This window comes from Kocuria sp. CPCC 205258 (assembly GCF_040981005.1).
Lineage (GTDB): Bacteria > Actinomycetota > Actinomycetes > Actinomycetales > Micrococcaceae > Kocuria > Kocuria rosea.
On the sequence record NZ_JAVKPS010000003.1, the window covers coordinates 334,778 to 391,103 of the forward strand.

Sequence of the window (56,326 nt, forward strand, 5' to 3'; positions counted from 1 at the left end):
GCGCCGAGGCCTGCCGCCGCTGTGAGACCGCGTGCATGGACCTGATCACCGCGCTGGGCTGACCGGAGGACCAAGCATCACCGACCCGAGGATCCCGGTCCAGGTCCGGTCCGAATCTGACGGCCCAGTAACGGATCACCCGCACGGGGCAGTACCTCGGCGAGAACCCAATGCGCCGCTTCGACGACGAGGAGGAACACCATGACCACCACCCAGCACCATCGTCGAGCACGAAGGCTCGCCGGCGCCCTGGTCCTGGCCGCCGCCGGGGTGAGCACCGGGTGCGGTGCTGGCGACCCCCCGCAATCCGTCCCGGAGACCGAAGCCAGTCCGGCCCAGCCGGCGCAGACCCCGGGGGATCAAGCCACCGTCGCCTACACCGGGGCCTACGACGAGAACTTCCGCACGGAGGCGGCTTCCTACGCCGGGCAGCAGGTGACCCTCAGCGGGGAGGTCGCCGATCTGGTGCCCTCCCGCTCCGCGTTGGTCCTCGCCGACCCCGAGAACCCGGAGGTGGACCCGTTGCTGGTCAGCGCCCGGTACACCTTCTCCGAGGTTGAGGAAGGTGCCGTCGTGGAGGTCACCGGCACCGTGCGGGAGGACTTCACTGCACCGGTCGTGGAGGAAGCCGTGGAGGGTGATGAGGAATCCGGTTTCTACGACCGTCACCTCGGGCAGCCCTACCTGGACGAGGCCGAGGTAAGCGCCACCGAACCGGCCGAGCAGTGACCGGGCGTCGGTGAGCCACCGGGCCGGTGGAGCCTGGCACAGGTGCTGGCACGGCCCGGGGCAAGCCGCTGCGCCCCGGGCCGACGGCGCTCAGGCGGAGTGCAGCTCAATCGTCAGCAGCTGAGGCGGGGCGTTGATCCGCACCGGGGCCAGGCTGAACCCGATCCCGCAGGTCACGAACATCTCGTTGCCCTCGGCCCCATAGCCCTGGGGGGCGAAGCCATCGGCAACGATCTCTTCTTCCTCGGTCAGCCCCAGGTAGGACCACCGGGACAGCAGGGGCACCGCGATCTGCCCGCAGTGGGTGTGCCCGGCCACCGCCATCGGGGCGGCACCGGCGTCCAGGTCGGGGAAAGTGGTGGGGTTGTGCATCATCACCAGCCGGGGCGCGTCCTGCGGCACCTCGGCGAAGGCCGCCTGCGGGTCGGCCTCCCCGACGGCGGAGGGCCCTATCCCGACGATGAACAGTCCCGGTCCGGGTGCGGTGCCGGGTACCGGGACGGCCTCGTTGGCCAGCACCTCAATGCCCGCATCTTCGAAGGCGCCGGTGAGTTCCTGCACGGCCCCCACGGCGTAGTCGTGGTTGCCCATCACCGCGTACACCGGGATGTCCGCTGCGGTCAGCGGCTCGAGCAGCCCGCTCACGTGCTGGATCCGCTCTTGGAGGCCGGTTTCGCTCTGGTAGAGGAAGTCCCCGGGCAACAGCACCGCCTCCGGGTCGGCGGCCACGGTGGTCTCTACCACGCGTTCGATCATCGCGGTGTTGTCCCACCACATGCCCACCTGCAGGTCGGAGAACACCATCACCTCCGCGCCCTCCCACCCCGGGCCCAGTCCGGGGATGCGGGCCTGGATGGTCTCCTCGTCGAGGATCAACCGCGGCTCGATCGCCACCCCGTAGGTGCCCACGAGCAGACCGGACACGGCCACCCCCGCCAGCAGGCCCGTGAGGCGGCGCCGCCACCGGCCGCGCCGGTGTTCTCGGGGGCCCGGAGACCTGTGGTCGTTCCCGGCGGCTGAGGAGTTCATCGCGGTCCTCTCATCGACAACTTGAACAGTGCGCAGCAGACCCTGCGTGGGCGTCCCCGCACGGTGGTGGCCCGATTCCGCCGGCCCGCCAGCCTCACCACACGCCCAGCGCCGCCGACCGCTTCAGCGTCTCAAAACCCCAGGGAAATCCAAGCCCCTCGTGGCCGGACCTGCGGTGATATCTGATCCGGTCCGCGTCCTGGCGCCCTGTCCCGTCCCGGTCCGCCCCCATCTGGTGATCAGCTGCGGTGGTTAGGGTGGGACGACACCGGTCGAGGACAGGCCACCTTGCACATCCCGTCACTGGAGCACCGAGGAGCACGCTATGACCCACCGCACCCTGATTCCCCGCACGCTGTCCCTGTCCGCGGCCGGCCTGCTCGGGGCGCTGCTGCTGACCGGGTGCCAGGACGAGACCAAACTGACCCAGCTGGACCAGTCCGGGGTCTCCACCGAGGAACTGGTGGGCCGCGAAATGACCCTGGTCAACGAGGTGAAGGGCATCTACGGCGAGGAGTTCCTCACCATGGGGGACGAGCAGACGGTGGTGTACGTCACCGAGATGCCCGCAGATCTGCGCCCCGGCGACGAGATCGAGGCCACCGGCACCGTGGCCTCCGCCGACCTGTTCAGCGATCCCGGGGACCGCGACCGGCTGTTCCTGCTCACCGACGAGGAAACCGCCAACTACCTCGTCAACCGCGGCCCGGAACCCTACCTCACCGAGGCCACCGTCACCATCGTCGACTAGCACCTGCCCCCTCGGGGACGCCCGGGTCAGACACCCCGCCCCCGCGCACCGGGTGTGCACGGGGGCGGGGTGACGGTGCTTGCGGGGCGGCGACTATTAGGCGGGCAGTTCCTCGACCTGATCGGCGATCACGGCCAGGTCCATTTCTCGCTCGACGAGGTAGTCCAACTCGTCGTCATCGAAGTCCCAGTCCCACTCGGACTCCACGTCGGTCTGCACGATCTGACGCACCGTGCCGGTGACCTGGACCATGTCCCCGTCTTCGATGTCCTGGGCGGTCGCGTCCACCCCCACCACCGGGGTGTCATCCTCCCCGACGGTGAACAGGTTCGGGCCCAGGACCTCGGTGACCTCGTTCTGCATCGTGACGGTCTCACTGAGGATCGCGGCCTCCGCGGTGGGCCCGGCCTCCTGGGCCTCCTGGACCGGGGTCTCCTCGGCACATCCGACCATCAGAGCCGAGGCAAAAGCGGCCGCGGCCGGAAGGGCGAACTTCTTCTTCGAGCTGGTCGACATGATGTTCTCCGTTCGAGTCGATGGTTCGCTGCTGGTCCTTCCACCGTAAAAGCCGCACCTTCTCGAACTGGCCGAAACCTGTCACGCGAACATCACGAAGCCCTAGGCATCGCATGAGCGCCACCTTGTCAACCGCTCCATGTTCGAGGACTCGTCACAGACCGCCGACGAGGTCCCGCGCTGGCTGCTTCCTCCGGGTTACTGCAGGGCGGAGGTGAGCCGGGCGGTGTTGTCCAGGTACTTCTGGTACCAGGGCCTGGCCAGCCAGTCCGCCAGCTCGAGGTCGTGGCTGTGCTGCCGGTACCCGGCCACGACCTCGTCCAGACGGCCCACGAACCCCGCACCGACGACCAGGAGGTTGACCTCGTGGTCGAGCACGAAGGAGCGGATGTCCATGTTCGAGGACCCCACCACCGCGGCGTTGTCATCAATGAGCACCATCTTGGTGTGCAGCACGTAGGGGGCCCGGTAGAGGTGAATCCGGATCCCGTCCCGGATCAACCGCTCGTAGAAAGAGCGCTGAGCATGATGAGTGAGCACGTGAGTGGAGGTCTCCCCCAGGTACAGGTCCACCGTCACGCCGCGGCCCACCGCGGTGCGCAGGGAGTTGAACATCGAGTCCTCCGGCACGAAGTAGGGGCTGCACACCGTGATCCGCTCTTTGGCGGCGGCGAAGAGGTGGTTGAACAGCTGCAGGTTGGCCTCCTGGGCCAACCCCGGCCCTGAGGGCAACACCTGGCAGACCAGCTCCCCCGGGGACGGCCCGTCGGAGCTAGGTGCCGGGGCCCGGTCAGTTCCCAGGACCATCTCTCCGGTCTCGCAGTACCAGTCGGTGGCGAAGACCGCGTCCAGGTGCCCCACCGCCGGGCCGCGAACGCGCAGCACCAGATCGATCCACTGCAGCCCCTTCTTGCGGTTCTTCTTCTTGTTGTAGGAGCGGTCGATCACGTTCTGCGACCCGGTGAACGCCACCACCCCGTCCACCACCAAGATCTTGCGGTGATTGCGCAGATCCGGGCGCTGGTACTCCCCCCGCCAGGGCCGCACCGGCAACATCCGCCGCCACGCGATCTCGGCCGCCGCCAGACGGCGCACCAACTGCTTGTACCCCGGGTGCCCCGCCGCCCCGAGGTGATCCACGAGCACCCGCACCGTCACCCCTCGGGCCTGGGCCTCCTCCAGGGCCGCGATCACCGGCTCGGTCGTGGGATCGGCGACGGTGATGTAGAACTCGAAGTGCACAAAGTGCTCCGCGGCCCGGATCGCCTCGGCCAGCGCGGCCAGTGACGCGTCATAGTCCTCAAAGATCTCCAACCGGTTGTCCCCCACCACCGGGAAGGCCCCGTTGTGCCGGTTCAGCCGCGCTGTCTCGGCCAACCACCCCGGCATCGCCTCGACCTCCGGGGCCTGGGCCCCGGGGCCGTGCGCGTCGACCAACCCCGCGGCCTTGCGCTGCTTCTCCTGGCGCGCTGCGGGCAAATCTGCTCTCCCCAGGACCAGGAACACCAGCCCACCCAGGATCGGGAAGAAGAAGATCACCAGCAACCACCCCCACGCCGCCGAGGGCCGCCGGTTGTGCGGCACCACCCCCAACGCCACCAGCCGGATGACCAGGTCCACGACGAAGAAGACGACCGCCGCCCACGGGGGAACGGTGGCCCACAACAGGTGAGGGATGTCCATCCGCACACCCTACGGCCCCACCCACCACTTTCTGCCCTGTCGAGAGCACCACGCCGAGCACACCGATCTGGCCCCGGCCGCGCCGTCCCCCGACGATTCACCCTCGACCGGGCCAGCACACAGAACGCCACCGGATGACCGGCGTTAAGGACCCGGCTGAAGGTGCCCAGAACGGATCCGAGCAGATCACAGGGGTGTCACGATCCCGTGTCCGGGCTCTGTGAATCCACCGCCAGCGGTGGTGACACTCCGCGCCGCGTGCCTATGGTCAACGGCAGGAAACAGTCCAGATCAGGTCCCGGCGCACCCGACACCAGCGGGAAGCCCTAAAAGGAGAATCGTGCTACGCACCCAGCCCAAACACCTCCTCGCCGTCGCGGTGACCGCTACCGGGCTGGCCCTGACCGGGTGCACCGCCTCCGAGCCGGAACCCGACGCGCAGGCCGAGGCGTCGGTCATGAGCGCCTCGGCGGAACCGACCCCCGATCTGCTCGAGCCAGACCCGGCAGAGCCCTACACCGGGCCCTATAACGCCGACTTCGCCGCCCAGATCGGCACCTACCCCGAAACCGGAGAGATCAGCGACTACGAAGGTGTGGAAGTGATCCTGACCGGTGTGGTCCACGAAGTGATCAACCCGGTATCCGTGGCGATCGCCGACCCCCAGGACCCCTCGATCCCCCCGCTGCTGATCGTCATGGACGACGCCGATGAATCCCTCTCCGACGGCGACGCCGTGGAGGTGACCGGCACCCTACACGCCGCCTACGGTGTTCCCTCGGTGGAGGAAAACATCGGTGGACCCCCCGATGACGACGTGCTGGCACACTACGACGGGGAACCCTACGTATGGGCGACTGCAGTGAACACCCTGGCACCGTCAGCGTCGCCAACATCTGACTGAGCCCCGATCACGCCCACGACGACATCCACGGACAAGAGAACTGAAGATAGTCCTACCAGTCGGATGCCGCTAACCGGGCCATACGTAAAGCGGAAAGAGACTAGAGGAACCCCTCAGCAAGCCCGGGCGGTCACTACATGCCCTTTAGGGTGGCCCGTATGAGACCTGTGACCGTCGTCGTTTCCTTGCCCGTCGCGGATGCCGAGAGGTCGCTGCGCTTCTATCGCGACGGTCTTCAGCTGGCCGATCCCGAGATCGACGGTGGCGTGGTCGCGTTCGAACTGCCGAATCTGTCGTTGTTCTTAATCGAGCGGTCCGAGTACGCGAAGTACCTCGAACACGCCGGGGTCGGCCCGGTCGCTTCCGTGCCGGGGGCGTGCATCATCTCGTGCGCGATCGGCGGCACGGAGGAGGTGGACGACATCCTCACGCGCGCGAAGGCTGCGGGGGGTTCGATTCCGGGGCCGGCCGAGGACCATGACGGTTCATACATGGGGTACTTCAGCGACCCCGACGGCCACCTCTGGGAGCTGGTCGTCAACGCCCGCACCGAGGCCGCTGCGGGTCAATACCGCTAGGGTCGGGGACTGTCGCACCGACAGGTGACATCAGACGATGCGGCCGTCCCCTCGTAGAGGTCGACGCGATCGCGATCCGTGGAACCAGCTCGTCGCGTTCCGTGGTGAATTGATCTCGCTGTTGTCGGGTCCGGACGAAAGGAACCCCTACATGACCGCCCTTACCCTGATCGTGGGAGCAGTGCTCACACTGGCCGGGATCGCCGGCTACGCGCTCTCGGGCGCTGCCAGCCTCACCGCACTCATCCCCAGTGCTATTGGTGTGCTCCTGTTGATCTGCGGGCTCCTGGCACGGAAGGAGAGAATGCACCGGCACGCGATCCACGCGGGTCTGCTGATCGCCCTGCTGGGCGTGCTCGGATCTTTGCGGAACGTGGCGGGGATCAGCGAGGTGTTCGCCGGCACCGCTGAACGTCCCGCGGCTGTCATCCTGAGCACCGTCATGCTCGTGGTGCTCGCGCTCTATCTCGCCCTCGGCATCGGCTCCTTCATCAAGGCCCGGCGCCGGAAGGCCACACCAGGCCGGTAGCTCGCACGCGGGTGGCCAGGCGGAGCAATGATCGGCCGTCTCTTGTCCGTGTCGACGGCAGGTGACAACTGACCCCGTGACGGCAGACAGATTCAACAGTGGGTTCCAGCTGTCGTCCGATCCGGGAACCCCGCCGAACCACGACTTCCTCTTCGTACAGGGCACCATCGATCCTCGGCTGTGCCGGGCACGGCGCGCGGTGGCGCAGGGACGGCGTGAACGGTCCGTTCCTGCGAACCTGTGCGTCAGCTCAGAGTTCGGTGCTGGGACACTGTCCGGGCATGGGGGGGGCAAATAGACTGTGGGACGCATCAGAATCCCCGATCAACGGAGTGTGTGAACCACCGCTATGGGCCTACCGTCTGCCACCCCCGGGTCGTCCGACGACCCGGGCGACAGTTGTCCTTTCCCCGCAACCACTGACCCCCGCCGCAGGCTTTCGCCCGGCACCCCCGTCCCGGCGGTGGACCTGCGATGATCGCAGCAGCCCTCACCCTCCTCTTGGGCATCCTCGTGATCCTGGTGATCATCGCCGCCAACGGATACTTCGTGGCCCAGGAGTTCGCCTACATGTCGGTGGACCGCACCCGCCTCGGTGCGCGCGCCGCAGCCGGCGACAAGGCCGCCCAACGCGCCCTGAAAGTCACCCGCCGCACCTCCTTCATGCTCTCCGGGGCCCAGCTGGGCATCACCGTCACCGGCCTGCTCATCGGCTACGTCGCCGAACCCCTGGTGGGCGAGTCCCTGGGCGTGCTGCTCGGCGCCACCGGAGTACCGGCCGCGTTGAGCATCTCGGTGGGCACCGTGGTCGCCCTGGTCGTGGCCGCCGTGGTGCAGATGATCTTCGGGGAGCTGTACCCGAAGAACCTCGCGATCGCCAACGCCGAGCCCATGGCCCGGGCCCTGGCTCGTTCCACCACGATCTACCTGGCGCTGTTCGGGTGGTTGATCACGGTGTTCGACCACGCCGCCAACGCCTTGTTGCGCCTGGTGCGCGTGGAACCGGTGCACGACGTCGACACGACCGCGACCGTGGAGGACCTCGAGCGCATCGTGGCCGACTCGCGTGAGAGCGGTGACCTGCCCGAGGAGCTGTCGATGCTCATCGACCGCATCATCGACTTCCCCGACCAGGACGTCGAGCACGCCATGATCCCCCACTCCCAGGTCGGGGCCGTCTCCCCGGACACCACGGTGGGTGAGCTGCGGACCCTGATGGCCGCCGGGCACACCCGCTACCCGGTGATCTCCGAGACCGAGGAACCCCTCGGCGTCGTCCAGCTCACCGACCTGCTGCGCGGCAGCGCGCCCGAGGACGCCCCGGTCTCGACCATCATGGCGCCACCGCTGGTGCTGCCCACGCTCATGTCCCTGCCCGACGCCCTGGCCCAGCTCACGGCCTCACGCAATCAGCTGGCCTGCGTGATCGACGAGTACGGCGGCTTCGCCGGGGTCCTGACGCTGGAGGACCTGGCCGAGGAACTGGTCGGAGAGATCACCGACGAACACGACGAGGAACCCCCCGCCCTCATCACCGCCGAGCAGGACGACACCTGGCGGATGGACGGGGACATCCACGTCGACGAGGTTCAACGCGCCGTCGGCCACGAGCTGCCCGCCGGGGACTACGAGACGATCTCCGGGATGCTCATCGCCCACCGCGGGGAGCTGCCGGCCGCCGGGGACGTGGTGCGCATCGAACTGCCCGACGACCCCCGCGACCTCGTCCTGGAGGAGCCCGTGCACCGGGTGCTCGACGTCGAAGTGCTGGAACTGTCCCGGCACGTGCCCAGCGAGCTGCTCGTACGCCTGGTGGAGACCACCGCCGAGACCGCCGTCCGGGGCACCGCCCCGGCCGATGGCACCACCACCGACGCCACCCGGGAGGAGGAGCGATGAGCGACCCGCTGATCGTCACCGCTGTGACCGCGCTGCTGATCGTGCTCAGCGCGTTCTTCGTCATCATCGAGTTCGCCCTGCTGGGGGCCCGGCGCCACCGGCTCGAGGCCGAGGCCGCGACCAACCGCTCCGCCCGTGCCGCACTGCGCGGGATCAACGAGCTGACCATCATGCTCGCCGGCGCCCAGCTGGGCATTACCGCCTGCACCTTCGCCCTCGGTGCGGTCACCAAACCGGCGGTCGACGCGTGGCTGAGCCCCGTGTTCGCCTCCTGGGGCGCACCCGAAGGCCTCGCCGACGGGACCGCCTTCGCCCTGTCCCTGCTGTTCGTCACCTTCCTGCACCTGGTGGTCGGTGAGATGGCGCCGAAGTCCTGGGCGATCGCCTACCCGGAGACCTCGGCGAAGCTCATCGGGGTGCCCTCCCGCGGCTTTATCTGGGTCGTGCGGCCGCTGCTGGTGTGGGTCAACGCGATCGCCAACCGGCTGGTCTCCGCCAGCGGGGTCACCCCGGTGCACCGGGCCGCCGTCGGCGGTCAGGACGCCGACACGATCCGGCACCTGGTGGAGCACTCGGCCTCCGTGGGTGCCCTAGACTCCTCCTTCCGCACCCAGGTCTCCGGGGTCCTGGAGCTGGAGAACCTCACCGTCGAAGCGCTGATCGCCCCGGACGGGACGCCGACCACGGTGCCGGCCGGCGCCACGGCCGCCCAGGTGCAGGAGACCGCCGCCCGGACCGGGCACCTGCGCATCCTCGTGGACGACCCCGACGGCGCCGCCCCCGGGGTGGTCCACGTGCGCGACACCCTGCTGGAGCCGCCCGAGCGACCCGTCCGAGACTTGGCCCGCCCGGTGTTCGTCCTGGAGGCCGACACCCCGGTCTACGAGGCCCTGGCCCGGATCCGGGCAGCCGGGGAGCACCTCGCCGCCGTGAAGCACGACGGCCGGTTCGTCGGGGTGATCACCCTCTCCGACGTCCTGCGACGGGTGCTCCCTATGGAGCTCACCCCGGCGGCCCAGCCGGGCTGACCCAGGGCTTCGACCTGCTGCGGCGCGGTCCCCGGTGCGGTGCTCACGACCGCCCCGGGGACCGCGCCGTTACCCCGGCGCCGGGCCGATGACCCGGGTGGCGCCCCGTCCCGGCCACTGGCAGTGGTCGGGATGGTCCTGACCGGCAGGACTACAGATGGCCTCCTCACCCTCTGCCGCCCGGGCCGAACCCGGAGCAGTGGGGCTTTTCCGATCTCGATGACTGAAGGACCCTGATGGACAGCGACACATGGATCAATCTCGGACTCGTGCTGGCCTTCGTGGTGATCGGAGGTGTCTTCGCCGGCACCGAGATGGCGATCGTGACGCTGCGCGAGAGCCAGATCAAGAAGATCGAGCGCTCCGGAGGCAAGGGCGCGCGCACCGCGGCCCTGGTGCGCAACCCCAACCTGTTCCTGTCCGCGGTGCAAATTGGGGTGACGGTGGCCGGGTTCTTCTCCTCGGCCTACGGTGCGGCCACCCTCGCCCCGGACATCGCCCCGCTGATCGAACAAGCCGGGCTCTCCGAGCCCGCCGCCCAGACCGCCGCACTGATCGGGATGACCCTGGTGATCGCCTACCTCTCCCTGGTCTTCGGGGAGCTGGTGCCCAAGCGCCTGGCCATGCAGCGCTCGGTGGGCTTCACCCGGATCCTGGCCCCGCCGCTGAACCTCTTCGCGAAGCTGATGCGCCCGGTGATCTGGTTGCTCTCGGTCTCCACCAACGCGGTGGTGCGTCTGCTCGGCGGGGACCCGCACGCGCTCACCGAGGAGGTCTCCGCCGAAGAGATCCGGGAGATGGTCGTGGACACCCGCGGCATCGGCCCGGTGTCGCGGTCGATCCTCACCGACGTGTTCGAGGCCGGGGACCGGCGTCTGGCCGAGGTGATGCGCCCCCGCCCCGACGTGCACTTCCTCGACGGCACCCTGCCGGCCACCACCGCCTACCGGCGCACCCTGTCCCTGCCGCACTCCCGCTACCCGGTCAACGGGGACGACATCGACGACGTGCTCGGTTTCGTGCACATCCGCGACCTCGTGGTCGTCGACGCCGACGGGGACGGGGTGATCGAGTCCCCGCCGCGGACCCTGGCCGAAATCATGCGCCCGATCCCGTACCTGCCCGAGACCAACTCCGTGCTGCGCACCCTGCAGTTCATGCGCAAGGGCGGCCACCACATCGGACTCGTCGTCGACGAGTACGGCGGCACCGCCGGCATCGTGACCCTGGAGGACCTGGTGGAGGAGCTCGTGGGGGAGATCTACGACGAGTTCGACACCGGTGCGCGCGAGCACGAGGACACCGTGCTGCGCAAGGGCGAAGCTGTACTGGTGGACGGCGGAATCATCATCCAAGAAGTCCCCGAGGAAACCGGCCTCGTCATCCCGGAGGGCCACTACGAGACCGTCGGCGGGTTCATCATGGAGCAGCTGGGCCGGGTGGCACGCACCGGCGACGTCGTGGAGATCGACGACTACCGGCTGGAAGTCATCGGCACCGACCGCAACCGGGTGGAACGGGTACGTATCATCCGACTGCCGCAGGCAGACACCACCGCCACCGACCCAGCCGGCTGAGCCCCCGGTATGCCCAGGACCCCTATCCCAGGGGCCCGGGCTCCAGACCCAGGCCACCCCGGCCCGGACCCGGCAGGAGCTTTCCCGGCGCCGGTGGGCGGTGGTCGTCTCCGAGGTGATTGCTACGGCCCCTTCCCCGCTGACGGGACCACCCCGCCGCCGATGTGTCCTTGATCACCGGGGACGGCGCAGGCTCTCGTATACACTGGGGAACGCCTTAGGGGAGTATCCCTCAGCGCTGTGGACGTCAGTACGTCGGGGAAACGATTCCCGGCCGGACGCAGCGGTCGAGCTCGGCGCGGTAGACCCCACGGGTCCCGGCGCAGCGGCGGAGAGACTTACGGCGGTCCCGTTCCCGACCCCGAAAGCACACCTCCCATGGACGTCTCCACCACCGTGTGGGCCGTGACAATCGTCGCGATCGTCGGCCTGCTCCTGTTCGACTACGTCTTCCACGTGCGCAAGGCCCACGAGCCGCAGCTCAAAGAAGCCGCGATCTGGTCGGCGATCTACGTCGGCCTCGCCCTAGTCTTCGGCCTGTTCGTCCTCGTCCAGTGGGGTGGCCAGTACGCCGGGGAGTACTACGCCGGCTACATCACCGAGAAGGCCCTGTCGGTCGACAACCTCTTCGTCTTCCTCATCATCATGGCCTCCTTCAAGGTCCCCCGGGAGGACCAGCAGAAGGTCCTGCTGTTCGGCATCACGTTCGCCCTGATCGCCCGCACCGCCCTGATCTTCGTGGGCGCCGGGCTGATCAACCAGTTCGCCTGGATCTTCTACGCCTTCGGGCTCATCCTGCTGCTCACCGCCGGCTCCCTGATCAAGGGCGAGCTCTCCGGCTCGGCGCACGATGAGGCGGACAACTTCGTGGTCCGCCTGGCCAAGCGCTTCATCCACACCACCGACCACTACGACGGCGACAAGCTCCTCACCATCCACAACGGCAAGCGGGCGATGACCCCGATGCTGCTGGTCATGGTCGCCATCGGCGGCACCGACATCCTTTTCGCCCTGGACTCCATCCCGGCGATCTTCGGCCTGACCCAGGAGACCTACCTGGTGTTCACCGCCGTGGCGTTCTCGCTGATGGGCCTGCGCCAGCTCTACTTCCTCATCGACGGGCTGCTGGACCGGCTCATCTATCTCTCCTGGGGCCTGGCCATCATCCTCGGTTTCATCGGGGTGAAGCTCATCATCCACGCCCTGCACGAGAACACCCTGGGCTTCATCAACAACGGGCAGCATGTGGAGGTCGTGGAGATCGGCATCGGGCTGTCCCTGTCCGTGATCATCGGCGTGCTGATCGTCACGGTCCTGGCCTCGCTGGTCAGCCCCAAGGGCCGGGCCGTGCAGGTGATCGGCGGTCTGCAGACCACGGCTGAGAAGTACGTGACCCTGCCGCAGGACGCCCCGGGCGAGGAGCGTCGGAAGCTCGCCGCCAAGGCCGCCCGCTACCAAGAGCGCATGTCCTCCATCTCCCCCCGGTACCGGGAGGAGCTCATCGAATCCGAGAAGCACTTCCACGAGCTGCTGGACCGCGTCCACGGCACCCACCGCGAGTACGAGCGCACCGGGGTGGCCCCGGAACCGGAGTCCGTGCCCGCCGCGGCGGCCGAGTCCGTGGCGGGCGCCCGCGCCGACACGCAGGCGACCGCCGGGACCACGACCCCGGACACCCAGCGCGGGCCGGAGGGCACCAACACCCTCTGAGCTCGCCCCGTACAGGTAAGGGCCCGCGGGGTGTGCCACCGGGCCCCCGCCGCCACCCCGTCAGTGTGGAACGTGGACGGCGCCTGATGCCTCCAAGCGGCCTCATCTCCGGGGGCGCCTCTATCGAGGTTCAGCACCCCGCTGACCTGCACCTCTCCCCGAGGCGCTGGCCAGCCGCCAGCAGGGCCACGACGGCGCCGTAGGAGTGCCCGACCAGGTGCATGGGCCCGGTGAGCAGCTCGGCAACGTCCCCGGCGTCCACCTCGAAGTCCTCGACCTCGGCCGGCGGGTTGGGGAAGTAGCCGCGCCGGTCCACCACGACCAGGTGCCAGTGTTCCCTCAGGGGCGCGGGGCGTCCCAGGTGGCCGCCCCGCCGGTGATGCTGCCGTGGACCAGCAGCACGGGCGGGCCGGTGCCCCAGTGCTCGAGGCGGATGTCCGGCATGGGCACCTCCCGTGTCCGCGTGGTCAGCTCAGCCCGAGCTGTTCCTGCTGGGAGGCGAGATTGTAGTAGCGGCGCTCTTCCACGATCAGCCCGTCTTCGTTCAAGCGGCTGAACACGGCCATGGGGAATTCCAGCCGGCGCCCGGTCGCGGGGATCTCCCCGGTGGGCAGTGCCAGCGGCCCGTTGTGGGTGCCGGTCATGGTGGCCTCGGCCGCGGAGACCAGCCCGTCGATGAGCCTGCTGGTGAGTCGGCCGCTCAGGTCCGGGAAGGCGGTGAGGTAGTCCGTCATGTCCCGTTCGATCGCGGCCCGGCCGCGCAGGGGCTCGGGGTACTGCGGGTCGACGACCACGGCGTCCTCGGCGTAGAAGGAGATGAAGCCGGCGACGTCATGGGCGTTGATCGCCGCGAACTGCTCCTCGAGCGCCTTCCTGCTCAGCTCCCCGGAGTCCTGCTCTGGCTCTGTCGTGTCTGCGGTCGGTGCGGTCATGGCAGGCTCCTCGTGTCTGGCGTCTCGTGCCTGGTCAGCTCTGGCGGTAGTAGCGTTCCTCGAGCTCACGGTCGATACCCTTGCGCCGCGCCCGCCCCGCCAGAGCTCGTAGAGCCGGGGCGAGCAGGCGCCCGGGGCCGGGCAGGTGGATGTCGGACTCCACCAGGATCAGCGCCCCGTGGTAGAGGTTCTTCGGCCGCCCGTCCGGATGCGTCAGCCCGTCGGTGGCCATGTTCTGCAGGGTCACCAGCCACATCTCGAACCCGGCGTGGGCGGGACGGACCTCCAGCACGAAGCGCAGCGTGCGGTCCCCGGTCACCTGCCAGCCGTGCACGGCACGCGGGGGCACCACGGCCTCCTCGCCGTCGCGCAACCGCACCGGCCGACCGGCGATCCGCCCGTCGAGGGCACCCTCGAACAGGTGCAGGGTCTCGGTGTAGAGCGTGTGGTAGTGCGGGAACACCTTGATGCCCGGGGCGTATTCGGCGTAGAGCAGGCTGTACTCGCCTGCGGTCTCCTCCCCGGTGCGCACCCAGGTCAACGCGGTGCCCTGCGCTTGGTCCCGGTAGGTGGTCCGGCCGGTGCGCATCTGAGTGATCTGCTCGACGGACCAGTCCATCGTCATCGCCCCCAACCACCAGATTACGACCGTTCATGACCCGGTGTCCTAGGTCGTTTCCAGATCGCAATCTGTCCGCTTCTTCGCCTGTGTCACCCAGGGACCAGGAGGCGATGCCGGAGCCAGGGGCACCGCGGGGGCGCCGGCCGTGCGGGGTGAGTACCGGTCAATGGTGGGCGGCGCTGTGCTCAGTCGTCGGTGTGGAGGTGGCGTTGGAGCCACAGGGTGAGCCACAGTTTCAGCCGGATCTCGTCCCAGCCCGGGGCATCGACCACCAGCGCCTCGGGTCCGTACCGGTAGATCGAGGCGACACCGTCACGGTCGGTGAGCTCGGTGACCATCTGCTCCACCATCGCCGGGTGGTCCTCGGCCAGGTCGCTGCGCAGCCCGACGTCGAAGCACTCGACGTCGGCGACCACCGTCACCAGCGGCTCCTCGGACATGTCGGCCACCGGCCCTTCACCGCGCAGTGCCGTGATGATCCGCTGCACGTGCCGGAGCATTTCGGTCCCGCTCATCGGGTCGCGGCCGTGAGCGGACTGGTAGGCGCTGTAGAGCGGGATCCCGGGCAGGAAGACCTGGTGACCTCCGGCGGCGAGCACCGGGTAGTTGCGCATCGCGTAGTCGTCGATGCGGTGCTCCCCCGCCAGCCACCGCGCCTCGGGGACCGCGGTGGTAAGGAGTCGGGCGAGGTAGGAGGTGAACCCGTCGACCAACCCCAGCGCCTCGGCCGGCGGGTGAGGGTCCACCAGCATCCCGTGGCGGGCCCAACTGGGCCAGGAGGGGCGGGTCGGGTCCTCGTACAGGGGCCTGGGGTCGACGCCGAGCTCGGTGATCCGCCCGGTGATCCACTCCCACAACGGCGCGACCGATTCGACGGTGCCGTCCAGCACTGGGTCCGGGGGAAGACCATGGGCGGCCAGTGCCCGGCGCAGCCGTTGCAGGGCCCGGGGGCGTTCGGCGAGGAACTCGTCCAGAGCGTCGGCGGCCTGGCGCTGTGTCATCGACTCGTACAGCGGCTGCCCCATGGGCGTCACTGTAGTAGGCCCCCATCACCGGGAGCAGACCTCGACGACCGGCCCCACTCCCTAGGGCGGAGGTGAGGCGGCGGCCGGAGCGGGAGGACCCGCCCCAGACTGTGCCTTCCGATCCCGCACAGCCCTCAAGCGCACGGCCTCCCAGGGGGCCGTGCACCTAGGGCGCAGCAGGAGCTGTCCATCGCGGAAAAGGCCAAGGGTGCTGCTGCCCGTGAGGCGATGCTCTTGCGGCGGAACCGGATTGTCCGTCGCAACATTGGTCTTTGATACGTTGCCTGACAGCGCTGGCTCCCGGGCCAGTGCCGTCACCCTGAGGAGCCGTTCCCCAGCGGCTCGGGTGGCGCAGGCGCTTCGGCGCCGCGGAGTGCCCCGCCCTCTCCCGGGCAGGGGCGCTTCGTCGTGACAGGGGTTGATCTGCCCCCTCGGGCGGATCACCCGGCGCGAGGTCCCGCGTCTTACTCCCGGGGCCAAGCGCCGGCGCGGGAAGCACCCCGTGAACCCGGGGTCTACGTCTTCAGCGCGGATAAGCGTCGGGGGGCATGCTGATGACCTCGGCGATGTCCTCGGCATGCAACCCGGTCAGCTCCGCCAGCTCTTGGAGGGAGGCACCCGCCCGATAGGCGCGGGCGAGGGCACGGTTCCGCATGCGCACCGCGGTACCCCGCTCGAGGGAGAGCACCTGGATGCGCTCGGTCAGCTCGACAACCTCGGCCCGCAACTCCTCCCCCGCGCTCACAGGCACACCATCCTGCTCCATTACCATTTCGTTATCCATGGGCGCCAGCTTCTCATTATTGAAAGCGAATCGACCAGCACCCCAAAGCAGCCCACTGAGGTGCCCCCGATCTCCGCGCGACACCCAGGTGGACGACTCGAGATAAGCGACCGGCGATCACCGATCCAACCGGCCCTCAGGCAGAAAAGGGAACCCGACCCGGGTGCCTCCGTCCCAAGTGCCCCTTCTGCTCGGTCCCTGGGGCTGCTCGGACCCTGGAGCGTTTTTACTGGGACCGGGACAGTCGTTCCCGAGCTCGCGACCCGCTGCAGTCCCCGCCGAAGGCGGTCACCGGCGGGTCTGCTCCAGGGTGGGTGCTCACTCCTCCTTGCGGACGGGCACGACCAGCACGGGGCTCTCGCTGTCGTGGAGCACGGCCTGGGAGACGGAGCCGAGCAGCAGCCCCCGGAACCCGCCGATACCGCGGGAGCCGACCACCACCAGCTCCGCGGTCCGCGACGCGCTGGTGAGGATCCTGGCCGGAGGCCCAACGTAGAGGTGGTGCTCCACGGACAGCCCAGGGTGCTGCTGGACGAGTTCGTGGGCGATCCCGGCCAGCTTCCGATCCGACTCCTGGAAGTACCGCATCGTGTCGAACTCCTCCTGGAACCAGCCCGGAGTCTCGGAGAGCACCGCGTTGGCGGAGACCAGCGCCAGGGCACGGCCGTGGTGGTCGGCGTAGTCCGCGGCCGCCCACAGCGCAGGGCTACGGGACCCCAGAGCGTCGAGGCCCACGACCACGCGACCGGTGAAATCGACGTCCTCCGCCCCGACCGAGCCCGTAGGTTCGAGCGCGTAGTCCTCCAACCAGTCCTGGTCATCGGCGGGACGATCCCTGGCCGGGTCGGGGACGATCATCACGGGACACCTCGCGTGCGCGGCGACCGCCGCGGAGACCGAGCCGAGCCGGCCGCGCAACGCCCCACTGCGCCCCCGTTTGCCCAGAACCACCAGCGCGGCGGAATCCGAGGCCTTCACGATGGCCTTCGCAGCGTCCCCGGCCACTGCAAACGCCTCCGCCGGCACCCCAACGGCCGCCGCCACCGCGCGGGCTTCGGCGAGATGCCCGGCGTTCTCCGTCATCACCGCCCGGGTCGCGCGCATCCCCACCTCGGGATCCACCACCTCGATGCGCGGATAGGCGCCCAGCAGGCGCACTCTCCAGTGGCGGGTGCGGGCCTCCATCAGGGCCCGGTCCAGGGCGTGCCGGGCCGGGACGGAACCGTCGATGCCGACGAGCACGACGCCGTGCTCAGCACCGGCGGCCACGGGCCGGTCCTGGGCGCTGAACGGGTCGTCCATGATCAAAGCGTAAGTGATTCACGCCACATGAATCGCGGCGAATCCACCGTCCTTTCAGCGCGACCAGGATTCTGTCGGTGTGTACCGGCAGAACAAGACCACAGTCAGGGCCCAGCTTTCGGACGGGATGCTCGGAACCCTCTGACGGCGACTGGATGCGGGAGCAGACCGCTTACTCGAAAAACCCGACTTGTGGAGGATCGAAGGGAAGCGGCATCCCTTTGGGGCTGTGGGCCCTGGGGGTGCATCCATGGAAGGGGTCTTTTTCGTCGAAGAGGGTCCGCATGGTGGGGCCGGCGTAATCGCGCCACCACACGGCCAGCCGACAGCGGCAACTGCTGCGAGAACGCCCCGGAGTCAGTGTCCGACAACCGGCCATATGAAGAGCGAAGGACCTCGAGAGGTGGCCCGACTCGGCGATGAGCCATGTCAGATGCCTCAGCCTCCTTGGGGCACCTCGGGCGCCGATCGGTCGCAGGGGTAGGGACCGGTCCGTGCGAAGACAGTGCACAGACACGGTGGCCCCCTGGGCGGTCGGGAATCACTGGTTCGTGGGTGTACCGGCATCGCCGGGTCGAACCAGCCCGGTCTCGTAGGCGATCACGACCAGCTGGGCCCGGTCGCGGGCATCGAGTTTGGTCATGGCGCGGTTGACGTGGGTCTTGACCGTAGCCGGGCTGAGGAGCAGCAGCCGGCCGATCTCGATGTTGGACAGTCCGCGGCCCACGTGGCCGAGCACCTCGCGTTCTCGATCCGTGAGCACCGCAAGCCGTGCCGGGTCGGGGTCGTGCGGGGCGCGGGTGACGAACGCTTCGATCAGTGAGCGGGTGGCCTGCGGGGTGAGGAGGGCTTCGCCGGCGGCCACGGTGCGGATCGCCCGGCGCAGCTCGGCGGGGTCGACGTCCTTGGTGAGGAAGCCGCTGGCCCCGGAGCGCAGTGCCTCGAAGAGGTACTCCTCGGATCCGTAGGTGGTCAGCATCAGCACGCGGGGTCCGGTTCCCGGGGCGGGATCGGCGAGGATGCGGCGGGTGGCTGCGAGGCCGTCCGCACCGGGCATGCGGATGTCCATGAGCACCACGTCGGGTCGGTGCTGCCGGGTCAGGGACACCGCCTGGTGGCCGTTGGCCGCCTCGGCGACCACGGTGATGTCGCCGTCGATCTCGCACAGGGTGCGCAGGCCGGTGCGGACCAGTTCCTGGTCGTCGGCCAGGAGCACGCGCAGGCTCATGGTCGGCCCCCGAGGGGCAGCTGGGCGTGGACCCGGTAGCCGGGCGCCCCGTCGGGGGCGGGCCCGTGCGTCAGTCGGCCACCGACGGCGGTGACCCGTTCGGCCATGCCGCGCAGCCCGGAACCGCCGCGATCGGGGTGCGGTGGTGTCCGCTGCCGGGGTGTGCCGTTGTCGCGGACCACGACGTCCACCGCGTCGGTGCGGTAGTCGATGGTGACCTCCACCGTCGTGGCGGTGGAGTGGCGCAGCACGTTGGTGAGGGATTCCTGGACGATGCGGTAGAGCACCAGGTCGGTGGAGGGCCGCAGCCCGGCGATGTCGCCGTGCAGGCTCAGCCGGGCGTCGAGGCCGGAGGCCCGGACGGTCTCGAGCAGTTCGGGCAGCTGGTGCGTCCCGGGGGCGGGATCGCGCCGGTCCTCGGTGGTGTCCTGCCGGAGCACGGCGATGGTGCTGCGCAGATCCGCGGTGGCCTCCCGGGTCGCCGCCCGTACCCGCGCCACGGCCTGTTTGGCGGTGGTGGGATCGGTGTCGATGGTCTCCGCGGCGACGCCGGCCTGGATGCCCACGACCGCCACGGTGTGGGCGAGCACGTCGTGCAGGTCTCGTGCTGCTCGCAGTCGCTCCTCGGTGAGTCTGCGCTGGTGCTCCTGTTCTGCCAGCAGCAGTCGCAGCGCGGCCTCCTCGCGCACTGCCCGGCGGCTGCGCAGCGCCTCCCCGAGCAGGAGCAGGACGGCCAGCAGCGACAGGTCGAACAAGGTGCTCAACGCCACCTGCCCCCACGGTTCCGCCCCCGGACCCAGGAGACGGTACGGGGCGCTGGTGGCCCCGATGACGCCGAGGACCGTCACCGCCCACCACAGGTACCCGGACCAGGCCGCGACCAGCACCGGGACCCCCAGGGCCAGTGCCGGGGAGAACGCCGGGACCCCGGCGGCCAGGGCGGTGTAGAAGGTGAGGCAGGAGCCGGCCAAGGCGACCCTCGGGGCGCGGCGGGCGAAAGCGGTCCAGGCCCCGAGCACCCCTAGGGCGGCGAACACCCAGGCGTCGACCGGACGGGCGGGCTGGTCGGCCGACTCCAGGACCGCCACGATCATGGCCACGGTGACCACGGCCACGGCCGCGAGGTCCACGGCGAAGCCGCGCCGGTTGGTGAGGGGCACCCCACCAGTTTATCGACCGGGCCCGGCACCCCCGCGCCCCGCGGAAGGCGCACGGCACGTACCGCGGATGCGGTACAGGAGGGACACCGGGGGGCCGATTCCCGCAGCCGGGCGCGCGCCTAGCGTCGGTGTCATGAACGTACTGATCATCGGCGGCGGGATCTCCGGCACCGCGGCGGGGATCGCCCTGTCCCGGGTCGGCGTCCCCGCCCGCATCGTCGAGGCCCGGTCCCCGGCCCAGGCCGCCGGCGGGGCCTTCCTGGCCGTCGCCCCCAATGGCGTGGCTGCCCTGCACACCCTCGGCCTCCACGATCTGATGGACCAGGCTGGGGGCATCGCGGTGCCCGAGATCTGGTTCCACAACGCCGCCGGCGACCAGATCGGACACCTCCAAGCCCGCGGCACCGACGGCGCCTCCCCCACCTGTCTGGTGCGCCGCGGCGCCCTGCAGCACGAGCTGCTGGGAGCCGCCCGGGCGGTCGGCGTGGAGATCACTTTCGGCGCCCGCCTCGTGGACCTGTGCCAGGGCGGCCAGGACGTGACCGCGGTGTTCGACGACGGCCGCACGGTCACCGCCGACCTGGTCCTGGGCTGCGACGGGGTGCACTCCACGACCCGACGGCTCGCCCTGCCTACAGCCCCGTCCCCCCGGTACACGGGGGTGCTGGACTGCGGGGCGTGGACGGCGACCGGTTCCCTGCCCGACACGACGGGGCAGCGGATGGTGTGGGGACGCCGGGCGTTCTTCGGCTACGTCACCGACCGGGGCACCACCTACTGGTTCAGCAACCTCGCCCAGGCGCAGGAGCCCCGTCGGGGGGAGCTCGACGCCCTCGATGGTCCTGGCTGGCTGAGCCGGCTGCGGCAACTGCACGGCGCTGACCCCGCACCGGTGCCGCAGATCCTGGCGGCCGCCGACTCGGTGCTGGGCGTGTGGTCCATCTACGACCTGCCGAACTTGGCCACCTGGCACACCGGGCGCGTCTGCCTGCTCGGGGACGCCGCCCACGCCGCCAGCCCCAGCGCCGGGCAGGGCGCGAGCCTCGCACTGGAGGACGCCGCGGTGCTGGCCATGTGCCTGCGCGATCTGCCCTCCCCGCAGGAAGCCTTCGCCCGCTTCGAGCAACTCCGCAAACCGCGGGCGGAGCGGGTCGTGGCGATGGGCCGGCGGATCGGCGACCGCAAGATCCCCTCCCCCGCAGCGGCCTGGCTGCGCGACCGTCTCCTGCCGCTGTTCCTGCGCCTGGGTGCCCGGCAGGCCCGCGAGCAGTACGCCTACCGGATCGACTGGCACGACACCCTCGGCCCACCCCCGGAAACTCCCCACCGCAGCGGTTGACAGCTCTCTCCCGCACCTCACCCACCCGATCTTTCCCGCACCGCACGCACCCGATCTTTCCCGCACCGCACGCACCCGATGAAAGGGAGATCCCCGATGGACACCCTCGACGCCGAACAGCTCAACAGCCTCGTCTTCGGACTGGCCGTCATGATCCTCACCGTGGTCACCGTCCTGGGCCTGGCCGCCCTGGTGGTCAAGGCCAGGACCGCACACGCGGGAACCCTCGACCGCGCCGAGCACGCCGCGCTGCTGCGCCGCTACGAAGAGCTCAGCCGATCCACCGCCACGGCCCTGGACCGGCAGCGCGAAGAGTTCACCGATGTCCGGGCCCACCTGGGCCGGATCGAGAAGCACCTGAACCACTGACCCACCGCCCCGCCACGAACCCCGCCCCGGAGGCGACCCCGCATGCACACCGTTCACCCCGCCCCCATCCACCCCGGGGCCCCGCCGCGCCGCCGATCCCGCTGGCGGATCTGGCTCGCCGGCATCCTGTGCCTGGTGCTGCTGGTGGTCGCGGGCATCGTCTCGGTGTTCGGCTCCGTGTGGCTGCAACGCTCCCTGGACACCACCGGTACCACCGACTTCGACACCCCGCTGGCGATCCCACCGCTGGCCGAGTCGCGGATCGAGGACGGGCGCCGGGTCTTCGACCTGGAGGCCGCCGAGGGCGCCACCGATTTCGGCGTCGGTGACGGCGACACCGCCACCTGGGGCTTCAACGGCTCCTACCTCGGGCCCACCCTGCGCGCCGAGCGCGGCGAGCAGGTGCAGGTCAACGTCACCAACGGCCTGCGGGAGGCCACCACCGTGCACTGGCACGGCCATCACCTGCCCGCGGCCATGGACGGGGGCCCGCACCAGGAGATCGCCCCCGGAGAGACTTGGAGCCCGCACTGGGAGATCGACCAGCCGGCCGCCACCACCTGGTACCACCCCCATCCGCACGGGCAGACCGCCGAGCACGTCTACCGCGGCCTGGCCGGCTTGTTCATTCTCGACGACCCCGAAACCCAGGCGCTGGAGCTGCCCGCCGAGTACGGGGTGGACGATGTGCCCCTGATCGTCCAGGACAAGTCCTTCGACGACGCCGGTCAGCTCGACGACACCGAACCGGCCTTCAGCCAGGTCGGGTTCCTCGGCGACACCCTGGTCACCAACGGCACCATCGGCGCCTACCACGAAGTGACCACCGAACAGGTCCGGCTGAGGATCCTCAACGGCTCCAACGCCCGGATCTACAACTTCGCCCTGCACGACGACCGCGACTTCGCCCTGATCGGCACCGACGGCGGCCTGCTACCCAGCCCGCACCGGACCGACCAGGTGCAACTGAGCCCCGGGGAACGCGCCGAGATCGTGATCCCCATCCGCCCCGGCGAACACGCCATGCTCCGCAGCGTCCCCGCGGATCTGGCCACCGACTTCTGGGCCCAGCGCATCTCCGGCGGCGACGACAACTTCGACGTCCTGCAGCTGCGCGCCGCCGACACCCTCGCTGCCTCCCCCGCCCTGCCCGACCGGCTCGCCCAGGCCCCTGACCTGGACCCGGACGAGGCCGCCACCACCCGCACCTTCCAACTGGGGGCCTCGAGCATCAACGGCAAGAACATGGACATGAGCCGCATCGACGAGGTCGTGGAGGTCGACACCACCGAGATCTGGGAGATCACCAACCCGGGCAACCTGCCGCACAACTTCCACGTCCACGACGTCCAGTTCACCGTGCTCGACATCGACGGCCGACCCCCGGGACCCGAGCTGGCCGGCTGGAAGGACACCGTCTACACCGCACCCGACAGCACCACCCGCATCGCGCTGCGCTTCACCGACCACACCGACCCACACCTGCCCTACATGTTCCACTGCCACCTGCTGCGCCACGAGGACCGCGGCATGATGGGACAGTTCGTCGTCGTGGAACCCGGCCAATCCCCCGGCACCCCGCCGGCCGGCGCACACCACCACTGAGACCACCCCGCCCAGGAGCGTGCGCCCCGGCTAGGCGAGGGCGATGTCGTACTGCACCGGCTGATGGCTGGGCCTGTCGTCGAATCCTGCATGTGATCGAGCGACGTCAAGGTTTTGACGACAAGCTTAGGGTGGCCGTAGGCGAATTGAGCGCGGGCGTGTTATCCCTGCCGGATCGGTTCTCTGAATACGACCGGACGGATGCTCGAGCCAGCGCCGCAGGAGGTCTTTTTCGTTGCCGCAGTCTTATCCTTCCGCCTTGACGCGATTACCTCCGTTCGCGTGGCGTGTCGTGACGGTGCCAGCGATTGTGCATGCGGTTTTGTTGACGGCCCTGTCGGATAAGTACGGGTATCACCGTGACGAACTGTACTTCCGGATGCTGCCTCCCGCATGGGGATATGTTGATCAGCCGCCGCTGACGCCGTGGCTGGTGCGGTCCTTCAGCCTGATCGCGGACGAAGCATGGGCGATTCGCATACCGGCGACCCTGTCGATACTTTTGGCGATGGGCACCGTTGTCCTGATCACTCGAGAGTTCGGGGGCGGGTCCTACGCGCAGGGTCTGTGCGCATGGGGCTTCGCATTCGGGGTCGTTCCTTTGAGCTTTGGCCACGTCATGCTGACTGCCTCCGTGGATTTGGTCTTCTGGCCAGCAGTTGTCCTCTGTGTGCTCCGGGCGCTGCTGCGAAACCGGCCGGTGTGGTGGGGTGTCGCCGGAGTCGTGGCCGGGATCGCGACGTATAACAAGCTGCTGATTGCCGGGCTACTGATCTCCCTGCTGATCGGGCTGCTCATCAACGGTCCCCGAAAGGTGTTCACCACACCATGGCCGTGGATCGGCGGTGTCCTCACCCTCGTCGTGGGAGCACCAAATCTGATCTATCAAGTCACGCACCATTGGCCGCAGTTGGCGATGGGTGCGGCGCTGAATGAGAACAACGCCGCGGACACCCGGATCGACATGTGGTGGTTCCTGCTGCTGACCCTCGGACCGCCACTGGCCCTGGTGTGGGGTGTTGGCTGGCTGGACCTGCTGCGCCGCCCCGCCTGGGCACCTGCCCGGTTCCTCACGACAGCGTTCGTCGTCCTTGTGGTCCTCACCTTCGCCGCCGGAGGACAGATCTACTACCCCGCGGGCCTGGTCGTCGTTCTCTTCGCCATCGGCTGTGTCTCAGCCACCGAGATCATGCACACGGCCGAACGGCGCCGAACGGTGCGCACCACGGTAGCTGTGAACGCTGCCGCCTGTGCGCTGACCACGCTGCCGATCATTCCCGTCACCCTCCTCGGGCTGACTCCCATTCCGGGGATCAATCAGCTCGCCCGCGAACAAATCGGGTGGCCGACCTATACCCGGCAAATCAGTGATGTCGCCGCCAGCCTTCCGGACCCCTCCGATATCACCCTGATAGCCAGCAACTACGGCGAAGCCGGCGCCCTCAACAGATACGGACCATCCTTCGGCCTGCCCGTGGCGCACAGCGGCCACAACGAGCTCTACCACCTCACCACGCCACCAGAAGACGCCCGAACCGTCATCGTCATCGGTGCACAAGCCGGAATCGCGCGACAACTTTTCCAGTCCTGTCATGAAGCTGCACGGTTGGACAACGGACTCGGCATTGACAATGAGGAACAGGGACAGCCCGTCTTGGTATGCCATCGCACACAGCCCTGGTCCACCATCTGGCCGCGTTTCCAGCACCTCAACTGACCCAGAATGCTTCTGGCGCCCCGCATCTGAACCAAAGGGGACTATCGACGCAATGAGCCCTCCTCATGGCCTCATGAGGCTCTGAGGCGTTGCTGCACTCTCCGATGGGGCACTGATCAGCTCCTTGTAGTTGTCCGGGCGGTCACTGGTCCGAAGGCATGTGCCGTAGTCGGTGTCCGAGCAGAAGGGACAGGGCCGCTGCGATGGTTGCCGTGGTCGAGAGCATGATCCATGCGGCTGTCGAGCGATCGGTGCTGAGCGCCAGGCCCGTGACTGAGACGCGTGCTCTCACCAACCGAGGAGCGCCAGGACGCCGGTGGCAGCCAGTGCGACTGCACCCGTCCACAGGACGATGGCGATGGCCTGCCAAAGGATGACCCACTGCTTCGGGACACCCGAGGCGACGAAGAACGCGGCGGTCAGCATGGTCGGGAGCGCGAGCGGCGCGAGGATGCTTGCCCCGGGGACGCCGAACCGGACCATCCATCGACGCAGGCGCGCACGGCCCTTCTCCCGCCTGGTCGGTCTCGCGTTCGGATCGCGCACATCGTCATCGGTCGTGGGCTGCTCCAGCGTGCTGCTCGAAGCGGTACCGGATGCATCACTGCCGAACACCGTTCCGGCACTGGCCTCGTGAAGGGGCGCGACGGCGACGAGACCATCGACCTGCGTCGCTCCACGCCAGGCGAGACCACGCTCACGGATACGGGACCCGAGGAACACCACGCCGATGACGCAGAGGATGTTGCCTGCTGCTCCTGCGATCGCCGCGACCACGGGGTTGATGCCGGCGATGATTCCGAGAGCCGCGGCCCCCTCGCCTTCGATGTAGGGGATCGCTGCGGCGACCGCGACGATCAGCGGCTGGAGGATCTCGGGCACCTGCTCGATGATGTTCTGCAGCCCCTCGTACGGATTGTTCATGTCGGTTCTCTCTTCGGCGTCTCGATGCGGCCCGATCGATCGACCAGCCACGTGAGAGCAGTCAAGACCGTGTGCTCACCACAGGGTCAAGCGCTGCTGTGCTTTCTCTCGGCTGGGGGGCATCGGGCTTGACCCTGTTCCCAGGACAGGGTTTTGAATGGTCTCGACCGCTGCTCCTGGACCGTCCGGAGGCAGCCCCACGATGGGAGCCCGTGATGGCCTGGAGCACACGTGAACTCGCGGAGCTCGCCGGAACGACGGTGAACACGATCCGCCACTACCACCGGTCCGGTCTGCTCGAGCCGCCCGAACGTATGTCGAACGGCTACAAGCAGTACGGCGCACAGCACCTCGTCCGGCTCCTGCAGATCCTCAGGCTCCGAGACCTCGGCGTACCGCTGGGGCAGATCGAGTCGGTGGGTGTCGGTGGGGAGACGCCGGGGGCGGCCCTGCGGGCGATCGATGCCGACCTGGCCGTGAGCATCGAACGGTTGCAGCGTGCGCGTGCCGAGATCCAGGCGATCCTGGCCGGGACGACGGCGACCGACGTGCCGGCCGGCTTCGAGAATGTCGCCGGGCGATTGTCGGCCCCGGACCGTGCCCTCATGCTCGTGTACACCCAGCTCTACGACGAATCCGCCATGGCAGACCTGAAGACGATGGTGGAGTCCGAGGCGGACGACGGGAGCGCGGAGTTCGACGCGTTGTCCGCCCAGGCCGGCGACGCACAGCGACAGCGACTCGCCGAGACGCTCGCCCCGCAGCTTGCCCAGCACCTCACCGACTATCCGTGGCTCACCGACCAGAAAGGGCGGATGTCGAAGGGACCGGCGATCACCCAGGAGGTGTTCCTCGCGACCGTCGTGGAGCTCTACAACGAGGCTCAACTGGATGTCCTCGGCCGTGCCAGCGTCATTGTGTCCGAGCAGCTCGGTGCACGATCCGAGTCGACACCTGACACCGACGCAACGGGAGATCACCATGAGTGAGCACCTCGACTCGCGCACCACCGACGGGGGCACAGCCCGAATGGCCGACGGGCCGCTGCTCGTCGAGGACGTGCTCCTGCTGCTCTTCCAGCCCGATTCAGGGACGATCGCCGGCGAGAACATCCTCTTCTATGTCCTAGGTGGAGCGGTCCTCGGCGACCTCGCGCTCACCGGCCGGGTGGAGGTGCACCAACACGGGCCGTTGAGCACGCGCGTGCACGCCGTGGGCGATGCGTCGTCGACCGACGATATCCTCGCGTCCGCGCTCTCCTACGTGTCGGAGAAGCCACGGAATCTGCAGACGATCCTCGCCGCGGTCGGCCCCAACCTGCGCGAGCCCGTGCTGAATCGCCTGATCGAGCGCGGCGACGTGAACCGTGAGCGGGGCAAACTGTTCGGCATCTTTCCCACGGCGAAGCTCACCCTCGGGAGCGAACGCCGAGCAGAACTGGTGATCAAGGTGCGTGCCGCGCTCATCGACGGCGAGAAGCCCGAGCCGCGGATCGCCGCGAGTATCGCGCTCCTCTCGGCCAGTGGCACGCTTCCCCAGTTCCACCGCGATATTCCGTGGAGCGGCGAAGTCTACAACCGCGGCAAGGAACTCGAGCGCGGTGACTGGGGCGCTACTGCGGCCTCTGACGCGGTGACCCGCACAATGGCCGCCGTCATCGCGAACTCGGTCATCGCGGCAGCGATCCTCCCACGGACGTAGCACCACGTAAGACCCGCACGATGAGATGCACAATCAGGGGAGCCCGGGATCTTGCGGTGGTTGCAAGAGTCCCCGCCGCGTGATGGCCGGTATCCGGCCATATGTAAAGCGCCCCCTTGGCATAGTGAGCGCTATGACTCTGCTCGACCGCCCGCTGACCTACCCGGAGATCGGCGCCACCGCAGGGCAGCTGCCCGACGGATACGACCATCTGCGGGTCCACCGGGTCATCGGCCACGGAAAGCCGACGTTCCACCGCGCCGCCGATCGATTGATGAGCTGGCAGATGCACCGAGAAGCCGGCCTGACCGTCGAGGCCAGCACACCCCGGGTCGAGCAGGGCAGCCGCGTTCGTCTGCGCCTGGGCCGGCACCTGCTGCGGATCTCCTTCGGCTGCCAGGTGGTCTACGTCGTGGAGGAAGAGCGCCGGCGGGGTTTCGCCTACGGGACCCTGCAGGGCCACCCGGAGCAGGGCGAGGAGAGGTTCTGCGTCGAATGGCGCGAGGACGACACCGTCGTGTTCACCATCACCGCCTTCTCCCGGCCGGGCACGTGGTGGTCTCGTGCCCTGGCGCCGATCAGCCATCGCCTGCAGCAGCGATACACCCGGCGATACCTCCACGCCCTGTAGCGCCCCGCCGAGACCTGGCGGATACGCGGCGCAAGGGAACATGCACTGCAATGCCAGTGGGTAGCCGTGTGTGCGTGATGATCGGGCGCACCTTGTTCCAGTCGACTACCTTTGTCGTTCCACCCCGCTCAGCTATCTCCACATCACCACCTGGAAGGACAGCTTCATGACTGTTGTCGTCACCGCCGTGTTCACCCCCGCCACCGGCTCCCGAGACCGGCTCATCGAAGCCTTGCAGCAAGCCATTCCCGCTGTGCACGAGGAACCAGGATGCCTGCTCTACGCGATTCACGACGCCGCGGACGAGTCGATCGTGATGATTGAAAAATGGGCCTCCGACAGCGACCTCGCAGCACACGCCGAAGGGCCCGCAGTCGCACGCCTGAACGACCTCATCGACGGACTGACCGCCAAGCCCGTCGTTGTCACCACCATGGCACCGCTGCCCGCCGGCACCCATGATCAAGGCGCGCTCTGAGAGCACTCATAGGCGCAGACGCACAGAGGAACCTCATGCGCACCGCTACATGACAGCGCTCCACCGACTCTCCATCAGCCCTGAATCAGGCTCCGCCGCAGCGTGCTGGCATGGCCGGGAAGCAGGCTCTAGAAGATGCCAGCCCAGAGGCCGGCCAGACCGCCGAGGATGCCCACGATGCCGGCCAACAGAAAGACCCCGGGGCCCAGGGCTGGATCAGCCCGGTATTGCGGGTGATCACGGGGTAAGGGTGTGCGTCGGGCAGCGTAGGCCTGAGCCAGCGCATGTCGCCGGAAGGCAAAGACCAGTCCGGTCAGGAGCATGACGCTGCCGATGATGATGGCTGGCCACCACATGGTGGGCTGTCCTTTCTCTGGTGCTGTGGACCGGACGAGGGCTTAGAAGGCTTCGGGGGGCAGGACGATGCCCAAGATGATGGCTGTCACGCCGATAAGCACACCGCCAATGCCCGCGACGAGCAGGCCGGCCGGTTTGGACTGACGCGCGATCTTCTCCCCCGCGCGCCCGAACATAGTCCGCTGCCCCTCCGCGATGCCCGAGGCAAGGCGTTTGCGGGCCACGATCGCGATGATGCCCATGGTCAGGGCCAGCACTCCGACGAAAATCGATCCCCAGTTGTCCGTGCCCATCAAGTCCCCCTTGTTCGAGCGCCTGAAGGACGCCGCCTCTTCGACGAATCGGTCCTGACCTCTCGGCCTTGCCCGCTCAGAAGCCGGAACGGTCACCCCTGCTCGTTGCAGGTCAGGTGTGGACCCATATTTGCATATGCGACCATCGTGCACACCGGAACCCTCACCGCAACGCGGTGGGCGGAGCAGTCAACCGAAGCTTCAGCAGTCCCTGATCTCATATCTGGTGCGGGCTCTATTAGCAGTGGGCGAGTCCCGTGTTCAGTAGGCTGGCGCCATGGACCTGGCGGCGATCCCTGATGACTTCAAAGGTTTGATCGCCCGGGCGCGGGCTGTCACCGTCGCGCGTCGGCTCTCCGAAACAGCGACCTGTGGGACGGTCGGTGCCGCGATGGAGACGGCAGCAGGAGAAGTGTTCGTCGGTGTCTGCGTGGACACCTCTTCATCAGTCGGGTTCTGTGCTGAGCATGCCGCAGCGGCCGCCATGCTGACAGCGGGGCAGAGTCAGGTGGTTCGAATGGTTGCCGTCGACAATCATGGCCACGTGCTGGCGCCGTGCGGACGGTGCCGCGAGTTCATCTCGCAACTGGCGGGGGCGAACCTCGACACTGAGGTACTCGTCGGGGGCCAGCACGTGGTGAGCTTGCGCGACCTGCTGCCGTACAGGTGGCTCAAGAACTGACGGGTCGCCTACCACCCTGAAACACCGGGCAGGCCCGGCCTCAGGGAGTTTGGGGCGCCTCAACTCCCCTGGTGTCACTTTTCCCAGCAAGGATGGACATTTGAGTGACATGGTTACTTTTCAGCGCGTGCGATGATCCAACCTCTACTGAATCCGTCACGGGGCAGGTTGCTGCGTGCCCGGTTACATCCTCTCGGGTGCGGAAACGCCGAGGAGGTCGAGGCCGTTGGCCAGGACCTGCTGGGTGGCGTTGTTCAGCCACAGGCGCGAGCGGTGCACGTCCTGGACCGGGGCGTCTCCCTGGGGAGCGATGCGGCAGGCGTCATACCAACGGTGGTAGGTGCCGGCGATGACCTCGAGGTGGCGGGCGACGCGGTGTGGTTCCCGGAAGGTCGCCGACTGAGCGACCACGCCGGGGAACTGCCCGAGCGCGGCCAGCAGGTCACTCTCGGTGGGATGGTCCAGCGACCCCGCGTCGAAGCTGCTGGTGTCCACGCCGGCCGACACCGCATTGCGGGCGACGGCGTGGGTCCTGGCATGGGCGTACTGGACGTAGAACACCGGGTTCTCGTTGGTGTTCTTCTGCAGCAGCTGCGGATCGATGGACATCGCCGAGTCCGCCGAGGATCGGCCCAGCGAGTACCGCAGCGCATCCTTGCCGAGCCACTGCAACAGATCTCGCAGCTCGATGATGTTCCCGGCTCTCTTCGACAGGCGGGCTCCGTTCACGGACACCATCTGGCCGATGAGCACCTGGATGTTGTGCTCCATGTCGTCCCCGGCGCAGGCGGCAATGGCTTGCAACCGGCCGATGTAGCCGTGGTGGTCGGCGCCGAGCAGATAGATCTTCTCGGGAAACCCGCGGTCCTTCTTCGACAGGTAGTACGCCGCGTCGGAGGCGAAGTACGTGGGCTCACCGCTGGCCCGAATGAGGACCCGGTCTTTGTCGTCGCCGAAGTCGGTGGTGCGCAGCCAGACGGCACCATCGAGGTCGAAGACGTGTCCCTGCTCCCGCAGGCGGTCCACCGCCTGCCCCACCGATCCGCCCTCGTGCAGGGCCGACTCAGAGAAGAACACGTCGAAGTGCACCCCGAAGTCGGCCAAGGTCTCCTCGATGTCGGCCATCTGCGCCCGATAGGCCAGTTCCCGGACGATCGGCAGCGCCTCATCATCATCCATGTCCGCCAGCTCCGGCCGGGCAGCCAGAGCCTGGCGGCCAAGATCGGCGATGTACTCCCCCGGATAACCGCCCTCCGGGACCGGTCGGCCCTTGATGGTGACCAGGACGGAGGCGGCGAAGGTGTTCATCTGCGTTCCGGCATCGTTGATGTAGTACTCCGCCGTCACCGCCGCACCGCTGGCGCGCAGCACACGCGCGATCGAGTCGCCCAGTGCGGCCCAGCGGGTGTGGGCCAGGTGCAATGGCCCGGTGGGATTCGCCGAGACGAACTCCATGTTGATGGTGTGGCCCGCCAGGGCGTCGTTGGTGCCGTAGGCGGACCCTGCCTCGACGATGGTGCGGGCGAGCTCGCCCGCCGCGCCGGCGTCCAGGGTGATGTTGAGGAAGCCCGGGCCGGCGATGTCGACGTTCTTGACGCCGTCGATGCCGGCCAGTCGGTCGCTGAGGACCTGGGCGAACTCGCGCGGATTCATCCCCGCCTTCTTGCCCAACTGCAGGGCGATGTTCGTGGCCCAGTCACCGTGCTCCCGGTTCTTCGGTCGCTCCACACGCACCTCCGACGGGAGGTCGACATGGAGGTCACCGGCCTCGACGGCGGCCTGCAAAGAAGCGGAAATGGCGGCGGATAGTTCCTCTGGAGTCACCCGTGAAGCATAACGCCGCGGTCTCGAGCGCCCTGATCTCCCTGACATGGTGGCTACCGGTGCGCGACGGCGACATACACCACTTCCTAAGACACCGGCGCCACGTCCGGCGGGAAAGGCAACTGCAGCAACGGCACACGCACCGCTCCACAGATGGCTGTGCCCCGCCCCTGATCGCTATGTGCGGGACCCCAAGGCGGAACGGCGCTCTCGTAGGGCGAAGGCAACGCCGCCCAGCGCACCGCAGAAGCCCCCGTACGGAGCAAGTAGCGCCCCGACGAACAACCATCCGCCATCGTGGACGAGGTCCAGGAACCAGAACGGCACGAACAGGGCCCCACCGGCCAAGGTCATCACCGCGATACGCACGGTGGTGGGCAGTTCATAGTCGGCACTTGCCGCCCAACAGGGATCCCACACCACTTGGGTCCAGACCCCGCCCACGACGGCCAGCATTGCCCACATGCCTAGCCATTGCCGCCATGACACTTCTCCTGCGGACATCACTGCGACGAGAAGACCCGAGGCGAGGAGGGTCAGGAGTTGGAACACGAGGTACACGCTGGTCGGGTGCACGCGCATCACTCGTCGCACCCAGCACCGGCCTTTCCGTAGATGCTTTCACTGTACGAGCCGCCGCCTCGCAGGGGCCGGAGGCGCTTACTGCATGTCTCACCACGCCCCTCCACGGTGAGAAGAGCCCTCGTTAGGCCCAGTGCCTGCTCTCGGTGCCAGAACATGGGCGGGACCTAACGAGGCATCACTAGGGAACCCCAACCGCAATGCCCGAGGTGTGGCCCTTCCATCGTGGCTCCGCCGTGATTGCCGTGGGACCACGACTATGTGGATGGTGGGCAGTGCCGGGCGGTGATAGGTCTGTCAGTAGGCCCTCGCCCGGAGGGATTGCCCAGATCGCTCAACCGCAAGGAGTCCGACGATGCGGCAGGCCCAGCTCTGCTTTGCGTGCAACAGCCGGTGGATCCAGTGAGAGCTGCCGCCCTCGTCTACGCAGGGTTGCTGATCCTCGGCGCGCTGGGTGCCGTCGCTGTGAGCGTATACAACCAACTCGGATCATTTGTCGGCTTCAACGTGGTCCTACTCATGGGCGCCGTGGTCTTCTTCGGGGCACAGAAACAAGGGCAGGGCCCATCCGGGAATGCGGGTGGTGGAGCAACTGCCGCCAGACCAGGGCGGCCTGGCGTCGACGGATCCTTCCGCCGGTTTGCTCTCGCTCTCACCGGGGCCAGCGTCGGCATCGCCCTGGCCATGTTCGCGCTCATCGAGGTATCACGGTTCCAACACCCCACGGGGTTCCCCTTCCTGCCGGCCGGAATCTTCCTGCTCGGATGTGGATTGGCTTTCCTCGGCGCAGCCCTCCTCGTCGTCGACGCCGTGTACTTCCACCGCACCGGACGCCGCTTCTAAGGAACCCCTACTGCATCCCTGCACGCAATGATCACCGTCCTCCCGCCGCCAGGATCGTCCGTGCCCGGGAGGTGAAGACGACTCAAGAACACGAAGGAGACCCCCGCGCGGAAACCCGAATCAATATTCACCACAGCTGAGGCCTCATATTTAATTAGCCTTGTTTTTGCTGCTGTCTATATTTTCGCCACTCCATAAGCACGGGGAACCACGATATAACCAACACCGCAGCACAAAACAATATAACAAGCCAGGGAAACACTTCCCTGGCTGCCATGATATTCCAGACGATCGTGACAACTAAAAGAAAAGTCCCATATCCTGCGATAACTAAGGGAAAGCGACTCGGCTTCAAGATACCCCCACCGTTCCACCCCCACTAAAATTTTGGCTCATGAGCCTGCCAACTCCTGCTTTCCCCACTCCGACGGGGTGCTCCAGGCAATATGCAAGCGACACACACTCCCATTCTTTAAGCATCCTGACACACGGCAGCATCGCGCACAGTCCCCTTTTCGGCTCCGCTGGGCGATCATTTGGGGCTCCCCCGACTTCGTCCGATGCGAGGAACCCCAACTGCACCGGATAGGCCGTCCCCAGGCGCCTCCTGTTGTCGTCTCTTCTGGCCTCAGTCGAAGGGCAAGGGGTGCGGTAACGTCCACACCAGTACATTTGCTGGAGTGAACATGTGGTGGCGTCAGCCCCATGAACGGGGGCAGCCATGACATCCATCGCGCTACTTGGGGCCGTGGCCGTCATGGTGCTCGCTCTGTCCGTGGTCTACGCCCGCGGCATGGTCGCTCGACGCCTGGCTTCCACTGCAGATGCTGCTGGTCCGCTGGCCGCGCAACTGGTGGTGGCCTCGATCTTCACGGCCACGGCGGCGGTGGCCGCGGCGATGACGCTCATGCTGTTCACCGCACTGGATGACTCCCAGCCTGTGTGGGTGACGGTCGGCTTCCCGGTGGGAATCAGCCTGATCCTCACCGTGGGCGCGGTCATGGCGCGGTTCTTTGCCGGGCGGTTGGGTGAGGCGATCTACACCGCTTTCAACGGCCCCGCCCGCCCCGAGGAGAACCCGTCCATGTACGCCGCGGCCGCTGGCCGCTGGTGGTGGATCTACGCTGTGGCCGCGATCTTGCCGCTGACCGTGCTGCTCGCCGGCCTGAGCTCATGAGCAGAGCGACCATCATGCACAGTCACGGCCACCGTGTCGTGCCGGCCCATCATTGGAGGTGAACCCGTGAACGCGAAGACGCACATCATCATGACGTTCTCCGGGTTCCTGGCCATGGGTGTCTTCACCCTGGTCGTTGTCCTGTTGGGCCTCGACTGGAGGGGCGGCAACGAGGGCATTTGGTGGTTCTTGTTCGCCGGGTCCGTGATGACTTTCGCGATGCACCTCATCTACAAGAAGAGGCTGCCCATGGCGAAGTGGGGCATGAAATCTGTGCTGGCCTTCGATCGCCACAGCACGATCGAGGAAGCGGTCGACCTCTGCCAGAAGTACTCGTTTCTCCTGCTCATCGCCTCCATCGTTCTCCTACTTGCAGGGATTGCCTCGCTGTTTATCTACTAACCTCAACTGCAATGCCCGGGATGCGGCCGCCCAGTAGCGGTACCGCCATAGTCACGGTGGGACCACGACTATGTGGCTAGTAGGCGGAAGTGGGCGCTGATAGTTCTAGAAGACAGGCCCCCGCCCCAGGAAGGTTATTCGAATAGATCTCCTTTGAGGAGTCCAACGATGCGGAAGCAGGCGCAGCTCTGGTGCACACGCAGCGCCCGGCGGGCCCGATGAGAGCGATTGTTCTCGTCTACGCCAGCCTCCTGGTCGTGGGTGCACTGGGCGTCATCGCCATGGGCGTCTACAACCAAACAGGGTTCGTCATCATCACAGGTGTTGCCTTGCTCATGGGTGCTTTGGTCTTTTTCTGGGCGCTGAAACAGGGGCCACGCTCATCCAAGCCCTCGGGTGATTGGACACATGCCATTAAGGCGATCTTGACGGACCTCACCGGATCCGCCCGCCACTTCGGCCTGACCCTCACCGGGGCCGGTGTCGGTGCCGCCCTGGCCATGTTCGTGCTCATGGAAGTCTCGCGTGCCCAAGATCCGACGGGGGTCCCAATTCTCCCGGCCGGCATCTTCATGATCGGATCCGGATTGGCCTTTCTCGGCTCCATCTTCGTCGTCATCGACGCCGTACATTTCCGCCGCACCGGACGCCCCTTCTAGGGAACGATCAACGCATCAATTCGCCGTCTCAAGCTTGACGTGCCGCCGAGGTCGACGGGCCTTCGGCGGCGGCATTCCACATACACGCACGCCAGTCGCGGTACGCGCAAGAGGGGACAGCGCCGACACTGCCCTGCCAAACCTCAGCTGGTTAGCTATAGATACCTGATTTTTCTGACCTAGAGAAAGTACGAGGACCGATCCGTGCGCCCTGAGAAAGAACCGCTCTGGACAGCGTCGCTTCGGTCCCGCGCGAAGTGGTCGGCTTTCCTCTATATGATTCCTATCCTCGTGTTTCTTGTCATCGGTATCATCACTGGCCACCGAATGGTTCTCATTGGTGGCGTCCTGGCTCTCATCGGAAATATCGGCTACTTCGTCGCTATGATGCGGGATACGCGCGACGATCCCTAAACTCGAGCTACGGCGCTAAACCAGCTCAGACGCCTCGGTGTAGGCAAATCAACCCTCGTCACCCCATGCCGCATGCGACGTGCTTTAAAGGGACCTCAAGCGGTCCCGGATGCGCCCGCGCGGAGCTCAGGCAACCAGAGGTGGTTGCCATGCCCGTTTACCCCGCGCGATGAAATGCCCGCTCAGGTGCCTCATTCGCATCATGGTGTCCACAGGCAACGAAGGTCTCAGATGGTCGTCGCCTGCGGGAGCTCTCGGATCCGCCGGTACAAGGTCGCGCGAGACATGCCAAGGTCCCGGGCGACTTGGGTGGCCGGCTCCCCGGACTCGATCAGCCTCAACGCGTTGCGGATCTGGGAGTCGGTGAAGGTCTGTCGGCGGCCGCCGAGGTCCTTGCCGGCGGCCCTCCGCTTGGCCACCGAATCGGTGATCCGCTCTCGCTTGATCTCCAGCTCCATCTGCGCCAGAGCCGCCATGACGGTGAACACCATTGAGCCCATCGGAGTGGCGGTGTCCACGTCTCCCCCACCCAGGTTGAGCACCCGCAGCCCGGCACCTCTACCCCGCAGTGCTTCGGCGAAGGTCAGCATGTTCTGCGTCGAGCGGCCCAGCCGGTCCAGCGTGGTGATCACCAGCGTGTCGCCCTCCTCGAGCGCAGCGACCGCCCGGTCGAACTGCGGACGCGACGCACGACCTCCAGACACTCCACTGTCGACATAGACGTCATCGCGCCGCACGCCGGCATGCAGGAGGTCAGACACTTGGCGGTCGGCATCCTGCTGCCGCGTCGACACCCTCGCGTACCCGATCAGTTTCCCCATGTCCACCTCATCTGTCTCGCAACTGACGTTGAGTATCAGATTCTAGGGCCATGGATAAAGCACAAGGATGCGAGACACCCCGATTCGCGGAAACATGCGGGCGCAAATTTCTCGGACGAGACGTCTCGCATCCCATGGCGTGAGAAACGAGTCGCTGTCATCTTGTTCAGTTTGCTTCCTGAGTGATCAGCTCAGTGGTTACTCTGGAATATTGCCGACGGGGTTCCCTCCCGACCCGGCGTCGCCGCCCAGCCCCGGCCGTCCCGATCCTTGACCTGTAAACTGGAAAAAGGCATGACATCCTCTGTCTCCGGGGCTCTGGCAGTCGAATTGCGCCCCCATTCCCCGCCCACTGGATCGCCACCTACTACCCCATGGTGGAGACTCCCGCCGGCCGCTGGGCCGACGTCACCTGGGTCCTGCATCAATGCCGGATACCCCCTCCCGCTTCTGTTGCACTGCCTCGGGCGCAATGGCTGGAGCTGCGCAGCCCCGATCCGGGTCACCACGGTTACGCCAACCACCCTGCGTGGAGGGAGGTCCTGGTGAGCGGCTACGCGGCAGCGCTGGCCGTTTACATCGCCGAGGCCGATGACGTTCCCGCACCGACCCAGCAGGACCAGCAGCCTCGAGCCGGTACGGTCGTCGTCCCGGCCGGACAGCTCTCGGAGTGGGTGCTCGAGGACCTCGACGAGGAGACCATGCAGATTCCCAGGTGACCCTGCCGTTGGCCATCCCGTCATCACCGCCTTCACCCCCCTTTACCAGCCCTGCACTGGCCAACATGCTTGGGTGTGCCCTGTGGGATCGGTGCCACCACCACCTCGTGATGAGCAAACCTGTGCGGCGGGTCAGTAGGTGATGAGGTCGTGGGCGGCGCGGTCGAGGACATTGCGCTGGAGGCGGGACAGGTGCAGGGCCTCGTACAGGTAGGCCTGTATCTCCACCTCCCCGGCGTCGCGCCCGAGGTCGTAGTGGTGCCGGCTTGAAGCAGGGGACGGTGGTTCCACCGCCGTCCCGGACGCAGTGCCCGGAGCGTTCCGAGCCACGCGCTGCCCCCTGTCAGGTCCGTGCTGCTGCGGCCGGCTCACTACCCTCCCCTGGTGAGAAGGACAAGAGGCGTCCGGTCGTGGTGCTCCCCCCACGAGGCAGGCGCTCGGAACGACCCGGCCGCCGCCTGCCGTTCAGCACCACCACGAATCCCGTGGGGTGCTGGGGTTCAATTGCTGATGGCCGGGGCGGCGCAGATGTAGGTGGTCTCCAGCGCCTGGGCGGCAAGAAACCGGCCGGTGTCGGCGCGGGTGATCGAGGACCCCACCACGTCGCGGTGGGTCATGCCGACGTGGCGGACCCCGCGTACCGGTCCGTCCGTCAGCGGCGCGTGGCGCACGAGCGTCCAGCTCAGCGCGGAGGAGGCGATGGCATGGAAGTCGGCGGCCGCCTCCTGGCACAGCTGGGGGCACCAATCGCGCCAGAGCAGCCGGGCGGTCCGCCGCCAGGTGTCCGGGTAGCGGGTGTGGTCGACCAGGGTCGCCGGCTGCAGACCGATGTACCGGGTGCGCCCGTGGCCGGCCATGCTGTCCACGATGGCTCGGGTCGCGTCCACGGTGGGGTTCGGCCGCCGTCGGCTGCGTGCGGCGCACAGTACGTCGATGACCAGCTCGTTGTCCGCCACAGCCTCGTCGATCACGGCCGCATCCAACGGGTCCCCGACGCGCAGGTGCACCCGGTCTGCCCACTCCGCCGGTGCCTGGGCCGGATCAGTGAGCACGGCGCTGACCCGGTGTCCCCGGAAGACGAGGTCCGTGACGGTCTCACGTCCGACGTCCGTGTCCGCACCGAACACCACGACCTTCACCGAGTGTCCCACCCGGCACGTGCCGCCCGGTCGGTGCCGCTGAGCAGAACGCCCCCGGCCCGCGGCCGCTGGTCGGTGGTTGCCCCTGGTTCCGGCAGCACGAGCTGCACCCGCCCCCCAGGACGATCGCGGCACTGCTGGTCGATGCCGGCGCGCAACAGCGTCACGGCCGCCGGTTCTGGGGGATCGCCCGCGGTGAGGTCGACGAGGACCTCCGCGGCGGGGGTGAGGGTGCGAGCCCGCTCGATGACCGGGTGCAGGGCCTGTTGGTTGGCGGCGCTCAGGCACCCGGTGACGATCAGGCGCAGGTGCCGGCCGTCGAGGTCCACGCGCACCAGCACAGAGAGTTTGGGGTCGGACACAGCAGATCTTTCACGGCGGTCCCCCGGGACGAGGGAGGGTGGGGCCGGCTGTTCGACCACGTCACAGCCTAGACCATTCCCGACGCGACAGCCGGGGAACGGATCTGCTCGGACATCTCCCTGCACCAGTGATCGGGGACGCCGTGCCGGTCCGGGTGCTGCTCCGGCGGATCCTTGCTGGCGTATCGTTGAGGACGAGGGGCGGCCGAGCACTGTGGGTCCCCTGCACGGGGTGACCCCCTGGCTCGCGCGTCCTGCAGGGGCCCGGAATTGCCCGACCGACCGGGGAGCCCCCAATGGAACCCACCACCGCCGCTGCGGCCACCGACCTGACCCCGGTCTTCGCACGCATCCAGGGCATGCTGCTGAGCCAGGAATCCGCCCAGGCCGCCGCCGCCCAGCTCGCCCAGGCGGCCCGAGACCTCATCGGCTCCGCGGCCGGGGCCGGGGTCTCGCTGATCGACGAGACCGGACGCCGGACCTCCACCGCGGCCACCGACACCCTGGTGGAGACCGCCGACACCGCCCAGTACGAGCTCGGGCTCGGCCCGTGCTTGAGCGCCTGGGCCACCGAGTCCGTCCAGCGCCTGGAGGACACCGCCGCGGACACTCGGTGGCCGGAGTGGTCCCGCACGGCGGCCGGGGCTGGGATCGCTTCGGTGCTCAGCGCCCCGGTGCTCTACCGGGACAACTGCCTGGGGGCGATGAAGATCTACGCCACCACGGCGAACGCGTTCAGCGCCCGGGCGGAGCAGCAGCTGGTACTGCTGGCCTCCGCCGCCGGCACCCTGCTCGGGGCGGCCCAGGGCAGTGACGCCCCGCAGCGGCTCAGCGCCTCGCTGCAACAGGCCATCACCAACCGCACCGCGGTGGAGACCGCCACCGGGATGCTGATGGAACGCCACGCCACCGATCACGAGACCGCCCGGCGGATGCTGATCGACGCTTCCCAGGTCCAGGGCCGGCCGCTGGCGCAGATTGCGCGCCGGGTCGTGGAACGAGCCGTGGACACGACCGGCTGAGGAGTGCGGTGGCGATGGACGACAGTGCTGCAGGCCGCCAGCAGGCCCACCTGGTGCGCCAGGCCCTCGAGGCCGCCGGGATCGAGGTGGGGCAGCTGTGGGTGCACTACTTCAGCATCGGCGGTGACGCCGGGGAGATGGAGGTCGACGCCTTTCTCCACCACTCCCTGACCCTGCCGGTCCTGCAGCGCGATCTGCTGGCACATGCCACCAACGAGCTCCTGGACGAGCAGCGGCCCCGGCGGATCCCGCAGACCTCGGACATGCTCGACCGCGACGACCAGGACGGCACTGGGCAGGACGAGCACCGCACTCGGGACCAGGACAGCGCAGAGGAGTCCTGACGCACCTCTGCACGAGCAGGTGACCTCAGCGGTCCCGGGACCGCGGTGCAGAACGGGCGGGCCGGCGCGGCAGGGAGAGTTCCCCGGTCTCGACGACCTCGGTGGCGAGCTCGGCCAGCTTCCGGTTGCTGTCCTGACTGGCCACCCGCAGCAGTTCGTGGGCCTGGTCCCGGGTGAGCTTGTGCTGGGCCATCAGCACCCCGATCGCGGTGCCGATCTCCCGGTTGGACCGCAGCGCGGCCTCCAGGTTCTCGGCCCGATGCCGGCTCAAAGCCATGGACACCGCCCACGCGGCGTGCGTGGCCAGCAGCGTGCCCGCCCACTGGGTGTGCTCGTCGAAGGCGTCGGTGACGTCGGAGTAGAGGTTCAGTCCCGCGATCAGCTCCGGATCCGCCACCAGGGTCAATCGGTAGGCCAGCGCGCTGCGCACCCCGAGCTCCTCTGCGACGCGGGCCCCGTACACCGGCCACCGGGGGTCGTGGGCCAGATCCGCTGAGCAGTGCACGCTGTCCTCCAGCACGGTGTCCACGCACGGGCCCGCACCCAGCTCGTACTGCAGCGCGTCCGCCGCGCACGCCGTCTCCGCGGTGGTGGCCAGGGTCCGGAACCTCCCCTGGCCCAACGTGGTGATGCTCGCCCACCGCGCCCCCGGCAGCGCCTCCACCGCGTACTCGATCACCGCTTCCACGAGGGTGTCGGCCGATGCATTGCGCAGCTGTTCCCCCAGGCCCACCAGCGCATCGGCGATCTCGGTCAGTCCGACGGGGTCGGCCTGCGACGTCCGGTCCGAAGAAGCCATGACTACCCCCAAAAAATACCCGGTGGCGACCACGCACCCTGGATCCGCTGCGCCTCACTGATGAAGCACTCCCCGAGTCTATCCATCCCGGACACCGCCACAGCGTGACCGCCGTCGTCCGCGCGCTCGACGGCACATGCCCGGCCGTCGAAATCCGCGCACAGCCCCACCTCCCGTTGCGGGGCAGGGTGCTACGACGTCGGGGGCCCGCGGCGATCCCCGTGCCCCGGTGTCGAAACTGTTGCGACCGCGTGCCGACCGTTGGTGTTCCGGTTCGGCCGGACGAGAGGTCCTGATGACGGGCTCAGATCCAGAGACGCGGCTGCAGGAGCATCGTGACCGGCATGGACCCGAGCAGCCGCCGTTCCTGTGCGAACGTGGTCCGTTCGTCGAGGAAGTCGAGGACGAGATCAGCATCGCCGGAGGTGAACGCGGCTTTCATGAAGTGCACCGCGTGTTCCGGGTCGTGTTCCCACATCTTGAGCAAGGGCCTGTCGTACCAGCGGAAGCGTGGGGACGGCCGGGGAGCGTCAGGTGACCCGGTGGAGGCCAGCGTGGAGGCGAGGTGCTGGGTCTGACGAAGGATCCGGGTGAAGCCGTAGCCTGTGGTGGCCTTGACGGCCCCGGCGGGACATCCGGTGCGCACATGGCGGCCGCGGGGAGAGCGGGGGCGGATGCCCAAGGGGATGGATCCTCGCTCCACGGACAACGACGAGTACTCGTTCACACCCCAGACTTGGCGCAGGTAGTCCGACGTTGCCTGTTCGAACGAGAATTCCGGGGTGGGGGTCCTCCCCGGCATGATCCGGGTGACTTCGACGACGGCTTCTCGGGCTGAGAGCGGCAGGACGCAGTGGAAGTGCACGGGGTGGTGCTCACCGGACCGGAAATCGATGAAGGTGGCGATCGACGGGTCGAAGGAGTCGTGCGCAGTCCGCACCCGACGGACCTCACCCGACATGAGCAGTGGTGCCCTGATGCCGGTGGGGGGCAAGGTGCTGTCGAAGCAGTGGGACGCCGTGACGAGCCGGCCGTCGGAGAGGGCCGCGTCCACCGAGTCGGCACGGGCCCGTACTCGTGAAACTCGTGCGTCAAGCCGGGTGATCTGGGGGTTGGCATCGATGACGTCGTCGAGGCATCGGAAAACGGCCCGGGACGAGGTGAGGCACAGGCGGTGGCGCTCGAGCGGCAGCACCCGCTGGGCAGGTCCTGCGTCAACCGCGAGGCTCGTGAACGTGGCTGCGGGCGTCAGGGGCAACGGGAGGGCGTCGTCGTGCCAGTAGATCAGGGAGCGGTGCGGGTATCGATCTCCGGCGTCGTCGATGATGAGGATCCGCGCCCCGGACAGCGCTGGTTCCCGGCTCAGGAAGAAGGCGAGGCTGCGCCCGGCAAGTCCACCGCCGGCAATGACGACGTCGTACTCCCCCGCTGGGTGGGTCATGAGCAAGTCACTCCTTCTCCGGACGCAGGCATCTCTGCGGCCACTCCCGAAACCGTCAGTGACCCTCGGGGCGATGTCCAGTCTGGCCGATCCGTCAGGGGTCGTCGACGTCGTCATCGGCGGCGACACCCGCGTCCACACCCGTTGCACCGGGAGGCTAGTCTTGGTCGCACCCGTCCGCCCACCACGACAGAAGCCGGCCCTTGGACAACCCACTCCTGCGCCCCAGCCCGCTCCCCTACGAGCTGCCCGACTTCGGGCGGATCGAGGAGGAGCACTTCCTGCCGGCCTTCGAGGCGGCGATGGCCCAGGACCTCGAGTGCGTGCGGGCGATCCTGGCCGACCCGGACCCGCCCACCTTCGCCAACACCATCGAGGCCCTCGAGCGCGGGGGCCTGGCCCTGGACCGGGTCGAGTCGGTCTTCTTCACGCTGACCGCCGCGCACAACACGGAGGGCATCCAGCGGATCTACCAGGAGCTCGCCCCGCGGCTGTCGGAGCACAAGGCGGACTTCACGCTCAACAAGGAGCTCTACGCCCGGGTCCGGCGGGTGGACCGCACCGACCTGGAGCCGTGGCAGCGGCGCGCCCTGGACGAGTACGTCTCCTGGTTCGCGAACTCCGGCGCGGAGCTGACCCTGGACGACCAGCGGCGGCTCCGGGAGATCAACGACGAGCTCTCGGAGCTGAGCATCGGCTACGGCAACGACCTGATCCGGGAGGTCAACGCCTCCGCCGTGGTCGTCGACGACCCCGCGGAGCTGGACGGGCTGTCCCCCACGGACGTCGAGGCCGCCGCCTCCGCGGCCGCCGAGAACGGGATGCCGGGCCGGTACCTGCTGACGCCCTCGCTGTTCACCGTGCAGCCCGTGCTGTCGGTGCTCACGGACCGCGCGGTGCGCCGGCGGATCCACCTGGCCGCCGTCAACCGCGGCACCGGCGAGCACGGCGGCGAGGGCTCGCAGAGCCGCACGGACCTGGTTCCCGTGGCCGCCCGGATCGCCCGGCTGCGCGCGGAGCAGGCCGGGCTGCTCGGCTACCGCAGCCACGGCGACCACGTCATGGCCGGGAACACGGCCCCGTCCCAGGAGGCGGTGCACGAGATGCTGGAGCGGATCACCGGCCCCGCCGTGCGCAACGCCCTCGAGGAGCGGGCGGAGCTCGAGCAGCTGGCCGGGCACCCGATCGAGGCGTGGGACTGGCCGTTCTGGGCCGAGCGGCTGCGCCGGGAGCGCTACGCGGTGGACGCCTCCGCGCTGCGGGAGCACTTCGAGCTGGAGTCCGTGCTGGAGCACGGGATCTTCCGCACCGCCCGGCAGCTCTACGGGCTGGTCTTCACCGAGCGTCCCGACCTGGACGGCTACCTGCCGCAGGTGCGGGTGTGGGAGGTCACCGACGAGGCGGGCCGCGGCGTGGGACTGTTCCTGGGCGACTGGTTCACACGGCCCACCAAGCAGGGCGGCGCCTGGATGGGATCGCTGGTGCACCAGAACCGGCTGACCGGTCAGCGCCCCGTCGTCGTCAACAACGCGAACTTCACCCGGCCGCCCGCGGGCAGGCCCAAGCTGCTGACCCTGGACGAGGTGGTGACGGTCTTCCACGAGTTCGGCCACGCGCTGCACGGGCTGCTCTCCGACGTGCACCTGCCCTCATTCTCCGGGACGAAGGTGCCGCGGGACTTCGTGGAGTACCCCTCCCAGGTGCACGAGATGTGGGTGCTGCACCCGGAGGTGCTCCGGCACTACGCCCGCCACCACCGCACGGGCGAGCCGATCCCCGAGGAGACCCTCGCGGGCCTGCGGGAGGCCTCCGCGCACGGGCAGGGCTACCGGACCGTCGAGTACCTCGCCTCGACCTACCTGGATCTCGCATGGCACGGGATCGAGGACCCCGCCGAGCTGCCGGACCCCCGGACCGTGGAGCAGGAGGCGCTCGCCCGCGCCGGGGTGGACGTGGACGGCATCGCCCCGCGCTACCGGACCGGGTACTTCAAGCACATCTTCGCCGGCGGCTACTCCGCGGGCTACTACTCCTACATCTGGTCCGAGATCCTCGACGCCGACACGGCGCAGTGGTTCGCGTCCCGCGGCGGACCGACCCGGGAGAACGGGCGGCGCTTCGCCGCGGAGGTGCTCTCCCGGGGCAACGAGACCGCCCCGATGGAGGCCTTCGAAGCCCTGCTGGGACGCCGCCCGCACCTCGGCGCGCTGCTGGAGCGGCGCGGACTCCAGCCGCGGGAGGAGTTCGTCCACCGGCGGCGCGGTGCTCCCGCCCAGGACGCCCGCGGCTGAGCGCCGCGGCGCCCGGGGGCGGACGCCCCGGGTGTGACGACGACGCGGATCAGGCCGCGGGCCAGGCGTCGGCGATGTCCTGGCGGGTGTCCCCGAGGGTCTGCATGATGGCCTTGGTCCCGGCGAGGACCGGCATGAAGTTGGCGTCCCCGTTCCAGCGCGGGACCACGTGCTGGTGCAGGTGCCCCGAGAGGGAGCCGCCGGCCGCGGCCCCCAGGTTGATGCCCACGTTAAAGGCGTGCGGGGACGCGACGCCGCGGATCGTGGCGACCGCGGTGCGGGTCAGGTCCGTGAGCTCCCGCAGCTCCGCCGGCTCGAGCTCCGTCAGATCGGCCACGTGCCGGTACGGGCAGACCATGAGGTGGCCGGGGTTGTACGGGAAGAGGTTGAGGATCACGAAGCAGTGCTCGCCGCGGTGGACGATCAGCGACTCCTCGTCCGCGCGCTGCGGGCCGTTGCAGAACGGGCACCCGGGGTCCTCCCGCACGGACGGGTCCTCGCCGCGCACGTAGGCGAGCCGGTGCGGGGTCCACAGCCGCTGGAAGCTGTCGGGCACCCCGGGGATCTCGAACTCGTCCTGGCGGATCCAGTGGTGCGGGGGCCCGGCGTCGGGCGCCGTACCGGTCACTGCCCCACCCCGGCCGTCTCCGCGGCGGCGAGGGGGTCCTCGGCGGCGGCGGCCGTCGGCTCCTCGTTGATCCGGCGCTGGACGTGCGCCACGATCCGCTCCACGGCCTCGCCGACCGGGACGCCGTTGTCCTGGGAGCCGTCGCGGAAGCGGAAGGACACGGCGTTCGCCTCGGCGTCCTCCCCGCCCGCGATGAGCACGAACGGGACCTTCTCCTTGGAGGCGGTGCGGATCTTCTTGGGGAACCGGTCCGAGCCGGCGTCGAGCTCCACGCGCACGCCGCGGGCCCGCAGCGTGTCCACCACGCCCTGCAGGTAGTCGTTGAAGGCCTCGGCCACCGGGATGGCCACGACCTGGACGGGGGCCAGCCACGCCGGGAACGCCCCGGCGTAGTGCTCCACGAGCACCCCCATGAACCGCTCCACGGAGCCGAACAGGGCGCGGTGGATCATCACGGGCCGCTGCCGGGTGCCGTCGGCGGCCTGGTACTCCAGGTCGAAGCGCTCCGGCAGGTTGAAGTCGAGCTGGATGGTGGACATCTGCCAGGTCCGTCCGATCGCGTCCTTGGCCTGCACCGAGATCTTCGGGCCGTAGAACGCGGCGCCGCCGGCGTCCGGGACCAGGTCCAGCCCGGACTCGGCCGCGACCTCGGCGAGGGTGTTCGTGGCCTCCTCCCAGAGCTCGTCCGAGCCCACGAACTTCTCGGGGTCCTTGGTGGAGAGCTCGAGGTAGAAGTCGTCCAGCCCGTAGTCCTTGAGCAGGTCCAGCACGAAGCCGAGCGTGGTGGTCAGCTCCGCCTTCATCTGCTCCCGGGTGCAGTAGATGTGGGCGTCGTCCTGGGTCATGCCCCGCACCCGGGTCAGGCCGTGCACCACGCCGGACTTCTCGTACCGGTAGACCTGCCCGAACTCGAACAGGCGCAGCGGCAGCTCCCGGTAGGAGCGGCCCCGGGAGCGGAAGATGAGGTTGTGCATCGGGCAGTTCATGGGCTTCAGGTAGTAGTCCTGGCCCTGCTTGGTCAGCTCCCCGGTCCGCGGGTCCCGCTCCTCGTCCACGTGCATCGCGGGGAACATGCCCTCGCGGTACCAGTCGAGGTGGCCGGAGACCTCGTAGAGGTGGCCCTTGGTGATGTGCGGGGTGTAGACGAACTCGTAGCCGGCCTCCGTGTGGCGCTCCCGGGAGTAGTCCTCCATGGTCTTGCGGATGATCCCGCCCCGGGGGTGGAACACCGGAAGGCCGGAGCCGAGCTCGTCGGGGAAGGAGAACAGGTCCATCTCCGAGCCGAGCCGGCGGTGGTCGCGCCGCTCCGCCTCGGCGAGGCGGTTCTTGTACGCGGTGAGGTCCTCCTTGGACGGCCACGCGGTGCCGTAGATGCGCTGGAGCTGCTTGTTCTTCTCGGAGCCGCGCCAGTAGGCGGCGGCCGAGCGCATCAGGGCGTAGCCGTTGCCGATCAGCTTGGTGTCCGGCAGGTGCGGGCCGCGGCACAGGTCCTTCCAGACCGTCTCCCCGGTCTTGCGGTCCACGTTGTCGTAGATCGTCAGCTCGCCGGCGGCGACCTCCACGGAGGCGCCCTCCGCGGCGGCGTCCACGTCCGCGCCGGAGCCGGGGCCCTGGGACAGGCCGATGAGCTCGAGCTTGTACGGCTCGTCCGCCATCTCGGCGCGGGCCTCATCCTCGCTCACCGCACGGCGGCGGAAGGACTGGGTGGAGTTCACGATCCGCTGCATCCGCTTCTCGATGGCCTTGAGGTCCTCGGGCGTGAACGCCTGCTCGACGTCGAAGTCGAAGTAGAAGCCGTCGGTGATGTACGGGCCGATGCCGAGCTTGGCGTCCTCGTGCAGCTGCTGCACGGCCTGGGCCATGACGTGGGCGGCGGAGTGGCGCAGCACCTCGAGGCCCTCGGGCTCGGAGATCAGCACCCGCTCCACGGCGTCCCCGTCGGCCAGCCCGGTGGCGAGGTCCTTGAGCACGCCGTTGACCCGGGCCACCACCACGGAGCGGTCCTCGCGGTACAGGTCCGCGGCGGACGTCCCGGTCCCCACCGTGCGCTGCTCGCCGTCGACGGTGATCGTGAGGGGGGCGGACTCGGGCTGGTGCTCGGGCACGGTGGTCATGGGGAAGGTGCTCCTCGGGTCGGGATCGGCACGCACCGGTACGGGGGGCGCGTGGCAGCGGCACCGGCGGGCGGCGCGCACTGCATCGATGGTACCTGTCGGCCGGTGGGGGCCGCGGCGGTGAGATGATGGCCGGCGGAGGTGAGGCCACCCGATGCCCGCAGACGTTCCCGGACCGCCCGACCCGCCCGCACCGGGAGGGGAGGTGCCCTCTCCCCCGCCGCACCGGCTGTGGACCGCCGGCTTCGTGCTGATGTGGGCGGGCCAGTTCCTCATCTCCATGAACTTCTACCTGCTGATGACCGTCATGGCGCTCTACGCCATGGAGCGCTTCGGCACGGACGAGGCGCTGGCCGGGGTGGCCACGAGCGCCTTCATCGTCGGGGCGGTCCTGGCGCGGCTGCTCACCGGCAAGTACATGGAGCTGCTCGGGCGCCGGCGCGTGCTGCTCGCCGCGCTCGTGCTGCTGGCGCTGTGCGCCGCCGCCTACCTGCTCGACACCGGCTTCTGGGGTCTGCTGGTGGTGCGGGTGCTCAACGGCGTGGGCTTCGGCATGGCCACCACCGTGCTGCCCGCGTCCGTCCAGGCCCTCATCCCCGCGCACCGGCGGGGCGAGGGCACCGGGTACTTCATGCTCTCCACCACCCTGGCCGCCGCGCTGGGCCCCCTGGCGGGACTGAGCCTGTCCACGGCGGTGGGCTACGACACGCTCTTCGGGGTGTGCACGGCGGTCGCCCTGCTGGGCCTCGCCGTGGGAGCCGTCACCCGGGTCCCCGAGCTGAGCCTCTCCGCCGAGCAGCGGGCGGGGCTGCGCTCCTTCTCCGTGGGGCAGTTCGTGGAGGCGCGGGCCCTGCCCGTCTCGGCGCTCATGCTCTTCGTGGGCGTGGGGTACTCGGCGGTCCTGTCCTTCCTCAACCCGTTCGCCGTGCAGGCGGACCTCGTGGGCCCCGCGGGCGCGTACTTCGTGGCCTACGCCGTCACCGTCCTGGTGAGCCGCCCGTTCGCGGGCCGGCTGCAGGACCGGCGCGGGGACAACGCGGTGCTGTACCCGTCGCTGCTGCTCTTCGTGGTGGCGCTGCTGCTGCTCGCGGCCGCGGACTCGCCGTTCCTCGTGCTCGCCTCGGGCACGGTGCTGGGCGTGGGCTACGGGGCGGTGCTCTCGGCGGCCCAGGCCGCCGCGGTCCGCTCGGCCCCGCTCACCCGCGTGGGGCTGTCCACGTCGACCTACTTCCTGTGCATGGACGTGGGCGTGGCGCTGGGCCCGATGCTCATGGGGGCCCTGGTCCCCGCGCTCGGCTACCGGGGGATGTACGTCGCGGCCGCGGCGGTGGTCGCGCTGGGCCTGGTCTACTACGCGGCCGTGCCCGGCACGCGGGCCCGGCGGGCAGCGGGGTGAACCGCGTCCGGCACGACGACGGGGCCCCCGTCACCGGAACGGTGACGGGGGCCCCGGAGTCGATCGGGTGCGATCAGATGCGGTCGCGGCGATCGCCGTCGGTCAGGCCGGTGCCGCGCTCGGCGTCGGTCTCGACCTCGACCTGCTCCTTGCGGACCTCGGCGTCGACGCGCTCGGTGTCGCGGACGGTCTCCTTCTCCAGGCCGACCTTCTCGACGCCCACGGTCTCCTTGGCGACGACGGGACGCTCCTCGTGGAGGGTCACGTCGACGTCCTCCTCGCCGATGGTGCCGGCGGTGGCCTCGGTGCCGCTCAGCGGGGTGCGCTCGACACGGACCTCTTCGCGCTCGAGGGGCACGTCCACGGACTCGTTCTCCGTGACCACGTACTTGCGCAGACGGGCGCGGCCCGTCTCCTGGCGCTCCTTGCCGACGTGCAGCTGCTCCTCGTGGCGGACCACGCCGTTGTCGACGCTGTCGGTGCGGTCACGGTCGGTGAGCCCGGCGGTGCGGTCGCGGTCGGTGTCGACGTCGGCGATCCCGGCAGTGCGGTCACGGTCACGGTCGGTGTCGGCGTACCCGTCGTTCTCGGGGTAGCCGGCAGTGCCGGTCGCCGGGACGGCGTTGCGGTCGGTGTCCGCGGCGTAGCGGTCGTCGCGGTCGGCGAGACCTGCGGCGCCGGCGGCGGTCCCGGCGGTGCCGGCGGTGCCGGCAACGCCGTCGGTGCGGTCACGGTCGGTGCGGTCGCGGTCGTCGGTGCCGGAGTAGTTCATCTTGTAGTAGCGGTAGATCTCCTCCTCCTCGGCCGGGGAGAGGTGCTGGTCCGCGTCCACGTTCGGGGCGTCCTTGACGACGTCCTTGGTGTAGGGAAGGACGAGGCGATCGCCGTCCTGCTGGGCGCCGTCGGCGGGGACGAAGCTCTCCTTGGTGCCGAACAGACCGGTGTTGACCGTCACGAAGGTGACCTCTTCGGTGTTGTCGTCCAGGAAGACCTGCTCGACCTTGCCGATCTTGTCGCCGTCCGACCCGTAGGCGGTGGCGGACAGCAGTGCGTTCACGTCGTACGTAGCCATGAGAACTCCTTCTCTATTCTGCGAGGCAACGGGCTCCCCTGGACGGGGGGCTCGCCGCGGACGATCTCCGCCCGGGGAGGCGGGGTGCAGCTCGTCCGCTGTTATTAGTAACCATACTGGCAATCAGTTCACTGGCCAATGGCTTCACCGAGAGTGAAACCCCTGGATCCGCGCGGCTTCCCGGCTCATCCTGCCCCCACTCCCCGGAGGCTCGGCGGGGTCGCGGCGCGCACTGCGGCCGGGGTTCCGGGGTCGGTGAGGTCCCAGGCCTGCTCGGCGCTGATGCTGATCCCCCGGGGCCCGGTGCGCCGTGTCCGGCCCCGCACCAGCAGCATCCGCGTGCCGAACAGGTGCTGCCCCGAGCGGGCCTGGGCGTCGGAGAAGAAGGCGCAGTCCACCGCGCCCGTGCCGTCGTCGAGGCTGACGAAGACCACCCGCCGGCCGCTGCGCATGGGCGGGGTCATGGTCGAGACCCGCACCCCTGCCACGAGCACCTCGGACCGGTTGCGCAGCTCCAGCAGCCGCTCGGCGGGCGTGACCCCGAGCTCGCCGAGCAGGGGCGCCCAGCTCTCCAGCAGGTGCGCCGAGACGTCCACCGCGAGCAGGTCCAGCTCGGTGCGGACCTTCTCCGCCAGGGTGGGCTCGGGGAGCTCCGCGGGCAGGGCGCGCAGCTCGAGGTCCCCGAGCGGAAGGGTCAGCTGCCCCTCGACCTCCCCTGCCGGCCGGGCGGGCCGGCCGCTGTCCGCCCGGGTCCGCAGGGCGTGCACGAGGTCGGCGCGGGAAGCGGGGCCGCCGGCGCGGCGCAGCAGGCCGTCGAAGGCCCCGACGGCGGCGAGACGCTCGAGGGTGCGCCGGGCCGGACGGGCCCGCTGCCGCACATCGGCGAGCGAGGCGTAGGGCTGCCCCGCCACGATCCGGCGGACCTCGGCCCGGGAGACCCCGTGGATCCCGGTGAGGGCCAGGCGCACGCCCAGGCGGGCGGGGTCGTCGTCGAGCCGTTCCACGCGGTAGTGCTCGTCGGAGCGGTTGACGTCCACGGGCAGGACGGGGATGCCCATCCGCCGCGCCTCCCCCACGAGCAGGCGCTTGGGGTACATCCCGGGATCGTGCTCCCACAGCCCCGCGAGGAACGCCTCCGGGTGGTGGGCCTTCAGCCACGCTGACTGGTAGGTGGGCACCGCGAACGCCGCGCCGTGGGCCTTGCAGAAGCCGAACGAGCCGAACGCCGCCAGGGTCTCCCAGACCCGGTCCACCACGTCCAGGGGGTAGTCCCGCGCACGGGCCCGCTCGCGGAAGAACTCCTCCACCTCGAGCTGGCGCTCGGAGCCCAGCCGGCGGCGCAGCTCGTCGGCCCGGGCGAGACCACACCCGGTGAAGGTGTCGAGGATGCGCAGGACCTGCTCGTGGAAGACGGTCACGCCGTGGGTCTCGGCGAGGATCGGGTCGAGGGACGGGTGGATCGAGACGGGCGCGGACCAGCCGTGGCGGTGCTCCAGGTAGGGGCGCACCATGTCCGAGTGCATCGGCCCGGGACGGAACAGGGAGATGTCCACGATGAGGTCGCGGAAGCTCGTGGGCGCCATCTTGCCGATGAGCTCGCGCTGGCCCGGGGACTCGATCTGGAAGCACCCCAGGGTGTGGGTCGAGCGGACGAGCTCGAACGTCCTCGCGTCGTCCACGGGGATCGCCTCGAGGTCCAGGCGGGGCCGGTCCGGGTGGGTGCGGGCCACCTCGTCGACGGCGTGGGCGAGCGCCGACTGCATCCGCACGCCGAGGATGTCGAGCTTGAGCATGCCCATGGGGTCCATGTCGTGCTTGTCGAACTGGCTCATGGGCATCCCCGTCCCGCTGGACTGCACCGGGGTGCGGTCCAGGAGGCTGAGGTCCCCCAGGATCACCCCGCACGGGTGCATGGAGATGTGCCGGGGCAGTCGGTCCAGGCGCTCGGTGAGGTCCACCAGGAGGTCGAGCTGCTTCTCCTGGGCCACCTGCTCGGCGAAGTCCCGCAGCTCCGGCTGGCGGGCGATGGTCTCCCGCAGCGCCGAGGCCGGCAGGTGCCACAGCTGCTTGGCGGCACCGTCCACGGTCTCGGGGTCGATGCCGAGCGCCAGCCCGGCGTCCCGGACGGCGCCGCGGGCCCGGTAGGCGTTCTGCATGCTCATGAGGCTCACCCGTTCGGGGCCGAAGCGCTCGAAGATCCGCCGGTAGACGCGGTGGCGCTCGGCCGACTCGACGTCGATGTCGATGTCCGGGAGGGTCGAGCGGTCGTTGGAGAGGAAGCGCTCGAAGAGCAGCTCGTGCTCGAGCGGGTCCACCTGGGAGACGTCGAGCAGATAGTTGACGAGCGAGGACACCCCCGAGCCGCGGGCGGCGTGGCGGACCCCCATCTGCCCGATCATCGCCGAGACCTCGGCCACGGTGAGGAAGTAGGAGGCGAAGCCGAGGTCCTCGATCACCCCCAGCTCTTGCTCCAGCCGGTCCCGCACGGCCCGTGTCATGCGGCGGCCCGGGTAGCGGCGGCCCAGCCCCGCCTCGCACCGGGCCCGCAGCTCCGCGGGCGCCGGCCGTTCCAGGCCCAGCACGGAGGCCTCGGGCACCACCGGCCGCCCCCAGCCGCAGTCGGTGACCGGGTCCAGCCGGCACCGGTCGGCCACCCGCTGGGTGCCTGCCAGCAGGGCCGCGGCCCCGGCCGCGCCGAGGTCCGCGGCCCGGGCGATCTCCGCGGCGAGCGCGCGCATCTGCCGGGCGGACTTGAGCCAGCCCTGGCCGTTGGGCTGCAGCGGCTCCGGCGCCGTCGTCCGCCGGGACGTCCCGGTCCGCCCGGTGGCCCTGCCGCCGGGGGCGTGGCCGGCGCGCGCCCCGAGGGTCTCGAGCGGGGTGAGGGCGCGGGCGGCGTCGAGGACGTCGGCGGTGGCGGCCTCGGCGGGGGTGGCGTAGCGCACCGCGTTGGTCAGCACGGGGGTCAGTCCCGCCTCGAGGGCGGCGCGCAGCATCCGGGCCGCGTGGGAGGTGCTGCACGCCGTGCCGGGGGCGGCGAGGTGCGAGACCACCTCCACGGCGAGCGCCGGTGCGGGGAGCAGGGTCCGCCACCGGGCCAGGGCGGCGCGCCCGGTGCGGTAGCGGCGGGCCGCGAGCTCCTGCCCGACGTCGGAGGCGGGCCCGAGCAGGACGGTCAGGACCGGTTCCCCGTGCCGGGGCGAGTGTGCGGCGGCCGCGATCTCGGCGGCGGTCGCCCCGGGCGGGCCCGCTGCGGCGTGGGCGGTGGAGACGAGCCGGCACAGGGCGGCGTAGCCCGCACCGGCGGTGCCGCCGGCCGCCAGGACCACCACGCGGCCGAGGGCGCGCTCGCGGCCGGGGTCCAGCAGGGCGAGGTCGGCCCCCAGGACCGGGTCGATGCCGTGCTCCCGGCACGCGCCCAGGTGCTTGATCGCGCCGTAGAGCCCGTCCCGGTCGGTGCAGGCGAGGGCGTCCGCGCCGTCCGCCGCGGCGGCGGCCGCCAGGACGGCAGGCCGGCTGACCCCGAAGTGGGCGCTGAAGGCGGTGGCGACGTGCAGGTGCGGAAAGCTCACGCCCCCATTCGAATACGTGTTCGAATCTTAAGTCAATTGCAAACCGCCGGGGCCGCGAGAACTCCGGGTTTCCGCGCCAGGGGTGGCGCCGGGTGGCCGGCGGGTGTCATCCGCCGAGGCCCACGACGGCGATCATCACCGGGACGATGGTGACGATGAGAATCACCCCGAGGATGTCGAAGACGATGCCGGTGCGGATCATGCGGGTGATGGGCACCGCCCCGGTGCCGTAGACGATGGCGTTCTGCGGGGTCGACACGGGGAGCATGAACCCGAACGAGGCGGCGAAGGTCGCGGCCATGGCCGGCACGAACGGGTCCACCCCCATGGCTTGGCACAGCGGGATGACGATCGGGACGATCACCGCGGCCGAGGCGGTGTTGGAGGTGGTCTCCGAGATCAGCACAGCCAGCACGGCCGAGAACACGGTGATCGTCACGACGTTGGTGATGTTGAGGTTCTCCGAGGCCCCGGTGCCGATGGTCTCGGCCAGACCGGTCTCGGCGAGCAGGGAGCCGAAGATGATGCCGGTGCCGAAGAGGATGATCGTGCCCCAGTCGATCTTCGCCGCGTCCGACCAGGTCAGCGTCGCTTCGCGCTTGGCCCAGTTGGTCGGGAGGATGAACAGCAGAGAGGCGCCGAGGACGGCGACGATGCCCTCGTCGAGACGGTCGTCGAGGAAGATGTAGGCGGCCGACTCCGTCCCGCCGAACAGGCTGGCGAAGGCCGGTAGCAGCCACAGGGTGACAGTGACGCCGAAGGCGATCAGGGTGTTCTTCTCCGCCCGGCCCATCCTTCCCTGTGCCTCGCGGTGCTCCCGGATGTAGTCCTCCACGCCCTCGATCCGGCGGATCTCGGGCTTGTTGAGCAGGAACATGACCACGGCGAGCACCACGAACATCGCCAGGCACACCGGGAAGGCGATGACCATCCACTGGGCGAAGGAGATCCGGGTGCCGGTGGCCTCCTCGATCAGGCCGCGGCCGATGAGGTTGGGCGGGGAGCCGACCGGGGTGAGCAGGCCGCCCACGGACGCGCCGTAGGCGAGCATCAGCAGCAATGCCGCGCCGACGCGCAGCCGCAGCGGGTCGAAGTCGGCTTTCACCACCCCGCGGTCCTGCATCATCTCCGCGATCACGGCCAGGATGCCCAGGGCGGTGGGCATCAGCATCGCCACGGTGGCGGTGTTGGAGACGAAGGCGGAGAGGATGCAGGTGATCACGCCGAAGGCGATGATCACCCGGTACGTGGACCGACCCACCCCGGGCAGGGAGAGCACGGCCAGGGCCAGTCGCTGGGCGATGCCGTGCTTGAGCATGGCCTGGGCCAGGATGAACGCCCCGATGAAGGTGAAGATCGTGGTGGAACCGAAGGGCGCCAGGACGTCCCCGGCCGGTGCGACCCCCAGGATGACGACGGCGGCCACGCCGATGAGGCCGCCGATCGGGATGGGCACGGGCTCGCAGATCCATAGGACGATCACGCCGAGCAGCACCGCGGCCAGGGTCTGCTGGGTGGCCTCCAGGTTCAGGGGCAGGAGCGCGAAGACGATCGCCACCGCCGGGGCGAGGAACAGTCCGGTCGTCTGGCGGGCTCGCTCGAACTTCTCCTCCTTGGGTGACAGCGTCTGTTCGCTGAGGCTGCGGAAGGTCTTGCCGCCCAGTAGGGCGGCACGGACGTCGGTGGGCCGAGGAGCACCTTGGGGGCCGTTGGCGCCCGGTTGCTGGGTCTGCATGATCGTGGTCCTTCCTCATGGGTGGGCACCACTGTGCGCCGGTGACGTGAGTCACGTCCAAGGCCCGTTGTCTACTACACCGATAGGAAGAAACAATGAGTCACGGAATGGCCGGCGAACTGCTCTGCCGCAGGCGTCGGGAACCGTTCGAGTGCAGAGTGGGGCGTGCTGTCCCGGTCCGGGAGCAGGGAGGCGAACGTGGACGTCCGGCAGCTCACGTACTTCCTGGCCGTGGTGGACCACGGCGGCTTCACCCGCGCCGCGGAGCAGCTGCTCATCGCCCAGCCCTCCCTGTCCCAGACCATCAAGGGCCTCGAGCGGGAACTGGGGGTGCCGCTGTTCCACCGGATCGGGCGGCGGGTGGTGCTCAGCGAGGCCGGCGAGGAGCTGGTGGGCCCGGCCCGGGTGGTGGTCCGGGACCTGGAGGCCGCCCGGGCCGCCGTCGACGACCTGCGCGGGGTGCGCAGCGGCCGCCTGGACGTGGTCGCCATGCCCTCCCCCGGCGTCGAACCGCTCACGTCGATGATCGCCGCCTACGCGCGGGCCCACCCGGCCGTGACGGTCAGCGTGGACGCGGCCTTCACCCCCGAGGAGGTGGCCGACGCGGTGCGCACCGGCCGCGCCGAGATCGGCGTCCTGGGCTCCGAGCACCCGTTCCGCTCCGCCGAGGTCGAGGTGATGCACCTGGAGCAGCAGCCCCTGGTGCTGATCGTGGCACCGCAGGCGGACACCTTCGGTGACGGGGACGCCATCCGCCGGGAGGACCTGGCCGGGCACCGGGTGGTCGTCTCCCAGCAGGGCTCGCTGATGCGGCGGCTGGTCGACGACGCCCTGGCTGGCGGGGTGCCGGTCGAGATCGCCGCCGAGGTCGCCCACCGCACCTCGGTCCTC

At 69.0% G+C, this 56,326-nt stretch carries 57 protein-coding genes (2 of these 57 cut by a window edge); 29 read left to right on the top strand and 28 right to left on the bottom strand.

The genetic code is table 11. The annotated features are described in order from the left end of the window. Window positions 1-62 carry the final stretch of a four-helix bundle copper-binding protein gene (locus tag RF644_RS07535; RefSeq protein WP_368796173.1) on the top strand. 349 nt of this gene lie to the left of the window's left edge, so 62 of the gene's 411 nt are visible here — the last part of the coding sequence; its start codon lies off the left edge, out of view; it ends in the stop codon at window positions 60-62. 139 nt (window positions 63-201) lie between these two features. After that, on the top strand, window positions 202-729 hold the full coding sequence (locus RF644_RS07540) for a hypothetical protein (protein WP_368796059.1): 528 nt from the start codon (window positions 202-204) through the stop codon (window positions 727-729). Window positions 730-819: 90 nt separating this feature from the next. Here the strand turns inward: RF644_RS07540 and RF644_RS07545 are convergent, their stop codons facing one another. Beyond that, a complete protein-coding gene (locus RF644_RS07545; RefSeq protein WP_368796060.1) occupies window positions 820-1,758 on the bottom strand; it encodes a metallophosphoesterase in 939 nt (312 codons plus the stop codon). Window positions 1,759-2,083: 325 nt separating this feature from the next. On the opposite strand from RF644_RS07545, the gene RF644_RS07550 reads away from it, so the two are divergent. After that, complete coding sequence (locus RF644_RS07550; RefSeq protein WP_368796061.1) at window positions 2,084-2,509, top strand: hypothetical protein; 426 nt, start codon at window positions 2,084-2,086, stop codon at window positions 2,507-2,509. A 96-nt stretch (window positions 2,510-2,605) separates the two neighbouring features. Here the strand turns inward: RF644_RS07550 and RF644_RS07555 are convergent, their stop codons facing one another. Together RF644_RS07555 and cls are read right to left on the bottom strand one after the other, a co-directional pair. Beyond that, window positions 2,606-3,025 carry a hypothetical protein gene (locus tag RF644_RS07555; protein ID WP_368796062.1) on the bottom strand — a complete coding sequence of 140 codons (420 nt, stop codon included), beginning with the start codon at window positions 3,023-3,025 and terminating at the stop codon, window positions 2,606-2,608. 198 nt (window positions 3,026-3,223) lie between these two features. Continuing rightward, window positions 3,224-4,708 carry a cardiolipin synthase gene (gene cls / locus RF644_RS07560; RefSeq protein WP_368796063.1) on the bottom strand — a complete coding sequence of 495 codons (1,485 nt, stop codon included), beginning with the start codon at window positions 4,706-4,708 and terminating at the stop codon, window positions 3,224-3,226. A 340-nt stretch (window positions 4,709-5,048) separates the two neighbouring features. Here cls and RF644_RS07565 point away from each other — a divergent pair, with 340 nt between their 5' ends. The 7 genes from RF644_RS07565 to RF644_RS07595 all read left to right on the top strand — a co-directional run bounded on the left by RF644_RS07565 (window position 5,049) and on the right by RF644_RS07595 (window position 12,933). Next, on the top strand, window positions 5,049-5,612 hold the full coding sequence (locus tag RF644_RS07565; protein ID WP_368796064.1) for a hypothetical protein: 564 nt from the start codon (window positions 5,049-5,051) through the stop codon (window positions 5,610-5,612). A gap of 158 nt (window positions 5,613-5,770) precedes the next feature. Continuing rightward, window positions 5,771-6,190: a VOC family protein gene (locus tag RF644_RS07570; protein WP_368796065.1), complete on the top strand. Its 420-nt coding sequence runs from the start codon at window positions 5,771-5,773 to the stop codon at window positions 6,188-6,190. 151 nt (window positions 6,191-6,341) lie between these two features. Next, complete coding sequence (locus tag RF644_RS07575; protein WP_368796066.1) at window positions 6,342-6,719, top strand: hypothetical protein; 378 nt, start codon at window positions 6,342-6,344, stop codon at window positions 6,717-6,719. 474 nt (window positions 6,720-7,193) lie between these two features. Continuing rightward, the gene (locus RF644_RS07580; RefSeq protein WP_368796067.1) at window positions 7,194-8,618 is read left to right on the top strand and encodes a hemolysin family protein; all 1,425 of its coding nucleotides are present in this window, start codon (window positions 7,194-7,196) and stop codon (window positions 8,616-8,618) included. Beyond that, window positions 8,615-9,646, top strand: a complete 1,032-nt coding sequence (locus RF644_RS07585) for a hemolysin family protein (RefSeq protein ID WP_368796068.1) — start codon at window positions 8,615-8,617, stop codon at window positions 9,644-9,646. The genes RF644_RS07580 and RF644_RS07585 overlap by 4 nt, the downstream gene beginning before the upstream one ends. 236 nt (window positions 9,647-9,882) lie before the next feature. After that, entirely contained in the window at window positions 9,883-11,223 is a 1,341-nt protein-coding gene (locus tag RF644_RS07590; RefSeq protein WP_368796069.1) for a hemolysin family protein, read from the top strand. Between the two features lie 378 nt (window positions 11,224-11,601). Beyond that, the gene (locus tag RF644_RS07595; protein WP_368796070.1) at window positions 11,602-12,933 is read left to right on the top strand and encodes a TerC family protein; all 1,332 of its coding nucleotides are present in this window, start codon (window positions 11,602-11,604) and stop codon (window positions 12,931-12,933) included. Between the two features lie 130 nt (window positions 12,934-13,063). Here the strand turns inward: RF644_RS07595 and RF644_RS07600 are convergent, their stop codons facing one another. The 9 genes from RF644_RS07600 to RF644_RS07640 form a co-directional block, all read right to left on the bottom strand. After that, window positions 13,064-13,252, bottom strand: a complete 189-nt coding sequence (locus tag RF644_RS07600; protein WP_368796071.1) for an alpha/beta fold hydrolase — start codon at window positions 13,250-13,252, stop codon at window positions 13,064-13,066. Window positions 13,253-13,400: 148 nt separating this feature from the next. Beyond that, the gene (locus RF644_RS07605; RefSeq protein WP_368796072.1) at window positions 13,401-13,865 is read right to left on the bottom strand and encodes an ester cyclase; all 465 of its coding nucleotides are present in this window, start codon (window positions 13,863-13,865) and stop codon (window positions 13,401-13,403) included. A 34-nt stretch (window positions 13,866-13,899) separates the two neighbouring features. Then, window positions 13,900-14,490 (bottom strand): cupin domain-containing protein, encoded by a 591-nt coding sequence (locus RF644_RS07610; protein WP_368796073.1) that lies wholly within the window; start codon window positions 14,488-14,490, stop codon window positions 13,900-13,902. A 182-nt stretch (window positions 14,491-14,672) separates the two neighbouring features. Then, complete coding sequence (locus RF644_RS07615; protein ID WP_368796074.1) at window positions 14,673-15,488, bottom strand: hypothetical protein; 816 nt, start codon at window positions 15,486-15,488, stop codon at window positions 14,673-14,675. Between the two features lie 547 nt (window positions 15,489-16,035). Further along, window positions 16,036-16,296 (bottom strand): hypothetical protein, encoded by a 261-nt coding sequence (locus RF644_RS07620; RefSeq protein WP_368796075.1) that lies wholly within the window; start codon window positions 16,294-16,296, stop codon window positions 16,036-16,038. A 318-nt stretch (window positions 16,297-16,614) separates the two neighbouring features. Then, on the bottom strand, window positions 16,615-17,598 hold the full coding sequence (locus tag RF644_RS07625; protein WP_368796076.1) for a universal stress protein: 984 nt from the start codon (window positions 17,596-17,598) through the stop codon (window positions 16,615-16,617). Between the two features lie 172 nt (window positions 17,599-17,770). Continuing rightward, window positions 17,771-17,977, bottom strand: coding sequence for a DUF4913 domain-containing protein (locus RF644_RS07630; RefSeq protein WP_368796077.1), 207 nt, complete (start codon window positions 17,975-17,977; stop codon window positions 17,771-17,773). A 162-nt stretch (window positions 17,978-18,139) separates the two neighbouring features. After that, the gene (locus tag RF644_RS07635) at window positions 18,140-18,826 is read right to left on the bottom strand and encodes a response regulator (RefSeq protein WP_368796078.1); all 687 of its coding nucleotides are present in this window, start codon (window positions 18,824-18,826) and stop codon (window positions 18,140-18,142) included. Next, window positions 18,823-19,986 (bottom strand): sensor histidine kinase, encoded by a 1,164-nt coding sequence (locus tag RF644_RS07640; protein ID WP_368796079.1) that lies wholly within the window; start codon window positions 19,984-19,986, stop codon window positions 18,823-18,825. The genes RF644_RS07635 and RF644_RS07640 overlap by 4 nt, the downstream gene beginning before the upstream one ends. Window positions 19,987-20,119: 133 nt before the next feature. On the opposite strand from RF644_RS07640, the gene RF644_RS07645 reads away from it, so the two are divergent. The 4 genes from RF644_RS07645 to RF644_RS07660 all read left to right on the top strand — a co-directional run bounded on the left by RF644_RS07645 (window position 20,120) and on the right by RF644_RS07660 (window position 25,016). Continuing rightward, the gene (locus RF644_RS07645) at window positions 20,120-21,325 is read left to right on the top strand and encodes an FAD-dependent oxidoreductase (protein WP_368796080.1); all 1,206 of its coding nucleotides are present in this window, start codon (window positions 20,120-20,122) and stop codon (window positions 21,323-21,325) included. Between the two features lie 96 nt (window positions 21,326-21,421). Continuing rightward, entirely contained in the window at window positions 21,422-21,694 is a 273-nt protein-coding gene (locus tag RF644_RS07650) for a hypothetical protein (protein ID WP_368796081.1), read from the top strand. Window positions 21,695-21,736: 42 nt separating this feature from the next. Next, the gene (locus tag RF644_RS07655; RefSeq protein WP_368796082.1) at window positions 21,737-23,299 is read left to right on the top strand and encodes a multicopper oxidase family protein; all 1,563 of its coding nucleotides are present in this window, start codon (window positions 21,737-21,739) and stop codon (window positions 23,297-23,299) included. Window positions 23,300-23,591: 292 nt separating this feature from the next. After that, window positions 23,592-25,016 carry a glycosyltransferase family 39 protein gene (locus RF644_RS07660; RefSeq protein ID WP_368796083.1) on the top strand — a complete coding sequence of 475 codons (1,425 nt, stop codon included), beginning with the start codon at window positions 23,592-23,594 and terminating at the stop codon, window positions 25,014-25,016. Window positions 25,017-25,304: 288 nt separating this feature from the next. On the opposite strand, the gene RF644_RS07665 is transcribed toward RF644_RS07660, so the two are convergent. After that, window positions 25,305-25,940 (bottom strand): small multidrug efflux protein, encoded by a 636-nt coding sequence (locus RF644_RS07665; RefSeq protein WP_368796084.1) that lies wholly within the window; start codon window positions 25,938-25,940, stop codon window positions 25,305-25,307. A gap of 215 nt (window positions 25,941-26,155) precedes the next feature. On the opposite strand from RF644_RS07665, the gene RF644_RS07670 reads away from it, so the two are divergent. The 4 genes from RF644_RS07670 to RF644_RS07685 all read left to right on the top strand — a co-directional run bounded on the left by RF644_RS07670 (window position 26,156) and on the right by RF644_RS07685 (window position 28,750). After that, a complete protein-coding gene (locus RF644_RS07670) occupies window positions 26,156-26,929 on the top strand; it encodes a MerR family transcriptional regulator (protein WP_368796085.1) in 774 nt (257 codons plus the stop codon). After that, window positions 26,922-27,641, top strand: coding sequence for a GPP34 family phosphoprotein (locus RF644_RS07675; RefSeq protein WP_368796086.1), 720 nt, complete (start codon window positions 26,922-26,924; stop codon window positions 27,639-27,641). The genes RF644_RS07670 and RF644_RS07675 overlap by 8 nt, the downstream gene beginning before the upstream one ends. A 133-nt stretch (window positions 27,642-27,774) precedes the next feature. Then, window positions 27,775-28,272 (top strand): DUF1990 family protein, encoded by a 498-nt coding sequence (locus tag RF644_RS07680; protein ID WP_368796087.1) that lies wholly within the window; start codon window positions 27,775-27,777, stop codon window positions 28,270-28,272. A 166-nt stretch (window positions 28,273-28,438) separates the two neighbouring features. Further along, window positions 28,439-28,750 (top strand): putative quinol monooxygenase, encoded by a 312-nt coding sequence (locus RF644_RS07685; RefSeq protein WP_368796088.1) that lies wholly within the window; start codon window positions 28,439-28,441, stop codon window positions 28,748-28,750. A gap of 128 nt (window positions 28,751-28,878) precedes the next feature. On the opposite strand, the gene RF644_RS07690 is transcribed toward RF644_RS07685, so the two are convergent. Together RF644_RS07690 and RF644_RS07695 are read right to left on the bottom strand one after the other, a co-directional pair. Continuing rightward, window positions 28,879-29,106, bottom strand: a complete 228-nt coding sequence (locus RF644_RS07690) for a hypothetical protein (RefSeq protein ID WP_345310532.1) — start codon at window positions 29,104-29,106, stop codon at window positions 28,879-28,881. Window positions 29,107-29,148: 42 nt separating this feature from the next. Continuing rightward, window positions 29,149-29,400 (bottom strand): hypothetical protein, encoded by a 252-nt coding sequence (locus RF644_RS07695; protein ID WP_368796089.1) that lies wholly within the window; start codon window positions 29,398-29,400, stop codon window positions 29,149-29,151. Between the two features lie 277 nt (window positions 29,401-29,677). On the opposite strand from RF644_RS07695, the gene RF644_RS07700 reads away from it, so the two are divergent. Beyond that, window positions 29,678-30,082: a cytidine deaminase gene (locus tag RF644_RS07700; RefSeq protein ID WP_368796090.1), complete on the top strand. Its 405-nt coding sequence runs from the start codon at window positions 29,678-29,680 to the stop codon at window positions 30,080-30,082. Between the two features lie 183 nt (window positions 30,083-30,265). Here RF644_RS07700 and argS read toward each other — a convergent pair whose 3' ends face one another. Together argS and RF644_RS07710 are read right to left on the bottom strand one after the other, a co-directional pair. After that, the gene (argS, locus tag RF644_RS07705; RefSeq protein WP_368796091.1) at window positions 30,266-31,906 is read right to left on the bottom strand and encodes an arginine--tRNA ligase; all 1,641 of its coding nucleotides are present in this window, start codon (window positions 31,904-31,906) and stop codon (window positions 30,266-30,268) included. A 177-nt stretch (window positions 31,907-32,083) separates the two neighbouring features. Next, window positions 32,084-32,482, bottom strand: coding sequence for a hypothetical protein (locus RF644_RS07710; protein ID WP_368796092.1), 399 nt, complete (start codon window positions 32,480-32,482; stop codon window positions 32,084-32,086). Window positions 32,483-32,890: 408 nt separating this feature from the next. Here RF644_RS07710 and RF644_RS07715 point away from each other — a divergent pair, with 408 nt between their 5' ends. The 4 genes from RF644_RS07715 (at window position 32,891) to RF644_RS07730 (ending at window position 35,569) form a co-directional block, all read left to right on the top strand. Further along, entirely contained in the window at window positions 32,891-33,331 is a 441-nt protein-coding gene (locus tag RF644_RS07715; RefSeq protein WP_368796093.1) for a hypothetical protein, read from the top strand. 721 nt (window positions 33,332-34,052) lie between these two features. Beyond that, window positions 34,053-34,508 carry a hypothetical protein gene (locus tag RF644_RS07720; RefSeq protein WP_368796094.1) on the top strand — a complete coding sequence of 152 codons (456 nt, stop codon included), beginning with the start codon at window positions 34,053-34,055 and terminating at the stop codon, window positions 34,506-34,508. Between the two features lie 66 nt (window positions 34,509-34,574). Then, entirely contained in the window at window positions 34,575-34,910 is a 336-nt protein-coding gene (locus tag RF644_RS07725) for a hypothetical protein (RefSeq protein ID WP_368796095.1), read from the top strand. A 191-nt stretch (window positions 34,911-35,101) separates the two neighbouring features. Beyond that, window positions 35,102-35,569 carry a hypothetical protein gene (locus RF644_RS07730; protein ID WP_368796096.1) on the top strand — a complete coding sequence of 156 codons (468 nt, stop codon included), beginning with the start codon at window positions 35,102-35,104 and terminating at the stop codon, window positions 35,567-35,569. Between the two features lie 641 nt (window positions 35,570-36,210). Here RF644_RS07730 and RF644_RS07735 read toward each other — a convergent pair. Further along, on the bottom strand, window positions 36,211-36,804 hold the full coding sequence (locus RF644_RS07735) for a recombinase family protein (protein ID WP_368796097.1): 594 nt from the start codon (window positions 36,802-36,804) through the stop codon (window positions 36,211-36,213). A gap of 545 nt (window positions 36,805-37,349) precedes the next feature. Between RF644_RS07735 and RF644_RS07740 the strand changes: the two genes are divergently transcribed. After that, window positions 37,350-37,523 carry a hypothetical protein gene (locus RF644_RS07740; protein ID WP_368796098.1) on the top strand — a complete coding sequence of 58 codons (174 nt, stop codon included), beginning with the start codon at window positions 37,350-37,352 and terminating at the stop codon, window positions 37,521-37,523. 132 nt (window positions 37,524-37,655) lie between these two features. On the opposite strand, the gene RF644_RS07745 is transcribed toward RF644_RS07740, so the two are convergent. The 3 genes from RF644_RS07745 to RF644_RS07755 form a co-directional block, all read right to left on the bottom strand. Beyond that, window positions 37,656-37,814, bottom strand: coding sequence for a hypothetical protein (locus RF644_RS07745; protein WP_368796099.1), 159 nt, complete (start codon window positions 37,812-37,814; stop codon window positions 37,656-37,658). A gap of 209 nt (window positions 37,815-38,023) precedes the next feature. After that, window positions 38,024-38,662: an NAD(P)-dependent oxidoreductase gene (locus tag RF644_RS07750; protein WP_368796100.1), complete on the bottom strand. Its 639-nt coding sequence runs from the start codon at window positions 38,660-38,662 to the stop codon at window positions 38,024-38,026. After that, entirely contained in the window at window positions 38,659-39,024 is a 366-nt protein-coding gene (locus RF644_RS07755) for a hypothetical protein (protein WP_368796101.1), read from the bottom strand. Before RF644_RS07755 ends, RF644_RS07750 begins: the two co-directional genes overlap by 4 nt. 296 nt (window positions 39,025-39,320) lie before the next feature. On the opposite strand from RF644_RS07755, the gene RF644_RS07760 reads away from it, so the two are divergent. Then, window positions 39,321-40,046 carry a GAF and ANTAR domain-containing protein gene (locus RF644_RS07760; RefSeq protein ID WP_368796102.1) on the top strand — a complete coding sequence of 242 codons (726 nt, stop codon included), beginning with the start codon at window positions 39,321-39,323 and terminating at the stop codon, window positions 40,044-40,046. 14 nt (window positions 40,047-40,060) lie between these two features. Next, window positions 40,061-40,390, top strand: coding sequence for a hypothetical protein (locus tag RF644_RS07765; RefSeq protein WP_368796103.1), 330 nt, complete (start codon window positions 40,061-40,063; stop codon window positions 40,388-40,390). Window positions 40,391-40,415: 25 nt separating this feature from the next. Here RF644_RS07765 and RF644_RS07770 read toward each other — a convergent pair whose 3' ends face one another. Next, window positions 40,416-41,189: an ANTAR domain-containing protein gene (locus RF644_RS07770; protein ID WP_368796104.1), complete on the bottom strand. Its 774-nt coding sequence runs from the start codon at window positions 41,187-41,189 to the stop codon at window positions 40,416-40,418. 304 nt (window positions 41,190-41,493) lie between these two features. After that, window positions 41,494-42,630, bottom strand: coding sequence for a lycopene cyclase family protein (locus RF644_RS07775; protein ID WP_368796105.1), 1,137 nt, complete (start codon window positions 42,628-42,630; stop codon window positions 41,494-41,496). Between the two features lie 203 nt (window positions 42,631-42,833). On the opposite strand from RF644_RS07775, the gene RF644_RS07780 reads away from it, so the two are divergent. After that, window positions 42,834-44,921, top strand: a complete 2,088-nt coding sequence (locus RF644_RS07780; RefSeq protein WP_368796106.1) for a M3 family metallopeptidase — start codon at window positions 42,834-42,836, stop codon at window positions 44,919-44,921. A gap of 49 nt (window positions 44,922-44,970) precedes the next feature. Here RF644_RS07780 and RF644_RS07785 read toward each other — a convergent pair whose 3' ends face one another. Both RF644_RS07785 and thrS read right to left on the bottom strand, forming a co-directional pair. Then, entirely contained in the window at window positions 44,971-45,549 is a 579-nt protein-coding gene (locus tag RF644_RS07785) for an HIT domain-containing protein (RefSeq protein WP_017834420.1), read from the bottom strand. Then, window positions 45,546-47,663: a threonine--tRNA ligase gene (gene thrS, locus RF644_RS07790; RefSeq protein ID WP_368796107.1), complete on the bottom strand. Its 2,118-nt coding sequence runs from the start codon at window positions 47,661-47,663 to the stop codon at window positions 45,546-45,548. Before thrS ends, RF644_RS07785 begins: the two co-directional genes overlap by 4 nt. 205 nt (window positions 47,664-47,868) lie before the next feature. On the opposite strand from thrS, the gene RF644_RS07795 reads away from it, so the two are divergent. Beyond that, entirely contained in the window at window positions 47,869-49,059 is a 1,191-nt protein-coding gene (locus RF644_RS07795; protein WP_109243888.1) for an MFS transporter, read from the top strand. 73 nt (window positions 49,060-49,132) lie between these two features. On the opposite strand, the gene RF644_RS07800 is transcribed toward RF644_RS07795, so the two are convergent. The 3 genes from RF644_RS07800 to RF644_RS07810 form a co-directional block, all read right to left on the bottom strand. Then, window positions 49,133-50,131: a PRC and DUF2382 domain-containing protein gene (locus tag RF644_RS07800; protein ID WP_368796108.1), complete on the bottom strand. Its 999-nt coding sequence runs from the start codon at window positions 50,129-50,131 to the stop codon at window positions 49,133-49,135. A 185-nt stretch (window positions 50,132-50,316) separates the two neighbouring features. Further along, window positions 50,317-53,700, bottom strand: coding sequence for a DNA polymerase III subunit alpha (locus RF644_RS07805; protein ID WP_368796109.1), 3,384 nt, complete (start codon window positions 53,698-53,700; stop codon window positions 50,317-50,319). 106 nt (window positions 53,701-53,806) lie between these two features. After that, the gene (locus tag RF644_RS07810; RefSeq protein ID WP_368796110.1) at window positions 53,807-55,435 is read right to left on the bottom strand and encodes a DASS family sodium-coupled anion symporter; all 1,629 of its coding nucleotides are present in this window, start codon (window positions 55,433-55,435) and stop codon (window positions 53,807-53,809) included. Between the two features lie 198 nt (window positions 55,436-55,633). Here RF644_RS07810 and RF644_RS07815 point away from each other — a divergent pair, with 198 nt between their 5' ends. Then, on the top strand, window positions 55,634-56,326 hold the 5' portion of the coding sequence (locus tag RF644_RS07815) for a LysR family transcriptional regulator (RefSeq protein ID WP_368796111.1). 321 nt of this gene lie beyond the right edge of the window; the window shows 693 of its 1,014 coding nt (coding positions 1-693); it begins with the start codon at window positions 55,634-55,636; the stop codon falls past the right edge of the window.

Excerpts from the sequence above, each read along its gene's own strand:
- RF644_RS07635 (WP_368796078.1), bottom strand. The coding sequence starts at position 18,826 with ATGAGCCTGCGCGTGCTCCTGGCCGACGACCAGGAACTGGTCCGCACC.
- RF644_RS07695 (WP_368796089.1), bottom strand. The coding sequence starts at position 29,400 with ATGGGCACGGACAACTGGGGATCGATTTTCGTCGGAGTGCTGGCCCTG.
- RF644_RS07665 (WP_368796084.1), bottom strand. The coding sequence starts at position 25,940 with ATGAACAATCCGTACGAGGGGCTGCAGAACATCATCGAGCAGGTGCCC.
- RF644_RS07765 (WP_368796103.1), top strand. The coding sequence starts at position 40,061 with ATGGACGACAGTGCTGCAGGCCGCCAGCAGGCCCACCTGGTGCGCCAG.
- RF644_RS07555 (WP_368796062.1), bottom strand. The coding sequence starts at position 3,025 with ATGTCGACCAGCTCGAAGAAGAAGTTCGCCCTTCCGGCCGCGGCCGCT.
- RF644_RS07540 (WP_368796059.1), top strand. The coding sequence starts at position 202 with ATGACCACCACCCAGCACCATCGTCGAGCACGAAGGCTCGCCGGCGCC.
- RF644_RS07685 (WP_368796088.1), top strand. The coding sequence starts at position 28,439 with ATGACTGTTGTCGTCACCGCCGTGTTCACCCCCGCCACCGGCTCCCGA.
- RF644_RS07590 (WP_368796069.1), top strand. The coding sequence starts at position 9,883 with ATGGACAGCGACACATGGATCAATCTCGGACTCGTGCTGGCCTTCGTG.
- RF644_RS07605 (WP_368796072.1), bottom strand. The coding sequence starts at position 13,865 with ATGACCGCACCGACCGCAGACACGACAGAGCCAGAGCAGGACTCCGGG.
- RF644_RS07570 (WP_368796065.1), top strand. The coding sequence starts at position 5,771 with ATGAGACCTGTGACCGTCGTCGTTTCCTTGCCCGTCGCGGATGCCGAG.
- RF644_RS07645 (WP_368796080.1), top strand. The coding sequence starts at position 20,120 with ATGAACGTACTGATCATCGGCGGCGGGATCTCCGGCACCGCGGCGGGG.
- RF644_RS07670 (WP_368796085.1), top strand. The coding sequence starts at position 26,156 with ATGGCCTGGAGCACACGTGAACTCGCGGAGCTCGCCGGAACGACGGTG.
- RF644_RS07655 (WP_368796082.1), top strand. The coding sequence starts at position 21,737 with ATGCACACCGTTCACCCCGCCCCCATCCACCCCGGGGCCCCGCCGCGC.
- RF644_RS07545 (WP_368796060.1), bottom strand. The coding sequence starts at position 1,758 with ATGAACTCCTCAGCCGCCGGGAACGACCACAGGTCTCCGGGCCCCCGA.
- RF644_RS07800 (WP_368796108.1), bottom strand. The coding sequence starts at position 50,131 with ATGGCTACGTACGACGTGAACGCACTGCTGTCCGCCACCGCCTACGGG.
- RF644_RS07580 (WP_368796067.1), top strand. The coding sequence starts at position 7,194 with ATGATCGCAGCAGCCCTCACCCTCCTCTTGGGCATCCTCGTGATCCTG.
- RF644_RS07630 (WP_368796077.1), bottom strand. The coding sequence starts at position 17,977 with ATGGCCGGTTGTCGGACACTGACTCCGGGGCGTTCTCGCAGCAGTTGC.
- cls (WP_368796063.1), bottom strand. The coding sequence starts at position 4,708 with ATGGACATCCCTCACCTGTTGTGGGCCACCGTTCCCCCGTGGGCGGCG.
- RF644_RS07735 (WP_368796097.1), bottom strand. The coding sequence starts at position 36,804 with ATGGGGAAACTGATCGGGTACGCGAGGGTGTCGACGCGGCAGCAGGAT.
- RF644_RS07585 (WP_368796068.1), top strand. The coding sequence starts at position 8,615 with ATGAGCGACCCGCTGATCGTCACCGCTGTGACCGCGCTGCTGATCGTG.
- RF644_RS07775 (WP_368796105.1), bottom strand. The coding sequence starts at position 42,630 with ATGACCCACCCAGCGGGGGAGTACGACGTCGTCATTGCCGGCGGTGGA.
- RF644_RS07760 (WP_368796102.1), top strand. The coding sequence starts at position 39,321 with ATGGAACCCACCACCGCCGCTGCGGCCACCGACCTGACCCCGGTCTTC.
- RF644_RS07610 (WP_368796073.1), bottom strand. The coding sequence starts at position 14,490 with ATGACGATGGACTGGTCCGTCGAGCAGATCACTCAGATGCGCACCGGC.
- RF644_RS07550 (WP_368796061.1), top strand. The coding sequence starts at position 2,084 with ATGACCCACCGCACCCTGATTCCCCGCACGCTGTCCCTGTCCGCGGCC.
- RF644_RS07720 (WP_368796094.1), top strand. The coding sequence starts at position 34,053 with ATGACATCCATCGCGCTACTTGGGGCCGTGGCCGTCATGGTGCTCGCT.
- RF644_RS07625 (WP_368796076.1), bottom strand. The coding sequence starts at position 17,598 with ATGGACGACCCGTTCAGCGCCCAGGACCGGCCCGTGGCCGCCGGTGCT.
- RF644_RS07650 (WP_368796081.1), top strand. The coding sequence starts at position 21,422 with ATGGACACCCTCGACGCCGAACAGCTCAACAGCCTCGTCTTCGGACTG.
- RF644_RS07595 (WP_368796070.1), top strand. The coding sequence starts at position 11,602 with ATGGACGTCTCCACCACCGTGTGGGCCGTGACAATCGTCGCGATCGTC.
- RF644_RS07770 (WP_368796104.1), bottom strand. The coding sequence starts at position 41,189 with ATGGCTTCTTCGGACCGGACGTCGCAGGCCGACCCCGTCGGACTGACC.
- RF644_RS07575 (WP_368796066.1), top strand. The coding sequence starts at position 6,342 with ATGACCGCCCTTACCCTGATCGTGGGAGCAGTGCTCACACTGGCCGGG.
- RF644_RS07700 (WP_368796090.1), top strand. The coding sequence starts at position 29,678 with ATGGACCTGGCGGCGATCCCTGATGACTTCAAAGGTTTGATCGCCCGG.
- RF644_RS07810 (WP_368796110.1), bottom strand. The coding sequence starts at position 55,435 with ATGCAGACCCAGCAACCGGGCGCCAACGGCCCCCAAGGTGCTCCTCGG.
- RF644_RS07615 (WP_368796074.1), bottom strand. The coding sequence starts at position 15,488 with ATGACACAGCGCCAGGCCGCCGACGCTCTGGACGAGTTCCTCGCCGAA.
- RF644_RS07675 (WP_368796086.1), top strand. The coding sequence starts at position 26,922 with ATGAGTGAGCACCTCGACTCGCGCACCACCGACGGGGGCACAGCCCGA.
- thrS (WP_368796107.1), bottom strand. The coding sequence starts at position 47,663 with ATGACCACCGTGCCCGAGCACCAGCCCGAGTCCGCCCCCCTCACGATC.
- RF644_RS07620 (WP_368796075.1), bottom strand. The coding sequence starts at position 16,296 with ATGGATAACGAAATGGTAATGGAGCAGGATGGTGTGCCTGTGAGCGCG.
- RF644_RS07690 (WP_345310532.1), bottom strand. The coding sequence starts at position 29,106 with ATGTGGTGGCCAGCCATCATCATCGGCAGCGTCATGCTCCTGACCGGA.
- RF644_RS07680 (WP_368796087.1), top strand. The coding sequence starts at position 27,775 with ATGACTCTGCTCGACCGCCCGCTGACCTACCCGGAGATCGGCGCCACC.